The organism is Luteimonas terrae, assembly GCF_031457535.1.
GTDB classification, from domain to species: Bacteria; Pseudomonadota; Gammaproteobacteria; order Xanthomonadales; family Xanthomonadaceae; genus Luteimonas; species Luteimonas terrae_A.
Map to the genome: position 1 here is coordinate 519,043 of NZ_JAVDWO010000001.1, position 57,671 is coordinate 576,713.

Below are 57,671 nucleotides of genomic sequence, written 5' to 3' on the forward strand. Positions count from 1 at the left end.
CCCAGCGCCGCCAGCGCGGCCACAGCGCGCGGGCGACGACGATCAGCAGCAGGGTGTCGATCAGCATCGTCAGCGACACCGAGATGCCGTAAGCCGCAGCGAGCGCCGAGGACGTCTTGAAGCTCAACACCAGCGCGATGACGACGATCGCCATCGCCCAGTTGATACCGGGGATATAGATCTGGCCGATGGTGTCGCTGGAGGTGTGGCGCACATGCATGCGCGGGATGTAGCCCAGCTGCATCGCCTGGCGTGCGACCGAGAATCCGCCGGTGATGACGGCCTGCGAGGCAATGACCGTTGCGCAGGTTGCCAGCACGATCATCGGCCAGCGTGCCCACTCCGGCACGCCGATATAGAACGGGTTCTGGATCGCCGCCGGATCCTCGAGTACCAGCGCACCCTGCCCCAGATAGTTGAGCATCAGCGACGGCAGCACGAAGAAATACCAGGCGTAGCGGATCGGCCGGGCGCCGAAATGGCCCATGTCGGTGTAGATCGCCTCACCGCCGGTCACCGCCAGCACCACCGCGCCGAGGATGAAGACGCCACCCCAACTGTGTTCGATGAAAAAGCGCCCCGCCCACATGGGGTTGATGGCATGCAGCACTTCCGGCTCGTGCAGGATGTTGAGCACGCCCAGCGCCGCGAGCGAGAGGAACCACAGCATCGTGATCGGGCCGAACACGCGGCCGACCTTGGCGGTGCCGTAGCGCTGGGTCGCGAACAGGATCGTCAGCACGACGACGGTGATGGGAATGATCCAGGCATGCAGTCCCGGCGCGACGACCTCCAGCCCCTCCACGGCAGACAGCACCGAGATCGCCGGCGTGATCACGCCGTCGCTGAAGAACAGCGACGCACCGAACACGCCGAGGATGCCGACCAGATACCCGGACTTGCCGCCCTTGGAGAGACAGCGCTGGGCCAGCGCCATCAGCGCCATGATGCCGCCCTCGCCGTCGTTGTCGGCGCGCAGGATGATCGTGACGTACTTCAGCGTCACCACCAGCATCAGCGACCAGAAGATCATCGACAGCACGCCGAGCACGGTGTCGTGATTGGCGATCAGGCCGTAATGCGGCGAGAACGCCTCGCGCAGCGTGTACAGCGGGCTGGTGCCGATGTCGCCGAAGACGACACCGATCGCGCCGGCGATCAGGCCGGCGAGACCCACCTTGCCGTGTCCCGAACCGGGGGTACGCGGGCCCGTAGCGGGCTGGCTGCTGGGGTGTGACATGAAGTGCCGACCTTGCCGACGGGTGTGGGGGTGTCAGCGAAGCGCGGACTGTAGCGCTTTCCGGATGATGATTTCGGGCGGATCGCCGTCGCTGGCCGCGGCCTTCGCCATGCGCACCGCGTCGACCGGCTTGTAACCCAGTTGCTGCAGGGCCACGACCGCCTCCGACATCGGATCGGCCGGGACCTGCACCCCACCAATCGCCCCGCCCGCGCCAGCCAGGTCGGCCGCACGGTCGCGCAGTTCGACCACCATCCGCTCGGCGGTCTTCTTGCCGATGCCCGGGATCTTGGTCAGCGCTGTGACATCCCCGGTGTGGACCAGGCGCGCGAAGGTGTCGACGCTGACGCCCGACAGGATCGCCAGCGCGATCTTCGCGCCGATGCCGGTGACCTTCTGCACGTCGCGGAACAGCCGCCGCTCCGACTCGTGCAGGAAGCCGTACAGCGAGACGCTGTCCTCCTTCTGCGCGTAATGCGTGAACAGCGCGACCTCGCGGCCGACTTCGGGCAGGTCGTAGAAGGTGCTCATCGGCGCTTCAAGTTCATAGCCGACGCCGCCCACGTCGATCACCAGCCAGGGCGGTGCCTTGTGGGCCAGCGTGCCGCGCAGTCTTCCGATCATGGGAAATGTCCGATTCGAAGCATTCTGGAAAACCGTCACTCTCGCGAAAGCGGGAGTCCAGTGTCTTTCAACGTGACTTCAAAAAAACGAAACCACTGGATTCCCGCTTTCGCGGGAATGAAGGTCGGGAATGAAGGTGGATAGGATAGAGACGCGGCCTGTCACTTGCGCCCCCAGGCCTGCTTCACGTCAACGCCGAGCCGCTTCGCGGTCGCGCTGACGTGCGCATGGGTGATCGCGACCGCCAGCGCGTCGGCGGCGTCGGCCTGCAGCTTGCCGGTCAGCCCGAGCATCAGCCCGACCATGTGCTGGATCTGCACCTTGTCGGCGCTGCCACGCCCCACCACCGCCAGCTTGACCTCGGTGGCCGCGTATTCGCTGACCGGCAGATCGCGCAGCACCACCGCGCCGATCGCAGCGCCGCGCGCCTGGCCGAGTTTGAGCGCCGAATCGGGATTGCGCGCCATGAACACTTTTTCGATCGCGACCTCGTCGGGTCGGTGCTCGATGATCAAGGCGGTCAGCCCATCGAGCAGGCGACGCAGGCGCGCGGGAAACTCGCCCGCGGTCACCAGCACCAGCGGCGCATGGAACACGTGCGTGACCTTGCCCGCGGCATCGACGTCGATGATGCCGACCCCGGTGCGCTGCGAACCGGGATCGATGCCGAGGATGCGGGTCATGCCGACGCCCGCAGCGGGCGCGGCGCGACGCGCCGTGCGGCGACGAAGGCCGCCCAGCCGATCAGCGCACTCATCGCGATGCGCGCCGGGAAATACACCACGGCCGGCAGCGCGAACAGCCAGGCGACGAATCCACCAGGCATGGCCAGCAGCGCGACCGACTTCACCCAGTACAGCGCCGGCAGGTGGCCGGCCAGCAGCGCATCGACCGACGGCCCGGGCATCGCCCAGCCCGCGCTGCCGACCACGACCATTGCCAGTACCGCGATCAGGCCATCGCCGACGCTGCCCACGACGGACGCCCAGCCAACCCAGAGCAGGAAAATCCGCATCGGCGACCGGCGCTGCCCGTCAGCCCTCGAACTGTGCGTTGGAATAGACCGCCTGCACATCGTCGAGATCTTCGAGCAGATCGAGCATCTTGCGGACCTGCTCGGCGGTCTCGCCGTCGACGGCGATGTCGTTGTCGGCGCGGTAGGTCACTTCGGCGTGGCCGGGCACCAGACCGGCGGCGGTCATCGCGTCCCGCACCGATTCGAACGCATCCGCGCTGGTGACCACGTCGATCGCGCCGTCCTCGGGATACACCACGACGTCGTCGGCGCCGGCCTCGATCGCGGCCTCGGTCACCGCGTCCTCGTCCAGACCTTCGAAGCTCAACACGCCCAGTCGCTTGAACATGAAAGCGACCGAGCCTTCGGTGCCCATGTTGCCGCCGCACTTGCCGAACGCATGGCGGACCTCGGCCACGGTGCGCACGCGGTTGTCGGTCAGCGTATCGACGATCACGGCGACGCCGCCCGGGGCATAGCCCTCGTAGCGGATCTCTTCGTATTCGACGCCTTCCAGCTCGCCGGTCGCCTTCTTGATCGCGCGCTCGACCACGTCCTTGGTCATGTTCTGGGCCATGCCCTTGTCGATCGCCGTGCGCAGGCGCGGATTGTTCGACGGATCACCGCCGCCGGCACGCGCCGCCACGCCGATCTCGCGAATGATCTTGGTGAAGATCTTGCCGCGCTTGGCGTCGGTCGCGTTCTTGCGGGCCTCGATCGAAGGTCCTCGTCCCATGGGTCGTCAGGTCTATTGGCGTTGGAAGCCGGCGATTTTACTCCGCATGCCGCGGCCGCGCGTGTTCGAAGCGGCCATGGCGCAGGAATCCCACCGTCTGCCGCACCGCATCGGCCGACAGCAGCAGGCCACTGTGGCTGGCCTGCACGACGATATGGTCGGCCAGCGCCGGCGCGCGGGTTTCCTCGACCGATACCGTGCCGTCGTGCGGCCCGTCGAACCGCGCCAACAGCGCGCCCAAGCCACGCGGCACGCAGCCGGCGACCATGCCGACCTCGAGCCCGGCCGGCCATGCAACGCAGCCGGCCTGCAGGATATCGGCGCTACGGCCGAAGTACAGATGCGACATCGGCACCCGCGACAGCGCATGCGCCGCGCCGCTGCCGCAGACCGGCGAGCCCAGGCAGACGATGCGACCCACCGGCAGGTCCGGCGCGGCACCTGCCGCCCGCAGCGCCGACAGGCCGCCCAGGCTGTGGCCGACGACATGGGCCGGGCCTTGGGCGAGTGCGTCGGCCAGACGCTCGGCAGCCGCGTCCGGGCCGCCTGCAATGCTCGGGTATCCGATAATTTCGGTCTCGAAGCCGGCCTCGGCCAGACCGCGTGCGAAACGCCGCATCGTCAGGCCGACCATCCAGATGCCATGCAACAGCAGCACGCGCGTCGGCGCAGCGCTCATGCGACGGCCTCGCTCGCGCCGCGGGCCTGCCGCCAGGCCCGCGGCGACACGCCGCTGTGCGCCTTGAACGCACGCGACAGCGCCGCCTCACTGCCGTAACCGACTTCGTCGGCGATCAGCTTCAACGGCCGGCCGCGGCGCAGCGCACGCTGTGCGAGGCCGATGCGCCAGGCCTGCAGATACTGCCCCGGCGTCTGGCCGATCGCCTCGCGGAAGGCGTCCGCGAACGCACTGCGTGACATGCCGGCGGCGTCCGCCAGCGTTTCCAGCGACCACGGCTGCGCCGGCGCTTCGTGCATCGCCACCAGCGCGCGTCGCAGACGCGGATGGGCCATGCCGGCCAGCAGTCCGCCACGCAGCGCCCCGGCTTCCATCTGCTGACGCAGCACCTGCACCAGCAGCGCCTCGACCAGTCGCTCGATCAGCGCGGTCCGCCCGCAGCGCCCATCGAAGGCTTCTTCGTAGAGCAACGCCAGCAGCCCCTGTGAACCCGGCAGCGCGTCGGGCGAGACCCACAACGTCTCGGGCAAGGCGGTCGACAGCGGACTGTCGGCGCCGCCTTCGAACAGCAGCCGCACGCGCATCCAGGCCGCGCCCGCTTCAGGGACAACCGTGTCCCGCGTCTCCACGCGCGAGCGCAGCAGCAGGCCCGGGCCATTCCATGTGCCGGTCCCCGGCAGCGCGATGGCACCGTCGCGCACCAGCCACAGCGCGGCGCCCGGCTGGCCATCGCCCAAGGGATCCACACGCGCGGCGATCGGGAAGCGGTCGAGCAAAGCCGCGAGGCGATCCACCACATCAGGACTCCAGGACAAGTTTCATGGACTTTGTATCACCAATCGTCGCCCATAAGCATGCACGATGATCACCTCGCCGGCGCATCTCGCCACCGGCTCTACCGGAGATTCCCGATGTCCATCAAAACCGTGCTCTACACCGCCACTGCCACCGCAACCGGCGGCCGCGAAGGCCGCGCCACATCAAGCGACAACGTCCTCGACGTCACCCTGTCGACCCCACGCGAACTCGGCGGCGCCGGCGGCCCGGGCACGAATCCCGAACAGCTGTTCGCGGCCGGCTATTCGGCCTGCTTCCTCGGCGCGCTGAAGTTCGTCGCCGGCCAGCACAAGGTCGCGCTGCCGGCTGACACCACCGTCACCGGGAAAGTCGGCATCGGCAAGATCCCGACCGGCTTCGGCATCCAGGCCGATCTCACCATTTCGGCGCCGGGCGTGGATCGCGAACAGCTGCAGACCCTGGTCGACGCCGCGCACATCGTGTGTCCGTACTCCAACGCGACCCGCGGCAACATCGACGTGACGCTGTCGCTCGCCGGGTAAGTCGTGCAGAAGTGGGGACGCGCCTGGCGCGTCCCCACTCAGCCGTGCGCCGGACGGCGCAGGATGAATTCCAGATCGTTGATCGAGCCGACCGGGAAGATGTAATCACCGACATGCTCGAAACCGTGGCGAGCATAGAAGCGCTGCGCGCCGAGGTTCTCCGACCACACACCGACCCACAACGTGCGCGGGCCGTCGCGCAGCAGCCAGTCCATCGCGGCGTCCATCAGCCGCGTCTCGTTGCCGCCGCCCTGATGGCCCTGCACGAGATAGAGCCGCTTGAGTTCACCGTCGCCTCTCGCGACATCGGCGTGCGGCAGCCCGCAGGGACCGGCCGCGGCATGACCGATCGCCTCGCCCTCATGTTCCAGCAGCCAGACGGCGTAGTCCGGATGCGCAAGGATCGTGCGCTGCTTCTCCACCGCGTAGGCATCAGCCAGAAACGCCGCGAGATCCTCCGGCGGATACAGATGGCCGAAGGTCTCGGTGAACGTGCGCGCGGCCAGCACCGACAGCGTCTGCGCGTCGTCGACGGTGGCGCGGCGGAGCGTCGGCACGGTGTTGGACGCAGCGTCAACGGATTGTCCGGTCATAAAAGAACGCTCCGATGTGGAGCCCCCTTGCGTCAAGGGGGCGCGGCGAAACCCGCGGGGGATCTGGATCACTACGCCGGGGCCGACGATTCCGCCCAGCGGAATCGTGGGGGACTCACTGCGCAGCAGATGCGGCCGGCTTCGGCCGGACCTGGATATGCACTTCCGCCAGCTGCGCGTCCGCGATCGGCGACGGCGCATCGGTCATCAGGCATTGCGCGCCGGTGGTCTTCGGGAACGCGATGACGTCGCGGATCGATTCGGTGCCGGCCATCAGCGCCGCGATGCGGTCGATGCCGAACGCGATGCCGCCGTGCGGCGGCGCGCCGTACTTCAGCGCGTCGAGCAGGAAGCCGAACTTGGCCTGCGCTTCTTCGGCGCCGATGCCGAGCAGCTCGAACACCGCGCTCTGCATCGAGGAGCGGTGAATACGGATCGAACCACCGCCGATCTCGTTGCCGTTGAGCACCATGTCGTAGCCGCGCGACACGGCCGTCGCTGCGTTCGCGCGCAGGTCGGCCTCGTCGTCGACCGACGGCGCGGTGAAGGGGTGATGCAGGGCGACATAGCGCTGCGCCTCGTCGTCCCATTCGAACATCGGGAAGTCGGTGACCCACAGCGGCGCCCAACTGTCGCTGACCAGACCGAAGTCCTTGCCGGCCTTCAGCCGCACCGCGCCCATGAAGTCGCTGACGGTCGAATACTTGCCGGCGCCGAAGAACACCAGGTCGCCATTGCCGGCGCCGACGTGCGACACCAGACCAGCGAATGCGGCCTGGTCGAAGAACTTCTGGATCGGCGACGACACCTCGCCGGCCTCCGAAATCTTGATGTACGCCAAGCCCTTCGCGCCGTACTTCGCGGCATGCGCGGCGTACTCGTCGATCTGCTTGCGGCTCAGACTCGCGCCGCCCGGAATACGCAGCGCGCAGACGCGGCCGCCAGCCTCGTTCGCCGGGCCGGTGAACACCGCGAACTGGCTGTCCTTGACCAGATCGGCCACGTCGACCAGTTCCAGCGCGATGCGCAGGTCCGGCTTGTCGGAGCCGTAGCGACGCATCGCCTCGGCGTAGGTCATGCGCGGGAATTCGGCGGCGAGTTCGACGCCTGCGACATCGCGGAACACGTCGCGGATCATCGCCTCGACCAGATCCTGCACATCGCGCTCCGACACCCACGCGAACTCCATGTCCAACTGGGTGAACTCCAGCTGCCGATCGGCGCGCAGCGCTTCGTCGCGGAAGCAGCGCGCGATCTGGTAGTAACGATCGAAGCCCGCCATCATCAGGATCTGCTTGAACAGCTGCGGCGACTGCGGCAACGCGTAGAACTCGCCCGGATGCATGCGCGCCGGCACCAGGAAGTCGCGCGCACCTTCCGGCGTCGCCTTGGTCAGGATCGGCGTTTCGATGTCCTGGAAACCCTTGTTGTCGAGCCAGTGGCGCAGCGCGCTCACAAGCTTCGTGCGCGTGCGCATCTTGCGCTGCATGTCCGGGCTGCGCAGGTCGAGATAGCGGTACTTCAGGCGCGTCTCTTCGCCCGGATTCTCGTGGTGGTGGAACGGCAGCGGCTCGGCCTTGTTCAACACTTCGATCTGGGTCGCGACAATCTCGACCTGGCCGGTGCGGATCTTGGCGTTGACCGAATGCCGCGCGCGCACCGTGCCGGTGATGCGCAGGCAGTCCTCGTAGCCCACCTTCTCGGCGGTCGCGACGACTGCGGCATTGCCGTCCGCATCCGACGATTCCGCGACCACCTGCACGATGCCTTCGTGGTCGCGCAGGTCGATGAAGCAGACGCCGCCGAGGTCGCGGGCGACGTCGGCCCAGCCGCACAGGGTGACGGTCTGGCCGATCAGCGATTCATCGATCAGGCCGCAGAAATGGGTACGCATGGGAACTCCGGACACGAAAGCGCGGGCGCACGGGCCGCCGTGACGACGACCGTGCTGGATGCAAGCCCGCTAGTTTAAGGCGTCACCGCCGCGGACGCGGCGGCAGGCACGTCAGTCCGCCGAGGCGGGCTTCGCCGCCGGCTTGGCGGCCGGCTTGGATTCGGTGGCCGCAGGCTTGGAATCGGCCTTGGCCGCAGGCGCATCGGCCGCAGGCTTGTCACCGCCGGACTTGGCGCCGTCGCCGCTCTCGACCAGGTTGCGCTTCTTGTCGCCGTCTTTCTTGAAGTCGGTCTCGTACCAGCCGCTGCCGGCGAGACGGAACGACGGCGCGGTGAGCTGCCGCTTGACCGCGGACGCGCCGCACTCGGGGCAGGTCTCGGGGTCGGGATCGGACATCTTCTGCAGACGGTCGAAACTGTGGCCGCATTCGGCGCACTGGAAGGCATAGATCGGCATGGCGGGGCGCTGGCTGAAGTTGCTGGAGATTGCGGACGACCGAGATGCGGACGCCCCGGGCCGGTTCAAGCCGGTCGGGGCGCGATTGTGCGGGATTTTGGAACCCTGCGGTTTTTAATTGCCATGGCGGGCCGACGCCCGCGTCATCCAGCGGCCAGATGCACCGCCGCAAGTTCGGTCGCCCGGCGAAGCACCGCGTCGCGCCCGGCCGCATCCAGCGACGAATCGCGCAGGTACAGCGTCAGGATCCAAGGGGCGCCCCCGTGCAGAGGCCAGAGGACCGCGATGTCGTTGCTGACACCCTGCATGCCGCCGGTCTTGTCGCCGACCCGCCAGCCTTCCGGCATCGCGGCCCGGATCCGCGCGTCGCCGGTGCGGTTCTCGATCAGCCAGTCGGCCAGTTGCAGGCGCGACGGTCGCGACAGCGCGTCTTCGAGCACGAACCACCGGAGGTTGTGCGCCATGGCCTGCGGCGTGGTCGTGCTGCTGCCGTCGATGATGCCGCGCGGATCGGTCTCCATGTCGCCGTGCCCGCGCAGGAACGCCTGCAACCCGGCCTCGCCACCCACCAGCGGCAGCAGCAGACGCACGGCAGGATTGTCGCTCCACACCATGCCGCCGCGGCACAGGTCGCGCACGGTGATGTCCTTGCCGACATGACGCCCGCTGACCGGGGCCCCGGAGCGCACATCCTGCGCGCGCACCGGGATCCGGTCGTCGAGCGAAAGTGCGCCGGCGTCGGCCTGCGCGAGTACCGCCGCGCTCAGCGCGAACTTGATCGTGCTCGCCGTCGGGAAGGCCTCGCGCGCGCGGTGGACCATGACCTGGCCGCGTTCGGGATGCACCAGGCACATGCCCAGGCGCCCGCCGCTGGCCGTTTCCAGCGCGGCAGGGTCCACAGCGGTCTGCACAGCGGATATCTCCGCGTCGGCCAGGCTGGCGATCAACGGCGCCACAGCCGTCAACAGGGCCGCGCTGCCCGCGGTTTTCAGGAAGCTGCGTCGTCCGTGCATCGCGTGTCTCCAGTGGGATGGGCTGCGAGTCTGGAACGCGAGCGCAGGCCCGACCAGCGTGTTTATTCGGTGCTAGCCCCCAAGAAAACTCATGCCCGGCGCAACCAAGACCTTCAGTCGAGCCGAGGCGTGCGACCATCCATCGATTCCGCTCATTGCTAGGCGCATGTCCCGACCGCCCTTGCCGCTCAACGCGCTGCGCGCCTTCGAGGCCGCCGCCCGCCACCAGAACCTCACGCGCGCGGCACTGGAGCTGCACGTCAGCCAGGCGGCGCTGAGTCATCAGATCCGCAAGCTCGAAGACACGCTGGGCATTCGCCTGTTCCATCGCCTGCCGCGCGGCGTGGCCCTGAGCGACGAGGCGGTGGCGCTGTATCCGGTGCTCAACGAGGCCTTCGACCGCATTGCCGCAGCGCTCAACCGGGCCAGTTCGACCGCCCAGCGCGAGGTGGTCTCGCTCGGCGCGGTGGGCACCTTCGTCAACGGTTGGCTGCTGCCGCGCCTGACCGGGTTCGAGGCGGACCATCCCGGCATCGACCTGCGCCTGTCCACCCACAACAACCGCATCGATCTGGCCAGCGAAGGGCTGGATGCGGCGATCCGGTTCGGCCACGGCGACTGGCAGGGGCTGGAGTGCACGCCGATTGCCGACACCCGGTTCGCACCGGTCTGTGCGCCGTCGGTCGTGCACCGTCTGCGTGTGCCTCAGGATCTGGCCGCGCTGCCCCTGCTGCGGTCGTATCGCGAGGACGAATGGCCGCGCTGGTTCGAGGCCGCAGGCATTGATGGCGTGGAGGCGCGGGGCGCGGTGTTCGATTCGTCTTTGGCGCTTGCCGGCGCCGCCGCGGCAGGCGCCGGCATCGCCCTGCTGCCATTGACGATGTTCGGGCGTGACCTGCGCGAAGGCCGCCTGGTGGAGCCATTCGACATCGGCATCGATCTCGGCCGCTACTGGTTCACCCAGCTGCGCTCACGACCGGAGCGCGAACCGGTGAAGCAACTGCGCCTGTGGCTGCAGGCGCAGAACGCGCTGACACCCGTCGCGCCCTGACGGCGCGCGACTGCAGCGGCGGTCAGTAGCCCCAGGGTGTCGGCGGCGCGGCGACGGTCCTGGTCAGGTCGAACTCGACCTGGAACTTGCGGCCGCCCGGACGGGCCAGCTCGTAGACGAAGCGCTGACCAGGCTCGATCTCCATCGCCCAGGTGTTGGTGACCGAAGCGTTGAGGCCTTCGCGTTCGAACATTTCGATCGACTCGGCGTCGACCGGGAATTCCTGGCGCTGCGCGGTGCCGGCGTTCTGCGATTCGCCGCCATACATGGTCACCGGATCGTCGCTGCCGTCGGGCATGCGGTGGTCGTGCTTGAGACGCAGTCCGTGCTCGGTGCGCGTCAGGATCCAGGTACGCGAGTGGTCGTCACCGACATGGAAGGGAATGCGCAGCTCTTCCTTGCGGTTGCTGCAGTCGCGCACGTGCATCACGAGCTCCTTGCCCTCGAACGGATCAGGCTCGGCACCAGGCGCGGGCGCCGGCTCGTTGGCGACGATGCGACCTGCGAAGGCTTCGCCGCAATGGCGGGCGATCGCAGCGAGGAACTCGTCGGCGGGCACGCGCTCGGTGGCGGCGTCGACCGCTGCGGCAGCAGCGGCGGCATCCGCGGTGGGATTGGCCGCGGCAGGCGGCGCGGGTTCGGCGGATTCCTGGCCACCGCAGGCGGCGAGCGAGATCACGGTGGCAAGCAGGGCGAGTCGAAGCGGAGTCGGGTTCATCGCCCCACCCTAACCGGCGCCCGCGAGGCCAGCAACCCGGGCGAACCAGGGGGCATCGTTACGCAGCTTCGTAAAGCGCCAGCAGATCGCCCTCGGCCTGCTCGAGTTCGGCGCGCAATGCGGCCTGGCGCTGGCCGAGTGTCGTGGCCTTGTCGGGATCGGCATAGGTGTCGGGATCGGCGAGTGCGCCGTCGATTTCCGACAGCGCCTGTTCGAGTTGGGCGACGCGCCCTTCCGCCTTCTGCAGCTTGTGCGGGTTGGCTTTGGGTCGCGACGCGGCCGGCGCGGGCGCAGGTGCGGACGTCGCGACCTGGGTCGGCGGCGGTGTGCGCAGTTCGCCCGAGTTGCCACGCGCGCGCAGCCAGGCGGCGTACTCGTCGAGGTCGCCGTCGAACGGAATCACCACACCATCGGAGACGCGCCAGAAGGTGTCGCTGACCAGGCCGATGAGATGGCGGTCATGCGAGACCAGTACGATCGCGCCGGCGAAATCGCTGAGCGCTTCGGCCAGGGCCTCGCGCATTTCGAGATCGAGATGGTTGGTCGGTTCGTCGAGCAGCAGTACGTTCGGCTGCAGCCAGGCGATCAGGGCCAGCGCCAGACGCGCGCGTTCGCCGCCCGAGAACCCGTCGATGCTCTCGAACGCGCGATCGCCGGGGAAGCTCCACTTGCCGAGGAAGTCGCGGAACGACTGGATGGAGGCGTTCGGCGAGATTTCGCGCAGGTGATCGATCGGCGAGGTACCGGCGACCAGCGATTCCACCGTGTGCTGGGCGAAGTAACCGATGCGCAGGTCCGGATGTGCGTAGCGCTCGCCGGCCAGCAACTGCAGTTCGCCGACCAGTGTCTTGACCAGCGTCGACTTGCCCGCGCCGTTCGGCCCCAGCAGGCCGATGCGGTCGCCGGCTTCGAGACCGAAGCCGACGTTGTCGAGAATCACAATTTCGGAATTGGGGACAAGGGATTGGGGATTCGAACCGGCAGCGTCGCCGCGCTCTTCCGAATCACGAATCCCGACTCCCGAATCCCTGGTCGTCGCGGCATAGCCGCAACGGCCATGATTGATCCGCAGCAGCGCGTGCGGCAGCTTCACCGGCGCCGGGAAGTCGATCTGCACCTCGCGCTCGGCGCGCACGGCCTCGGTGTCGGCCATCTTGGCCAGGCGCTTGACCCGCGACTGCGCCTGCTTGGCCTTGGCCGCGCTGGCCTTGAAGCGGTCGATGAACTTCTGCAGATGCGCCTTCTCGGCCTGCGACTTCTCGTGGGTGATCTGCTGCAGGCGCAACTGCTCCGAGCGCTGGCGCTCGAACGAGGTGTAATCACCCGTGTAGAGCTTGGCCTTGCCGCCGTGCAGATGCAGCGTGTGGGTGCAGACGTTGTCGAGGAACTCGCGGTCATGCGAGATCAGCAGCAGCGTGCCGGGATACTTCAGCAGCCACTGCTCCAGCCACAGCACCGCGTCGAGATCGAGATGGTTGGTCGGCTCGTCGAGCAGCAGCATGTCGCTGGGCGTCATCAGCGCGCGGGCCAGATTCAGGCGCACGCGCCAGCCGCCGGAGAACGTCGCAACAGCCCGTTGATGGGTCTCGGCCGGAAAGCCCAAGCCGTGCAGCAGCTTGCCCGCGCGCGCGCCGGCGTCGTAGGCACCGACCTCGGCCATGCGCATGTGCACGTCGGCGACGGCTTCCCAGTCTTCGGCGGCCAGCGCATCGGCCTCGGTCTTGAGCACGGCGGCCACGGCGGCATCGCCGCCGAGCACGAAGTCGATGGCCGGGTCCGGCAGCGACGGCATTTCCTGGGCGATGCTCGCCAGACGCAGGCGGTTGGGCAGGTCGAGATCGCCCTTGTCAGCCTCGACCTCGCCACGCACGGCCGCGAACAGGGAAGACTTGCCGGTGCCGTTGCGGCCGACCACGCCCACGCGCCAGCCGGCATGCAGGGTGAGGTCCATTTCGGACAGCAGCAGCCGTTCGCCGCGCCGCAGGGCGAAATTCTTGAAAGAGATCATGCCGGCAATTCTACCGGACGCCGCCTGTCGGGCGGCTTTCCGGGGGATTGCAGGCCGCTGGTTGCCAGAACGCGGCAGCGGGCCGGAGGCGGCCTTTCGATGCCGATGAAACCTTTGACCGGTTTGTTACGTGCGTGTTAAAGCCGATAGGCAGTCGTTTCGCACGCATCGCTTTCCTCACCCCACAAGGACCGCCGCATGACCCGACGCCCGCTGCATCTCGCCCTGCTCGCATCGCTCGCCGCAGGCCCCGCCCTCGCCCAGGACGCACCCGCCGGGCAAAGCCCGCGCACGCTCGACACGCTGATCGTCACCGGCACCCGGGTCGCCGACCGCACGGTGGCCGAATCGCAGTCGCCGATCGACATCCTCACGCCCGAAGCGCTGGCCGCCACCGGCACGCCGGAACTGGCCACGGCGCTGTCGCGCGCCCTGCCGTCGCTGAACTTTCCGCGGCCGGCGATCAACGACGGCACCGATGCCGTGCGTCCGGCGCAGATCCGCGGTCTGTCGCCGGATCACGTGCTGGTGCTGGTCAACGGCAAGCGCTACCACTCCGGCGCGCTGGTCAACGTCAACGGCTCGCAGGGCCGCAGTTCGTCGCCGGTCGACCTCAATACCATTCCGATCTCGGCAATCGAACGCGTCGAAGTGCTGCGCGATGGCGCGTCGGCGCAGTACGGCTCGGACGCGATCGCCGGGGTGATCAACATCGTGCTCAAGGGGCGGGCCGGCAGTGGCGGCGTCTCGGGCCGCTACGGCCAGTACAGCGCCGGTGACGGCGCGCAGTACCAGGTGCTGGCCGACGCGGGTTTCGGCATCGGCAACGACGGCTTCGTGCATCTGTCGGCGCAGGGCGCGCACCAGGACCAGACCAACCGCGCGCGGCCCTTCATCGGCACACCGGGCCCGACCACCGCGCCGCTCGGCCAGGTGGTGCAGCGCCAGGGCGACCCGGAAGTCGACCACGGCTCGGTGACCTTCAATGCCGAGCTGCCGGTCAACGACTACCTGCAGTTCTACGGCACCGGCATCTATACGAAGCGCGATTCGCTCTCGAACGGCTTCTTCCGCCCGGCCGGCGACCCGCGCAACATTCCATCGATCTATCCCGACGGCTTCCTGCCGCAGATCAACAACGTCACCACCGACCACCACTTCACCGCCGGCTTCAAGGCCGAGACCGCCGGCGGCACCGCAGTCGACTTCAGCTACACCTACGGCGACAGCGAGATGACGTTCGACATCCTCAACACGCTCAACCGGAGCCTTGGGCCGACGTCACCGACGCAGTTCTATGCCGGCGCGCTGGAAGTCCGCCAGCACGTGCTGAACCTCGATCTGAGCAAGCAGCTCGACTGGGGCCTCGACTATCCGGTGACCTGGTCCTACGGCGCCGAGTGGCGCGGCGACGGTTTCATCCAGTCGCCGGGTGAACCGCTTTCATATGCGAACGGCGGTGTCGTCGCGCCGGGCCAGACCACGCCACTACCGGGCGCGCAGGTGTTCGCGGGTTTCCGTCCCGGCGACGGCGGCGATTTCGACCGCAATGCGCTGTCGTTCTATACGGGTCTGGAAGCTGATCTCACCGACAGGCTGTCACTCGGCGTGGCCGGTCGCTTCGAGGACTTCAGCGATTTCGGCGACACCAGCAACTTCAAGATTTCCAGCCGCTTTGAATTCACCGATGCCGTCGCGCTGCGCGCGACCGCGTCGACCGGCTTCCGCGCGCCCTCGCTGCAGCAGCAGTACTTCCAGTCGACGGCGACAAACTTCATCGCCACCCCGCAGGGCACGCTGCCGTTCGACATCGTGACCTTCCGCGTGACCAATCCGGCGGCGATCGCGCTGGGCGCCGAACCGTTGCGCGCCGAGGAGTCGACCAACTACAGCCTCGGCCTGGTGCTGCAGCCGGTCGACAACCTCTACGTCACGATCGACGCCTACCAGATCGAGGTCGAGGACCGCATCTCGCTGTCGGCGAACCTCACCTCGGCACCGGTGCGCGATTACCTGCAGGCCAATGGCTTCGCAGGTGTCGGCGGCGGGCGTTACTTCACCAATGCCATCGACACCACGACCAAGGGCGTGGACCTGGTCGGCACCTACGGCTGGGCGCTGGCGAATAGCCAGCTCGATCTAACGCTGGGCTACAACTACAACAAGACCACGATCGACCGGGTGGCCGACAACCCGGCCACGCTGACCGCGATCGATCCGACCGCGGTGCGCTTTGACCGGGTCGAACGCGGCCGCTTCGAGGTCGGCGCGCCGCGCGACAAGATCCTGCTGGGCGGCACCTGGACCGCGGGCGGATTCGAAGCCACGGCCAACGCCACGCGCTACGGCGAATTCAGCGTGCTCGGCAGCACCGCCGCGCTCGACCAGACCTTCGACCCGGCCTGGACGCTCGACCTCGCGTTCTCGTACTCGCTCGACAAGTGGAAGTTCACCGTCGGCGGCGACAACGTGCTCAACGAATATCCAGACGAAGTGCTGTTCGCGAACTCCACCGGCGGCCAGCTGCCGTGGAGCGGCAGTTCGCCGTTCGGCTTCAATGGGGCCTTCGTCTACGGCAACGTCGCCTATCGCTGGTAAGCCCCTGTGCCACACCACGAGCCTCGACGCCCCGGTCCGCCGGGGCGTCGTCGTTGACGGCCCACATGATCGTTCCAAATTAGGAACGATTTGATCCCATTTTTATGATCATTGACGATTTCAGGACAACGCGCTCCAATCGCCTTTACAGATTTCCAACAACAGGCCTCCCCCGATGCTCCGCCCCCACCGTTTGACCCTCGCCGTCGCCGCGGCGCTGGTGTTTCCGACCGCCGCGTTCGCCCAGCAGGCACCTGCCGACACGCAGGCGCGCACGTCCACGCTCGACACCCTGATCGTCACCGGCACCCGCGTCGCGGACCGCACCGTCGCCGAGTCACAGTCGCCGATCGACATCATCACGTCCGAGACGCTGACCGCCTCCGGCACCACGGAACTGGCGACCGCGCTCGCACGCGCCCTGCCCTCGCTGAACTTCCCGCGCCCGGCGCTGACCGACGGCACTTCGGCGATCCGCCCGGCGCAGCTGCGCGGCCTCGCGCCCGACCAGGTACTCGTGCTGGTCAACGGCAAGCGCCGCCACACCTCGTCGCTGCTCAACCTCAACGGCACGATCGGTCGCGGCTCGTCGCCGGTCGACCTCAACACCATTCCGATCTCGGCGATCGAGCGCGTCGAGGTACTGCGCGACGGCGCGTCGGCGCAGTACGGCTCGGACGCGATCGCCGGCGTGGTCAACGTGGTGCTCAAGGGCTCATCCGAAGGCGGCAGCCTGTCGGTAAGCGCGGGCCAGTACTCGGCCGGCGACGGCAAGCAGACCCAGATCGCCGGTGACACCGGCCTCGCGCTCGGTGAGCGCGGCTTCCTTCACTTGTCGGCGCAGGTCGGCCAGCAGGAAGAAACCAACCGCGCGCGTCCGTTCGCCGGCACGCCGGGCGTCACCCAGCCCGCGCTCGGCCAGAAGGCCTTCGTGATCGGCGAGCCGGAAGTCGATTTCGGCGCGGTGGGCTTCAACACCGACATCGCACTGACCGACAGCATCAGCGTCTACGGCTTCGGCACCGCGAGCAATCGCGACATCACCTCGTTCGCGTTCTTCCGCGCGCCGGGCAACACCACGCAGAACATCCGCAGCATCTACCCCGATGGGTTCCTGCCGGAAATCAACAACATCTCCAAGGACCGGTCGCTGGTCGCGGGCGTCAAGGGCTTTGCTGGCGAATGGAACTGGGACCTGAGCTACAACTACGGTTACAACCACCTCGAGTTCTATACGCGCAACACGCTCAACGCGAGCCTGGGCGCGAGCTCGCCGACCTCGTTCTACGACGGCGCGCTGGAAACCACGCAGAACATCGTCAACCTCGACATCAGCCGTCCGCTGGAACTCGGCCTGGCCTATCCGGCGACGCTGTCGTTCGGCGTGGAAGGTCGCAACGAGAAGTGGAACCAGTCGCCGGGCGAATACGGCTCCTACGCCAACGCCGGTCTGGGCGTGGCCGGTGCGGGCGCAGGCGCGCAGGGCTTCGGCGGTTTCGCACCCGAAGTCGCCGGTGCGTTCGACCGCGACAGCCATGCGGTGTACGCGAGCCTCGAAGCAGACCTCACCGAGAAGTTCTCAGCGGGCGCCGCGGCGCGTTACGAGGACTACGACGATTTCGGCAGCCAGGTCTCGGGCAAGCTGTCGGCGCGCTACGCATTCAACGACGCGGTCGCGCTGCGTGGCACGGTATCGAGCGGTTTCCGCGCGCCGTCGCTCGCGCAGCAGTATTTCCAGACCGTCAGCACCACCTTCATCGCCGGCGTCACCACGCCGTTCGAGATCCGCACTTTCCCGGCCAGCAGCCCGGTGGCGCAGGCCTTCGGCGCCGAGGCGCTGAAGCCCGAGGAATCGCTGTCCTACAGCCTGGGCCTGGTGCTGCAGCCGGTCGACACTCTCTACGTCACCATCGACGCCTACCAGATCGATGTCGACGACCGCATCGCCCTGTCGTCCAACCTCACCGGTGACGCGGTGCGTCGCCTGCTCGAATCGCAGGGCATCTTCGGCGTCACCGGCGGCCGCTACTTCACCAATGCCATCGACACGCGCACGCGCGGTATCGATGTCGTCGGCAGCTACCGCTGGAATCTCGCCGCGAGCAGCGTCGACCTCACCGCCGGCTACAACCACACCAAGACCGAGATCACCCGCATTGCGCCGAACCCGGAAGCGCTGACGCAGAACGGTCTGGACCTGGAGCGCATCGACCGCGCCGAGATCGGCCGCATCGAGGACGGCTTCCCGCGCAACAAGCTGCTGCTCTCGGGCACCTGGAATGTGGACGACTGGGCGTTCGCGCTCGCGACCACGCGCTACGGCAGCGTACGCACGACGCCGAACAACGCGGCGCTCGACCAGGCGTACGGCGCCAAGTGGTTGCTGGACGTGTCGGCGACGTTCAAGCCGGGCGAGAACTGGGCGCTGACGCTGGGCGCGGACAATGTGCTCAACGAGTACCCGGACGAGAACATCTTCGGCAACTCGACCAACGGGCAGTTCCCCTACAGCAACCTCTCGCCGTTCGGTTTCGGCGGCGCGTTCGCCTACGCGAAGGTCGCCTACAACTGGTGACCGCGTCTGCCTGATGACTTCGATGCCCCGGCTTGCCGGGGCATCGTCGTTTCGATCGCTGCAATCCGCAAATGCGCCCGCGCGAAGGATGCACCCTGCAGACACAGCGTTTGAACGACACATTCGTGCCCGTTGTCGGCCATTCCCGTCGCCAGCACTGCTGTTCGACGAAGAACGCACAGATTCCCGCTTGCCCCTGTCGCAATGCGTCGGCGACACTGCAAGACCAGTTCAGGCGACATGCCCCCGATGCCGCACAACACCGACCTGATCAATATCGTCGCCGTCGGTCTGGTGACGGCCTTCGTGTTCGGCGCGCTCGCCAACCGTTTGCGGCTGTCGCCGATCGTCGGCTACCTGGTGGCAGGCATCCTGGTCGGTCCGTTCACGCCCGGCTTCGTCGCCGATCAGGACCTGGCCAACCAGCTCGCCGAGATCGGCGTGATGCTGCTGATGTTCGGGGTCGGCCTGCATTTCTCGCTGAAGGACCTGATGGACGTGAAGTCCATCGCCATTCCCGGCGCGATCGCACAGATCACCGTGGCCACCGTGCTGGGCTGGGGGCTGGCGTGGCTGATGGGCTGGTCGATGGTCAGCGGCTTCGTCTTCGGCCTAGCGCTGTCGGTCGCCAGTACCGTGGTCCTGCTGCGAGCGATGGAGGAGCGGCGCCTGCTCGACACCCGGCGCGGCAAGATCGCGGTCGGCTGGCTGATCGTCGAGGACCTGGTGATGGTGCTGGCGCTGGTGCTGTTGCCGGTGCTGGCCGAGATCACCGCCGAGCGCGGCGGCGACGCTGGCCCTGGCATCGGCACGATTCTGCTGACCATCCTGTGGACGCTGCTCAAGGTCAGCGCATTCGTCGCGGTGATGCTGCTGGTCGGCCGCCGGGTGATCCCGTGGCTGCTGGAACGCATCGCCGGCACCGGCCAGCGCGAACTGTTCACGCTGTCGGTGCTGGCGATCGCGCTGGGCGTGGCGTTCGGTGCCTCGACATTGTTCGGCGTGTCGTTCGCACTCGGCGCGTTCTTCGCCGGCATGGTGCTCAACGAATCGGAATTCAGCCACGAGGCCGCCAACGATTCGCTTCCCCTGCGGGACGCGTTCGCGGTGTTGTTCTTCGTCTCGGTCGGCATGCTGTTCAACCCGATGATCCTGGTCGAGCACCCGTGGCAGGTGCTGGCGACGTTCCTGATAATCGTCGTCGGCAAGTCGATCGCGGCGTACTGGATCGTGCGGATGTTCAAGCATCCACGCTCGACTGCGCTGACGATCTCCACCAGCCTGGCGCAGATCGGCGAGTTCTCCTTCATCCTCGCCGGCCTGGGCGTCAGCCTGCAGCTGCTGCCACCCGACGGCCGCGACCTGGTGCTGGCCGGCGCATTGCTGTCGATCATCGTCAACCCGCTGCTGTTCGGCTGGCTGGACCGCTGGCAGGCGAAGAAGGAAGAAGCGATGCGCAGCGCCGCCGCCGCGCACGCCGCGACGTTGCCACCGGAGAACCAGGTCCCGGCCGATCTCAAGGGCCACGCGATCCTGGTCGGCTACGGCCGCGTGGGCCGGCAACTGGCCGAGCTGCTGCTACAGCGCGGCGTGCCGCTGGTGATCGTCGAGGACGACAGCGAACTGGTCCGCAAGGCACGCGAGCGCGGCTATCTGGTCGTACGCGGCAACGTGGCGGTGGAAGCCGTGATGCACGACGCGGCGCCGGAACGCGCGGCGCTGGCGGTGTTCGCTATTCCCCAGGCCCTCGAAGCCGGCGAAGCGATCGAACGCATGAAGGCGATCAACCCCGGCCTGACCGTGCTGGCGCGCGCGCACAGCGATGGCGAAGTCCGGCATCTGCTCGAGCACGGCGCCGACGGCGCGGTGCTGGCCGAGCGCGAACTGGCGTATTCGCTGGCCGAGATGGTGATGTCGACACCACCGTTCCGCCCAGTGCGCCCGGGCTCGATGCCGGTCGAGGCGATCCAGCCGGGCGGATGATGCGTCTGGTCGTCCTCAGTGGTGCAGGCCTGTCGGCCGAGAGCGGCATCCCGACGTTCCGCGATGCGCTGACCGGGCTGTGGGCACGCTTCGACGCCGAACGTCTGGCGACCGCGGACGCGTTCCGCGCTGACCCCGCGCTCGTCTGGGGCTGGTACCGCTGGCGCGCGGCGATGGTCGCCGCGGCCGCGCCGAACGCCGCGCACATCGACGTGGCCGCCCTCGTCGACGACGGTCACGCGCTGACCGTGGTGACTCAGAACGTCGACGACCTGCACGAACGCGGCGGCGCGCGCGATGTGTTGCACCTGCATGGGCGCCTGCTGGCCTCGCGCTGCAGCGGCTGCAGTGCGCGCGTCGCGCCCGATCCGATCCTCGCGCAACCGCCACCGCCCGACGGCGGCGCGCGCGAAACGCCGCCCGCCTGCGCGGTCTGCGGCGCAGCGTTCCGGCCCGACGTGGTGTGGTTCGGCGAATCGCTGCCGTCCGACGTTTGGCACGCCGCCGAACGCGCCGTCGACGCCTGCGACCTGCTGGTCGTCGTCGGCACTTCGTCGCTGGTGTGGCCCGCGGCCGGCCTGCCGGAGCGCGCTCTGCACGCCGGGATTCCGGTGATCGAGATCAATCCGCAGGCGACGCCGCTGTCGTCGCGTGCGACCGCACACTGGCCCATGACCGCAACCGCCGGCATGGCGCAGCTGCGAAGGCGCCTGCGGCAGGCGCCCGACGATCCGCAGCGCGTTCTCGCGGACTGATCCCCCGCCGCTCAGTCTTCCAGCGGCAACAGGATGTCGGCGCGCAGGTCGGCTTCGGCCACCTGCTCTGGATCGTCGAGAAAGTGGTAATGCAGCGGCGCATCGCGCAGGCGTTCGCCGCTCTGCGGCCACCACCACGCCAGCAGGCGATCGGTCATGTCCTCCAGTCCGGAATACGCACCGACATGGCGTACGCGTGCGTGGCGACCGCCGGTGATCGTCACGCTGCGCAATGGACGCGGCAGCGTCGCCGGTCCCGGCAGACGCACTGCGGCGTCGAACTGCAACGCGTGCGGCGGCAGGTCGCGGTGATCACCCAGCGGCACCCCGATCAGCGCTTCGATGCCGTCCACCACGCTAGCCGCTTCGGCCCAGCCGAACAGGCGTCCGAAGGCATCGTCGAGATCGTCGAATGCGCCGCGCGCACGCAGCGCGACAACCTCGAATGGCGCGATCTCGACGAGTTCGACGGCCAATGGTTGGAATATCTGCGGTGGTGGCGGCTGCAGGCGATCCAGCAACGCAGTCGCCTGCGCCGGCTGGCCGCGCAACGCCGCTGGCGTGACGCCCAGCGTTTGCCGGAACGTGCGGGCCAGGGCCTGCGGGCTGGCGTAACCCACTGCGAGCGCGACCTGCGTCACCGTCTCGCCCGCGGCCAGCAGCTGCAGCGCGCGCGACAGGCGCAGCCGCGTCAAGGTGCGTCCGAGCGTTTCACCGGTCGCCGCGCGCCAGACGCGATGGAAGTGGAATGGCGACAGGCTGGCCTCGCGCGCAAGCGTCGCCAGCGGCGGCAGCGACGCGCCCTTGGCAACGAGGCCCTGCAGCTGATCGGCAACGGCCGCGATGCGCGGTGCAAGACGGGTCCGTGTGTCGGCTTTCATGGCGGCGCTCGTGATGGGCTAGCCGCGAGTATCCGGCGCAGGCGACCGGTGCGCGTACCCGATCTTGCGCAGCGTGGCCTGGACCCAACGCGAATCAGCGCAGCACGGATTCCAGGTACGGCTCCAGCTGCGGCCAGGCGAATGCGTGGCCGCGCTGCTGCAGGCGCGCGGGCAGCACGCACTGGCCGTCGACCAGCAACGTGGCCATCTCGCCCAGGCCGAGTTCAAGGGCTTTCGCCGGCACCGCCAGCAGCGCCGGTCGACGCAGGGCATCGGCCAACGCGCGGGTAAAGCGGGTGTTGGCGACAGGCTCGGGCGCGGTGAGGTTGAACGCGCCGGTCGGCGCATCGGCTGCGCCGTCGAGATGCGCGCGCAGCAGCGACACCGCCGCGTCGATCCAGTCCTCGCGCGCGATCCAGCTCAGCACCTGGCGCCCATCGCCGAGGCGCGCGCCCAGGCCGAGCTGGAACGGCATCCGCAGGCGCTGCAGCATGCCGCCGGCCGGATGCAGCACCACGCCGGTGCGCAGCAGCACCACAGGCACCCGGTCCTCGGCCGCGCGCGCGGCGCCTTCCCATTCGGCGCACAGGCGATGCTGGAATTCCTCATGTGGCGCGCTGGTCTCGTCCAGCGGCGCATCGCCCTGCGCGCCGTACCAGCCGATCGCCGAACCGCTGAGCAGCACTTTCGGCGGCGTATGTGCGGTGCGGATCCAGTCGGTCAGCACGCCGGTCGGAATCAGGCGGCTATCGCGCAGCGTCTGTTTGCGCGACGCGCTCCATCGCGCGTCGGCGATACCCGCGCCGGCGAGATTGACCACCGCATCGAAGCGATCGTCGGCCCACAGCGAGGCGTAGTCGCGAACTTCGACGCCTTCGGGCGACGGCGTGGACGCGCGCCGCGACAGCCAGGTGACGTGCCCGCCATCGCGCTGCAGACGGGCTGTCAGCGCGCTGCCGATGAAGCCGCTGCCGCCGGTGATCAGGATGCGCATGGGTGTGCCTCGGGCTGCGGACGAACGCCATCGTGGCAGTCGCCGCGTGAGCATGCGTCAAGGCGCTGCGATTCCGACGACGTCATCGCAACCGAGCGCCGGCCACCGCGGATGCGATGGACCGGCGCAGACGCGGACGGAATCAGCCCTGTTCGAACGCCAGCTGCCCGCCAGCGGCATCGACCTTGATGGTGTCGCCACTGACGAATGCGCCCGAGAGGATGCGCTGCGCCAGCGGGTTCTCCAACTGCTGCTGGATCGCGCGCTTGAGCGGGCGCGCGCCGTAGACCGGGTCGAAACCGATATTGCCGAGCAGATCGAACGCGGCGTCCGACAGCGTGATGCGCAAACCGCGCTCGGCCAGACGCTTGTCGAGCCCTCGCAGCTGGATCTTCGCGATCTCGCGGATCTGCGCCTTCTGCAGCGGATGGAACACCACGATGTCGTCGAGCCGGTTGATGAACTCCGGGCGGAAGTGCGCCTGCACCACGCCCATCACCGCGGCCTTCATCTGCGTGTAGCCCTCGGCGCTGTCGGCATCGGTGCCGCGCTCGCTCATCTCCTGGATCTGGTGCGAGCCGAGGTTCGAGGTCATCACGATCACGACGTTGCGGAAATCGACCGTGCGGCCCTGGCCGTCGGTCAGGCGGCCGTCGTCGAGCACCTGCAGCAGGATGTTGAACACATCCGGATGCGCCTTCTCCACCTCGTCGAGCAGGATCACGCTGTACGGGCGACGCCGCACGGCCTCGGTGAGGTAGCCGCCTTCCTCGTAGCCGACGTAACCCGGGGGGGCTCCGATCAGGCGCGCGACCGAGTGCTTCTCCATGAACTCGCTCATGTCGATGCGCACCATCGCGTCCTGGCTGTCGAACAGGAATTCGGCCAGCGCCTTGCACAGCTCGGTCTTGCCGACGCCAGTGGGACCGAGGAACAGGAACGAACCGGTCGGACGGTCCGGATCGCTGAGACCCGCGCGCGAGCGGCGCACCGAATCGGAGACGACCTTGATCGCCTCTTCCTGGCCGATCACCCGCGTGTGCAGTTGCGCCTCCATCGCCAGCAGCTTCTCGCGCTCGCCCTCGAGCATCTTGCTGACCGGGATGCCGGTCCAGCGCGCGACGACCTGGGCGATTTCTTCCGCGGTCACCTTGTCCTGCAGCAGGGTGAAGCCCTGGGTTTCGGCTTCCTGCGCGGCCTGCAACTGCTTCTCCAGTTCCGGGATGCGCCCGTACTGGATCTCGCTCATGCGCGCGTAATCCTGGGTGCGCTGCGCGGACTCGAGATCGTGCTTGGCCGCCTCGATCTGCTCCTTGATCTTCGTCGCGCCCTGCACGCTCGCCTTCTCGGCCTTCCAGATTTCCTCCATGTCGTTGTAGGCGCGCTCTAGCGTGGCGATCTCGGCTTCGAGATCGGCCAGGCGCTGCTTCGACTCGGCGTCCTTCTCCTTCTTCAGCGCCTCGCGCTGGATCTTGAGCTGGATCAGCCGGCGCTCCTTGCGGTCGAGCTCCTCGGGCTTGGAGTCGATTTCCATGCGGATGCGCGACGCGGCCTCGTCCATCAGATCGATGGCCTTGTCCGGCAGTTGGCGATCGGCGATGTAGCGGTTCGACAGCGTGGCCGCGGCGACGATCGCCGGATCGGTGATCTCCACGCCGTGGTGCACCGCGTAGCGTTCTTTCAGGCCGCGCAGGATCGCGATCGTGTCCTCGACGCTGGGCTCGCCGACGAACACCTTCTGGAAGCGACGCTCCAGTGCGGCATCCTTCTCGACGTATTTGCGGTACTCGTCGAGCGTGGTCGCGCCGATGCAGTGCAGCTCGCCGCGCGCGAGCGCGGGCTTGAGCATGTTGCCGGCGTCCATCGAGCCTTCGGCCTTGCCGGCGCCGACCATCGTGTGCAGCTCGTCGATGAAGAGGATGATCTGGCCTTCGTTCTTCGACAGATCGTTGAGCACGCCCTTGAGGCGCTCCTCGAACTCGCCGCGGTACTTCGCCCCGGCGATCAGCGCGCCCATGTCGAGCGACAGCACGCGCTTGCCGCGCAGGCCTTCGGGCACTTCGTTGTTGATGATGCGCTGGGCCAGGCCTTCGACGATCGCGGTCTTGCCGACGCCCGGCTCGCCGATCAGCACCGGATTGTTCTTGGTCCTGCGCTGCAGCACCTGGATCGTGCGGCGGATCTCTTCATCACGGCCGACCACCGGATCGAGCTTGCCGCTCTCGGCGCGCGCGGTCAGATCGATCGTGTATTTCTCCAGCGCCTGGCGCGACTCCTCCGCATTCTCGTCCTGGACGCTCTCGCCGCCGCGCACCTTGGTGATCGCGGCTTCGAGTCGCGCCTTGTCGGCGCCGGCGGCCTTGAGCGCCTTGCCGGCGTCGCCACTGTCGTCGAGTGCGGCCAGCACGAACAGTTCGGAGGCGATGAACGCATCGCCGCGCTGCTGCGCGAGCTTGTCGGTCACGTTGAGCAGGCGCGAGAGGTCGTTGCCGACCGACAGCTGGCCGGCCTGCCCGGTCACCTTGGGCAGCCGCTCCATCGCCTCGGTCAGGCGCTCGCGCAGCACCGGCACGTTGACACCGGCCTGGCCGAGCAGCGGCCGGGTGCCGCCGCCCTGCTGGTCGAGCAACGCCAGCAACAGGTGCACCGGTTCGATGAAATTGTGGTCGCGGCCCACGGCCAGCGACTGCGCGTCGCTCAGCGCCTGCTGGAAACGCGAGGTGAGCTTGTCCATCCGCATCGGGAAATCCTCGAAGAATGAAGGGCCGGCGGACGCCGGCAATGTCTCTCAGATGCGGTCGAAGCCGCGGGTTGCAAGCGGGGCCGTGCCCGCCGCGGCCGCCTGCATTGACGGAATCCTGCCGCGTCGCTCACCCGATGCTTGCGGGGCCAGGCCTACGTTACGCCCTTCCCCACCCCGGAGCGGCACATGGATTACCAGCTCTATTACTGGACCGGCATCCAGGGGCGCGGCGAATTCGTCCGGTTAGCACTCGAAGATGCCGGTGCGCGCTACGTCGATGTCGCCCGTGAGGCGGGTAACGCCGCGTTGCAGCCCTTCCTCGACGGCGAACGGGACGGCGCCCGTCCATTCGCCCCGCCATTTCTGGCATCCGGCAATCTCGTCGTGGCCCAGGTCGCCAACATCCTGCACTTCCTTGGCCCCCGGCTCGATCTGGTGCCCGAAGGCGAAGCTGCGCAACTGCAGGCGTTGCAGCTACAGCTCACGATCGCCGACCTGGTGACCGAGATCCACGACAGTCACCATCCGATCGCCAGCGCCGCGTACTACGAGGACCAGGAGGAAGCCGCGACGCGTCGCGCCCTGGATCTGCGCACGCACCGGCTGCCGAAGTTCCTCGGCTATTTCGAACAGGTGGTCGGACGCGGCAACGGCCATGCACTGGGCGCCCATTCCTATGTCGACCTGTCGCTGTTCCAGATCGTGCGCGGGCTCGACTACGCGTATCCGCAAGCGATGGCCGCGCTGGCACCGACGATTCCGCAGCTCCGCAGGCTGGAGGCGCGGATCGCGGAGCGGCCGAACATCGCCGCGTATCTGGCATCGGGGCGCAGGCTTGCGTTCAACACCAACGGAATCTTCCGGCATTACCCGGAGCTGGACGGGGGGATTGCGGAGAAGGATTGAGCGGTGCGCGCCGAAGCGCAGGGAGCAGGGCCCTCCGCCCGTTGGAGAATAGAACTCGGCCTTCCCGCCTGCGCAAGGGTTGAGCAGTGGGCCCGGCGCGGGACGCAGAAGCCCTCCCCCGCTTGCGGGGCATTGCGCCCTTTACGGGTGGAGGGTTGGGTGGGGGCGAACGGGCAGATGTCCGGGTCTTCGGATTCGATTGGTGCCCGGAAATTGAGATCGATTCCGATGCGATCTGCTGCTTGCTTACGGAAAGGCGGGAGCGAAAGCGGAGCTACCAGTAACCGGTCATCCCTCGATCTGATGATTTGCCCCCACCCAACCCTCCCCCGCGAACGGGGGAGGGCTTGATCTCTCCTCCCGCGGAAAGATTGAGCAACGAGCGCCGAAGCGCAGGAAACAAAGCCCTCCCCCGCCTGCGGGGGAGGGTTGGGTGGGGGCGAACAAGCAGACGCCCGCGTCGTCGGTTCCAGCAGCCCCCGGTTCGGACTTACAGAAAGCGCGCACGCACCTCCGCCGGCGGCACCATGCACGTCTCCCTGCGCCCGAACACGCGATAACGGTTGCGTGCGAGCAGGCGATACGCGGGATCGCGCAGCGCGCGTGGCACCATGCGCAGCAGCACCGCCGCGCGCCAGACACCGCCGAGGCGACGCAGCACTTCGATGACGCCATCGCTGTCGTGCCAGGCGGCATCGCCGTCGACCAGCAGAAACGACACCGGATCGGCCGGATCGATGCCGTGTTCGACCAGCAGGTCGTGACCTACGGTCTCCTGCATCGCAGCGAAGTGGAATCGCGCGCGGCGGTCGTGGCGCAGCAGGAAGCGCACCCAGCCACTGCACAACGCGCAGACGCCGTCGAACACGACGATCGGCCCCTTGTGCGGCCCAGTGGATGGCTCGGGTGGGCTGGCGGGATTCACATCGGTTTTCCGGTTGCGTGGCCATCATGCTGCAATGCGCCAATCCCCGGAAGCCACCCCACCCTTCCCCGCACCGGCCGCGACCGCGTTGCCCCTGCCGCCCGCGCTGCCGATGGATGCGGCCTTGTTCCTGGATGTCGACGGCTGCCTCCTGCCGTTCGCGCCCCGTCCCGATGCGGTCGAAGTGCCGCCCGCGCTCCTCACGCGTCTCACCTTGCTGCAACAGGCCCTGGGCGGTGCGTTGGCGCTGGTCAGCGGTCGCAATCTCGCCACGCTTGACCAGTTGTTCGCGCCGCAGGTGTTCGCCGCCGCCGGGCTGCATGGCGTGGAGCGACGCCGTCTCGGACACACCGGTATCGCCGGCGATGTGCCGCCTGCGCTGGTGCGCGCACGTGATGCGGCGATCGCACTGATCGAAGCGCACCCGGGCGCGCTGGTCGAAGACAAGGGCGCGGCGCTGGGTCTGCACTGGCGGATGGTCGCGCCCGAGAACAAGGCCGCGGCCGAACTCGCGCTGCGTGCGTTCGCCGCCGGGGCGCTCAGCGGACTGCCCGACTACCAGTTGCAGCCCGGCGACCACGTGATCGAACTGCGCCCACGCCATGCCGACAAGGGCAGCGCGATCCTCGCGTTCCTGAAAGAGGCACCGTTCGCCGGCCGCGTGCCGGTGTTCGCCGGCGACGATCTCACCGACGAGCCGGGCTTTCGCGCCGTCAACGCCCTTGGCGGCATCAGCGTGCTGGTCGGCGATCGTGCCGGCAGCGCCGCCCGCTTCCGTCTGTCCGATCCTGCCGCAGTCCATGCGTGGCTCGGTGTGCCCGCAGACCCGAACCCGGAGACCTCACGATGACCCAACCGCTCGCCCCCAGCCTCGACCTCGGCCTCGTCGGCAACGGCAGTTTCGGCGCGCTTTTCGACCGCAACGCGCGTCTGGTGTGGTCCTGCCTGCCGGCGTTCGACGGCGATCCCGCGTTCTGCGCCCTGCTGTCACCCAAAGAAGGCCACGGCGACTGGTCGATCGAACTCGACGATTTCGAACGCAGCGAGCAGAGCTACGTCGAGAACACCGCGATCCTGCGCACTGTGCTGTACGACCGTCACGGCGCGTCGCTGGAGATCACCGACTTCGCGCCGCGCTGGCGCCAGCACGACCGCTTCTATCGCCCGGTGATGCTGATGCGCCGCGTGCGCCTGCTGTCGGGCAGCCCGCGCATCCGTGTGCTGTTGCGCCCGCTCGCCGACTGGGGCGCGCGCGTGCCCGACAGCACCTGGGGCAGCAACCACATCCGCTTCGTGCTGCCGGGTTTCAACCTGCGCGCGACGACCGATCTGCCGATCCGCCTGCTGCGCGACGGCCTGCCCTTCGTGCTCGACCGCGACCTGCACTTCCTGCTGGGTCCCGACGAGACCCTGACCCAGCCGTTGCCGGAATTCGTACGCGACGCGATCCACCGCACGACGAATTACTGGCGCGAGTGGGTGCGCTACCTGTCGATCCCGCTCGATTTCCAGGAGGCGGTGATCCGCAGTGCGATCACGCTGAAGCTGTGCCAGTACGAAGACAGCGGCGGCATCATCGCGGCGATGACGACCTCGATTCCCGAGGCGGCCGATACAGAACGCAACTGGGACTACCGCTATTGCTGGGTCCGCGACTCGGCCTTCGTCGTGCGTGCGCTCAACCGTCTCGGCGCGACGCGGACGATGGAGGAGTACATCCGCTACATCTTCAACCTGACGGTCAGCGACGACGGCGACATGCAGCCGCTCTACGGCATCGGCTTCGAACACGAACTCACCGAAGAAACGATGCCGGCCCTGGAGGGTTATCGCGGCATGGGACCCGTGCGCCGCGGCAACCTCGCCTATGTGCAGCGTCAGCACGATACCTACGGCAGCGTCGTGCTCGCCTCGACGCAACTGTTCTTCGATCGCCGGCTGGAACACCGCGGCGATGAGGCGACGTTTCGCAAGCTCGAGCCGCTGGGCGAACTCGCGTTCAAGCTCTTCGATCAGCCCGACGCCGGCCTGTGGGAATTCCGCGGCAAGGCGCATGTGCACACCTATTCCGCCGTGATGTGCTGGGCGGCCTGCGACCGTCTGGCGCGCATCGCCGGGCAGCTCGGCATCGAAGACCGCATCGGCTACTGGCGTGAGCGCGCCGACGGCATGCGCGAGCGGATTCTCGGCGAAGCGTGGAATGCCCAGCTCGGCCACTTCGCCGATGCCTTCGGCGGCGACCGGCTCGACGCTTCGCTGCTGCTGCTGGCCGACCTCGGTTTCGTGACCCCGGAAGATCCGCGCTTCATCGGCACAGTCGAGGCGATCGGCAAGTCGCTGCGGCATGGCGACGGCCTGTTCCGCTACGTCACGCCCGACGATTTCGGCACGCCCGAGACCAGCTTCACGATCTGCACGTTCTGGTACATCGACGCGCTGGCGTCGATCGGTCGTACGCACGAGGCGCGGCAACTGTTCGAGACCCTGCTGTCGCGCCGCAACCATCTCGGGCTGCTGTCGGAGGATCTCTCGTTCGAGACCGGCGAGGCCTGGGGCAACTTCCCGCAGACCTATTCGCACGTCGGCCTGATCATGGCGGCGATGCGGTTGTCGCGGTCCTGGCAGGAGGCCGCGTGAGCCGCCTGGTCGTCGTTTCCAACCGCGTCGCGCTGCCCGGCGCCAGCCAGAACGGTGGCCTCGCGACCGCGCTGGACGCGGCGCTCCAGGAAACCGGCGGCCTGTGGTTCGGCTGGAGCGGCAAGGTCGCACGCGCACATTCCGGCGACATGCACCGGCAGGACGCGGACGGCATCGAGTATCTGACCGTCGACCTGTCGCGCGAGGACTACGAGGGCTACTACAACGGCTTCTCCAACCGCACGCTTTGGCCGCTGCTGCACTTCCGGCTCGATCTCGTCGACTACAACGCGCTCACCCAGGCCGCCTATCGCGGCGTCAACGCGCTGTTCGCCGAGAAGCTGTCGAAGGAACTGCGCGACGACGACATCGTCTGGGTGCAGGACTACCACCTGTTCCCGCTGGCGCAGGAATTGCGCAAGCGTGGTGTCGGCGCGCGTATCGGCTTCTTCCTGCACGTGCCGTTTCCGTCGGCCGACATCGTCGCCGGCCTGCCGCACCACGAGAAGACCTTCGGCGCGCTGTCGTCCTACGACCTCGTCGGCTTCCAGACCGAACGCGACCTCGAACGCTTCCAGGACTACATCCGCCTGTTCCGGGGCGGCCAGGTGGCCGGCCAGGGCGATCTGCGCGACCACGACGGCCGTCGCTTCACCGCGGCTGCATTCCCGATCAGTATCGATGCCGGCGTGATCGAATCGCTGGCCGAAACCGCGGCGCGCAGCGCGACGACCAAGCGCATGCAGGCCAGCCTCAATGGCCGCGCACTGGCGATCGGGGTCGACCGGCTCGACTACTCGAAGGGCCTGCCCGAACGTTTCCGCGCGATCCAGCGCTTCTTCGAGCGCCACACCGACCAGCGCGGCAAGCTGACCTATCTGCAGATCGCCCCGGTTTCGCGCGGCGGCGTCGCCAGCTACCGCACGCTGCGCCGCGAGCTCGAGCAATATGCCGGCCACATCAACGGCGCGCATGCCGAGCCCGACTGGACGCCGCTGCGCTACGTCAACCGCACCTATCCGCATCCCGCGCTGACCGGCTTCTACCGCCTCTCGCGCATGGCGCTGGTCACGCCCCTGCGCGACGGCATGAATCTGGTCGCGAAGGAGTATGTCGCCGCGCAGGACGCCGAGGATCCGGGCGCACTGGTGCTGTCGATCTTCGCCGGCGCCGCGCGCGAACTCGACGGCGCCTTGCTGGTCAATCCCTTCGACAGCGACGGTGTGGCCGATGCGATCGCGGCCGCGATGACGATGCCTCTGGAAGCGCGACGCGAGCGCTGGCAGTCGATGATCACGCGGATCCGCGAATACGACATCCACGCGTGGCGGAAAGATTTCTTGTCGCGCTTGGCGGCGACGCGGCGCTGAGCCGTCGCGTTTCGCAAGATGGTTAGAGTGAAGTAAACCCGTCATCTCCCGCGCGCGAAGGTTGATCGTCTGGTTCGCGATGCCGCGGATCGGCAGGCGTTGCTGCTGACGTTCAACCCTCACCCGACGCACTGCGTGCGTCGACCTCTCCCGGAGGGAGAGGTGCTGGTCCGCTGGTGCGCGTTGTGCATCCGATAGATCGCGCGATGTCGAGCCGCATGCGCTTTGAGCCCCTCTCCCTCCGGGAGAGGGGTTGGGGTGAGGGTGCTCCTAGCACGCGACCTTCAACACAACGCGATACCGGCGAAGCGCCACCCTCCCACGTCGGCATCCACCGATAGTTCTCCCCCTGTTCCAAAGAGAGGAGCGCAAGCGCTATCCGCCTGCGGCGGAAGACATCACATTTTCGCGGGCTGGATGATCTCGACCCAATACCCGTCCGGGTCCTTGATGAAGGCGATCGACTTCATCGTGCCGTCGGTCAGGCGCTTCTGGAACGGCACGCCCAGCGCTTCGAATCGCGCACACGCCGCGCGCACGTCCGGCACGCTGACGCAGATGTGGCCGAAGCCGCGCGGGTCGCTGTTGCCGTCGTGGTAGACCGCGCCGTCCTGCGATTCGGTGCCGTGGTTGTGGGTGAGCTCGAGCACGCCCGGCTGGCGCGCGAGCCATTCGCGGCGCGCGTCTTCGTCGTCGGGGATGCCGGCGGTGTCGTCGACCAGCGCGAGGAAGAACAGCGAGAACTTCGCCTGTTCGAAATCGGCCTTGCGCACCAGGGTGAAGCCGAGCACGCGGGTGTAGAAATCGAGCGACGCCACCGGGTCCTTGATCCGCAGCATGGTGTGGTTGAACACGAATTCGCGGGTCGCGGCATCGCGCGAAGCGACGCCCGGCACGCTGGCGAGGTCGGCAAGGGTGTGTGCGGTCATGGCACGGGCTCTGTTGGTCGGGCCTTCCATTATCGGCGAAGCCGCCGCAAGGCCGCGGTCACGCGGCGTCGGCGGACTCGGGCAGCAGCCAGCCGTGGTAGCGCACCACCGCACCGGCCAGCGGCAGCGCGGCTTCGATGTCGAACGCGTAGCGCCCGTCGACGTCCCGTTCGTTGCAGCGGATGTCGCGGAACAGCGCGGCCGGCAGCGGCACCACGCCGAGCAGCCGCGCCCCGGCGACATTCCAGAAGATCGTGCCGTCCCAGGTGTGCAGCACGAACCGGAAGTGCATCGGCCCGATGCGCTCGCGCAACTCGCCATCGCGATGCGAGAGGCGCGAGCGCATGCGCGAGGCCTTCGGCGGGGTTCCGAACACGCGCGACCAGACCTCGCCCTGCGGACCACTGGCGAAGTCGACCGTGATCGGCGCCCCGGTCATCGCCCTCGGCATGCCCGCCAGACGCCCGCAGAGGCGCGCCAGCAGCCCGGTGCCGCGCACGACCGTCACCTCGCCCGTGTAGCGCGCCGTGCCGTGCACGCCGTGCAGCGCGCGCAAGGCGTCGGGCAGGCGGAAGAACGCGGCGCCGAGCAGGGTCTGGTAGAGGGTCGGCGTCATCGCGCGGCAGGTCGGATCCGGGCGGCGCAGGATAGCGCCTGCGGGCCCGGTGCGATCAGTCCGGCGAGGGCGGCGTCGGCTGCCGTTGCAGCGCCAGCAGCCCGACCAGCACCGCGAGCACCGCATAGGCGGCCGCGAACTGGAACGCGATCGCCTGACGCAGGCCGTCGAGCTGCCATGGCAGCACCAGCGCGCCGGTCGGATGCACCGAATGGATCACGCCGAACAGCGTCGCGACGGCGGCCGCCAGCAGGGTCGCCACCGCCACGCCGGAGCGCCGGTCGACCAGCGCGACCAGCGCGGTCGCCCACAGCATCGCGGTGATGATGAAGCCGTTGCCGAGCACGACGATCGTCGCCATCTCCGGCAGGCCGTGACCGGCATCGACCTGGGCGTACAGCGCCGCCATGCGCTCGGGATCGATCCACGCCGGATTGCCGAACTTGATGTTGAGCAGATAGGCGATGGCCGGCAGGAACGCCAGAGACACCGCGATCGCATGCTCACGCTTGGTGCTGTGGAAGGCCTGCACGGTGATGTCGATGCCGACGAAGACGATGATCGGCGCGAGCACCGCGACCGGCAGCCATTGCACCAGCCCGGAGACCAGGCCGAGCATGCCGCCGATGCCGATGAACAGACCGGTCAGCAGCGTGTAACCGGTGCGCGCGCCCATGTGCTTGTAGGCCGGCTGACCGATGTAGGGCGTGGTCTGGGCGACACCGCCGCAGACGCCGGCAACCAGCGTCGACACGGCTTCGACCAGCAGCACGTCGCGCGTGCGGTAGTCATCACCGGCCGCGCGCGCGCTCTCGCTGACGTTGATGCCGCCGACGACCATCAGCAGGCCGAACGGCAGCAGCAGCGACAGGTACGGCAGCGTCGCCGGCAGGCCGTCGACGAAGCCGAGATTCGGCCACGGCAGCGCCGGCGCGGGCCAGTTCGCATCGGGCAAGGCGAAGCCCGGCGACAGACCGGCGAGACCGAGGCCGTAGTACAGCGCGAGGCCGACGAGCAGGGCGAACGGCACGCCGGGCAGGCGCAGCGGCACTGGCCCACGCGCGACCAGCACGTACAGCAGCAGGCCGAGCGTCGCGAAGCCGGCGACCGGCGAGCGCAGCGTTTCGATCAGCGGCAGAAAGCCGAGCAGCATCAGCGCCGCGCCGCCGATCGAACCCAGCAGCGCCGCGCGCGGCACGACGCGGGTGATCCAGTCGCCGGCGAACGACAGCACGAGTTTCAGCGCGCCCATCACCACGAGCGAGGCCATGCCGAGTTGCCAGGTGGCGATGCCGGCCGCATTCGCGTCCATGCCCTGCTGCCGGAACGCGACGAAGGCCGGGCCGAGCACCAGCAGCGCCATGCCGATGCTGGTCGGCGCATCGAGGCCGAGCGGCATCGCGGTGACATCGTCGCGGCCGGTGCGCTGCGCGAGGCGGCGCGCCATCCAGGTGTACATCAGGTTGCCGACCAGCACACCGAAGGCCGTGCCCGGGAACATGCGCCCGAACACGATGTCGGCCGGCACTCCGAAGATCCCGACCAGCGCCGCGGCGATGAAGCCGAGGATCGAGAGGTTGTCGACGACGAGGCCGAAAAAGCCGTTGATGTCGCCGGGGACGAACCAGCGGGGCGATGCGTGCGAAGCGCGTGCGGGATTCGGCGCAGAAAACATAGCGGTCCTTGAAACTGTTCAGAAGTCGCCGGACTTGCAGCCGACGAAGCGCCTCGAGATATCGCTTGAGTCGTCATTCCGGCGAAAGCCGGAATCCAGCGCCTCATGCATCTCGTATTGACCCGCGGGCAGGGTGGGCAGCAAGCGGAAGTCACTGGATCCCGGCTTTCGCCGGAATGACGAGAATAGGATTCACGCGCAGCCGTATCTCGTCGCACCATCCAACAGGCTCAAGTTCCATCACAGAAATCGTGATGAAGGCAAGACCACCTCAGAACCTCGCCGTGAACTCCACACCCCAGGTCCGCGGTTCGTTGATGAAGCCGGTCAGGTTGTTGAAGTCGATGCCGCCGACGATGCGCGTGCTGTCGGTGATGTTGCGGCCGAACACGGCGAGGTCGTAGTTGCCCTGATTCCAGTTCGTGCCCACGCGCAGGCCGCCTTCCAGCGTCGAGCGGCCGCGGAATTCCGGCGATTCGTACAGGAAGAAGTTGACCTGGCCGCGATACGCCCAGTCGGTGTAGACGTAGAACTCGGCGTCGTCGCCGACCGGCGTGGCCCAGCGCGCGGTGAGGTTGTGGATCCACTTCGGCGCCTGCGGCAGCGGGTTGCCATCCACGAGCGCAAAGCCGTCCACGGTCGGATCGGTCACGGTGCAGCCGCCGCCGCAGACCGCGACCGCGAGGTTCGGATCGCGGATCTCGGTGTCGTTGTAACTCGTGCCCCAGGTCACCAGCAGCGTGTCGGTCAGCCAGGCCTGCAGGTCGAGCTCGGCGCCCTGCCCGATCGACTTGTCGGCGTTGAGCAGGATCGCCTGGTTGGTCGCACCGCCGACGGCGATCAGCTGCTGGCCGTCCACGTTGTAGCGGAACAGATTGAAGCCGATTCGGCCGCGGCGGTCCCACAGGTCCGCTTTGACGCCGACCTCGTACGAAATCACTTCTTCCGAATCGGCGACCGAGATGCCGCCGAACGCGAGACGGCCCTGGATCGACGGTGCGCGGAAGCCCTTCGCTACACGGCTGTAGACGTTGACGTCGTCATTGATCTCGTAGACCGCGCTCGCGTCCCAGCTGACGTCGTCGACATCGGTGTTCTCGAAGAACGGACCGCCGACCGGCGTACCGAACGGCACAGCCTGCAGCACGCTGGCGCTGAAATCCTTCTTGTCCTGCGTGTAGCGCAGGCCGCCGCGCAGCTTGAGCTTGTCGCTGACGTCGTATTCGCCGGACGCGAACAGCGCCCAGGCGGTATTGCGCTGCTCCTGCACGGCATGGCCGGTCTGCGGATTGCCGGGCGCGAGGGAATCGTAGTTGAGGCTGTCGACGGTCAGTTCCTCACGGAACCAGAACGCGCCGACCTGCCAGTCGAAGGGGCCGTCGAGATTCGACTCGATGCGCACTTCCTGGGTGATCTGCTTATGCTCGGGAATGCCGTCGGCCGATTCGGCCGCGAACGGAATGAAACCGGGCCCCGAATCGGGCAGGAACGCCGCGCCATAACCGCCGTCGATGTCGCCGCGGTTCAAGGATTCCAGCGTCTCGTAACCGGTGATCGAATACAGGCTGTACTGGCCGAAATCCCAGCGCAGGCGCGCACTGCCGCCCCAGGTTTCGAGGTCGGAGAAGTTGACGCCGTCGAGCGCGACCGAATCGCGATCGAAGCCCGGTACGAAGCGGTTGCTGCCCGGCTCGACGATGTTCGCGCGGAACAGGCGCGCGGTGCCGTTGAGGTCGCGGCGGTGCAGGTTGAACAGGCCTTCGAAGCCGTCGCCCTCGTAGAGGAACTGCACGCGCGCCGCGGATTCGTCATAACCCTCGAAGCCGTCGTTGGGCGCACCCGCCAGCGTGTTGCGCACCGAATCGTCGCGGCGCTGGTACAGCGCCGACACGCGCGCCGACCAACGCTCGGTCAGCGCGCCACCGACCGCGCCTTCGAAGTTCCACATGTTGTCGCTGCCGTAGGCCAGCTTGCCGTAACCCTCGAAGTCCTGGCTCGGGCGCACCGAGTCGAACTTCACCACGCCGGCCGGCGTGTTGCGGCCGAACAGCGTGCCCTGCGGGCCGCGCAGTACTTCGACGCCAGCGATGTCGAACACCGGGAAGCCCTTCAGCAGCGGGTTCTCCAGCACCACGTCGTCATAGATCAGTGAGACCGGCTGCGAGGCATTGAGATCGAAATCGGTATTGCCCAGGCCGCGGATGTAGAACCGCGGGAAGGCACGGCCGTAGCTCGATTCGATGTTGAGGCTGGGCACGCGGCCCGACAGGAAACGGATGTCAGTGCCGCCGCTGCCGAGCACGCCGAGCTTCTCGGCGTCGAGCGTGGTGATCGACACCGGCACATCCTGGATGTTCTCCACCCGGCGCTGCGCGGTGACCTGCACCGCATCCAGCGTGGCAGGGCTGGCAGGCGTCGCCGCGTCCTGGGCGAACGCCCCTGCCGGCAGCGCGCATGCGAGCGCGAAGGCAAGTCGGGCGGGGCGGAACGCGATCGGGCGGGCGCGGCTGGACGACATCGGAGGAACCTCGGCGGGCGGAAGGGAACGCGGGATGGTCAGAACGAAACGTCGGCGTGCAGCTGCGAGCGCAGCACCGACAGGTGGCCGGTTTCCTGCTTCCAGGCGACGCGGATCGCCTCGATCGCTGCCGCCTGTTCCGGCGTATCGGGATGATGCACGACCAGCTCCTTGGAGCGCAGGCGCGACGGCGTGGTCGCCCCCGGCGGCAACCATTGCCCATAGACATCAAGCACGCTCAGTCCGCTGGGGAAGCGCGGCGTGACTTCTCGGTCGAGGAAGTCGAGCCAGCGCTGCTCGGCAGCGGCGGCGTCCTCGGCCGAGGCGTTCCACTGGCCGGTCGCGAAATACAGTTCGGTGCGTACCCAACCCTTGCCCTCTGCAGGTCGCCCTGCATCACCGTGATAGGCGGCGGTGGCGACCGAGGCGGACGGCAGTGCGCCCATCGACGGGGTGCCCGCGCACGCAGCCAGGCACAGTGCCGCCAGTAGCGGCGGCAGAACGCGGGCGTCGGCGAAATGAAGGGGCATGGAGACTTCCTGGAGAACGGCGGCCCGCCATCGTAGGGAGCCGCGAGGGCGGAAATTGTTGCGCTGCCGCAACACTGTATCGCTTTATCCGGATGGACGCATCGAGCATGTTCTGCGACTAATGACGGCCGGCCAACGCGGCCGCGCGTCGCCGGCATCGGACTCCGCACGCACCTCCCCCCGGTTCCGCCAGCGGAGTCCGATGCCGTGCGACGCCTCTTTCGTCCGCACAGGAATCTCCATGTCGCAGTCTCCCCGCCGCGCGGCCGCGCCGCTCGCCGCCGCCATCGCCTTCGCCCTGGGCGCGCCCGCCTTCGCACAGTCCACGCCGAACGACGGCGCGACGCGCCTGGATGCCGTCATCGTGACTGGCACCCGCGCGACCGACCGCACGGTGCTTGAATCGACCTCGCCGATCGACGTGCTCGACGAAGACGACCTGCGCCGCGCCGGCGCGGTCAACGGCGAACTCGGCAGCGCGCTGCAGGCCCTGCTGCCCTCGTTCAACATCCCGCGCCAGTCGAACTCGGGCGGCGCCGACCACATCCGCGCCGCGCAGTTGCGCGGCCTCTCCCCGGACCAGGTGCTGGTGCTGATCAACGGCAAGCGCCGGCATGTGTCCTCACTGGTGACCACGGGGTCGAAGACCGGCCGCGGCACCACACCGGTCGACTTCAACGCCATCCCGCTCAGCGCGATCAAGCGCATCGAAGTATTGCGCGACGGCGCCGGCGCGCAATACGGCGCCGATGCGGTCGCGGGCGTGATCAACATCATCCTCGACGACGCCAGCGATGGCGGCGCGATCGAGGCCAGCTACGGCGCACACCACACCAAGTTCGAACCCACCGACCAGCGCATCACCGACGGCCAGAGCGCGTCGCTTGCGGCGAAGGTCGGCACCGCGCTCGGCGACGACGGCTTTCTGCGCGTGGGCCTGGAATACAAGGAACTCTCACCGACCAACCGCGCCGGCTTCGACCAGATTCCGCCGTGGGACCAGACGCCGCGCAATCTCGAACTGCAGGGCCGGCGCAATTACCAGGCCGGCAACGGCGCGTCCAAGGACATCAGCGGCTGGCTCAATACCGAGATCGTGCTCGGCGACACCGCGACGTTCTACGCGTTCGGCACCTACACCCAGCGCGACACCGAAGGCGCGAACTATTTCCGCTATCCCGATGGCGAAGCGAACTGGCTCGAGGTGTATCCGAACGGCTTCCGCCCCGTGTCGATCGGCGAAAACCTCGACGTCGCCGGCGTCGCCGGCGTGCGCGCGCAGTGGGGCGAGTGGGATGTCGACGCCAGCCTCAACCATGGCCGCAACGAATTCACCTATCGCCTGCGCGATTCGATCAATGCCTCGCTGGGTCCGTCCAGCCCGACGCGTTTCAAGACCGGCGATTACGCGTTCGACCAGACGCTGGCCAATGTCGACGTCAGCCGCCTGTTCGCGCAGGGCGACAACCTGCACACCTTCGCCACCGGCGTGGAGTTCCGCGTCGAGCACTACGAGACCGGCGCCGGCGACCCGGCGAGCTACGCGGCCGGTCCGTTCACGGACCGCCCGACGGGTTCGCAGGCCGGCGGCGGCCTGACCCCGCAGGACGAAGCCGATCTCGACCGCGATGTCGCCAGCATCTACGCCAGCGTGTCGAGCAGCTTTGGCGAGAAGCTCAGCACGGATGCCGCGGTGCGCTACGAGCACTACAGCGATTTCGGCGGCGAAGTCACCGGCAAGCTCGCCGCGCGCTACGAATTCGTGCCGGCGTTCGCGCTGCGCGGCGCGCTGTCGAAGAACTTCCGTGCGCCGTCGCTCGGCCAGATCGGCTACGAGTCCACCGGCACCGGCTACAACGCCGCCGGCCAGCTGATCCAGAGCCGCCTGCTGTCGGTCAACAACCCGATCGCCCGCGCGCTCGGCGCGACCGATCTCACGCCCGAGCAGTCGATCAACGCCAGCCTCGGCTTCACCAGCCGCGTCGGCGAGAATTTCGATTTTTCGCTGGATCTGTTCCAGATCGACATCGACGATCGCGTCGCGCTGTCGGAAGCGATCACCAGCGATGCGCTGACCGATTTCATCGATGCAGAATTCGGCGTGCCGGGCGTGGAGAGCGTCAGCTTCTTCACCAACGCCGCCGATACGCGCACGCGCGGCGCCGAGGCCGTCGCCAACTGGCGCCATCCCCTGGCCGGCGGTTCGCTGCTGCTGACCGGCACGTGGAGCTATGCCGACACCGAGATCCAGCGCGTCATCGCGACGCCCGCAGCGCTGTCGGCGGTGGTGCCGGACGCGGTGCTGTTCGGCGTCGAGGAAAGCAACACGCTGACCGACGCCGCGCCGCGCACGCGTTCCGCCTTCACCGGCAGCTGGGGGAACGATCGCCTCAATCTGCTCGCCCGCGTCACCCGCCACGGCAGCACCAAGCGCGTCTTCAACTTCGGCGGCGGCTTCGAACCCGAGCAGGTCTACGGCGCGAAGTGGCAGCTCGATGCGGAAGCCGAAGTGCGCCTCGGCGACAAGTGGACGCTCGCGATCGGTGGCCAGAACCTGACCGACGAGTACGCGGACCTGTCGAACGAAGACATCTTCTATTTCGGCAACCTGCCCTACGACGTGCTGTCGGGCATCGGCAGCAGCGGCGCGTATTACTACACGCGGGTCCGTTACAGCTTCTGAGTGGCGCGCGGGTGGGCAACGCGCCCGCGCATCGCTGAATATCCGCGCGGTCAAGACGGCCGCGCGGCCGCGGTGATCCGCGCGCAGAACACGCACGACGCGATCGCGTGATCGATGCGAGACCGTAAGCCGCAGGTTTGCATCCCCGTGCATGCCTGTGTTTCCGTGTAGCGCTTCTTCCGGAACACGCATCGCGGGGCAATGGGGCAACTCACGACGATCGATTACGCCGTCATCGCGGCGTATTTCGTGCTGACGGCCGTCATCGGCTTCTCTGCGACCCGGCGCCGCGCAAGCGCCGACGAACTGTTTCTGGCTGGCCGTTCACTGGGCCCGATCGCCATCGGCGTCTCGCTGTTCGCATCCAACATCTCGTCCGACACGCTAATCGGCCTGCCCGGCGCGGCTTACAGCACCGGCATCTCGGCGGCGAACTACGAATGGATGGCCGGCCTGGTGCTGGTGTTCACCGCGATCTTCGTGCTGCCGGTGCTGCTGCGCACGCGCGTATCGACGATGCCCGAGCTGATGGGACGCCGCTTCGATGCGCGGATGCGCAAGTACCTGTCGGTGGTCACGCTGTTCCTGTCGCTGGTGCTCGACACCGCGGGTACGCTCTACGCCGGCGGGCTGATCGTCACGACCTTCGTGCCGGGGCTGGAAATGTGGTCGGTGTGTCTGGGCATCGCGCTGTTCACGGCGCTCTACACGGCCTGCGGCGGCCTGCGCGCGGCGGTCTACACCGACCTGCTGCAGGCGGCGGTGCTGCTTGCAGGCGCGGCGATGCTGACGGTCATCGTGTTCGGCAAGTTCGATTACAGCTGGGCGAACGTCGTGGCCCAGGTGGATCCGGCCAAGCTGTCGTTGATCCGCCCGCTCGACGATCCCGGCCTGCCGTGGCTGGGGCTGATCACCGGCGTGCCGATCGTCGGCTTCTACTACTGGACGATGAACCAGTACGTGATCCAGCGCGTGCTGGCCGCACGCGACATCGAGGCTGCGAGCCGCGGCGCGGTGATCGCGGCGATGCTGAAGCTGCTGCCGATCTTCCTGATGACGATTCCCGGCGCGATGGCGACCGTGCTGCTGCCGGACCTGGCGCATCCCGACCAAGCGTTTCCGGCGATGGTGACCACGTTCGCGCCTATCGGGCTGGCGGGCCTGATCGTCGCCGGCCTGATCGCCGCGCTGATGTCGACGATCTCCTCGACCCTCAATTCCTCGGCGACCCTGCTGACGCTCGATTTCGTGGAACCTGCGCATCCGCACTGGACACCGCAGCAGTTGGCCTGGACCGGCCGCCTCGCTACAGTCTGCATCGCCCTGCTCGCCGCAGCGTGGGCGCCGATGATCCAGCACTTCTCCGGCCTGTGGGCCTATCTGCAGCAGGTGTTCGCGTTCGTCGCGTCGCCGCTGGTCGCGACCTTTCTGATGGGCCTGTGGGTGCCGCGCCTCGGCGCCTTGGCGGCGTTGCGCGGACTGGCCTGCGGTCATGGCCTCAGCGCGGTGCTGTTCGTGCTCTACGAGACCGTCGGCCTGGGCATCCACTTCAGCATCGTCGGCGGCGTGCTGTTCGCCGCCACCGCCCTGTTCACCGCGTTCTGGATGTGGCGCCTGTCAGCGCGCGATGCGCCCGGCCACGATGCGACCTTGATTCTCGCGACCGCGCGGCCGGGCCTCACGCATCTGCCGCGCGACGTTCTGGCGGGCATCGGGTTGGTGCTGGTCCTGACCGCCACGATCCTGGTCGTGCTGCGCTGACGAACGTCGATGCGCGCGCAGTCATCGCGACCTGCTGCCCCGCCCGATCATGCGAAGGCGACGCGATGTACCGGTGACATCCGGCGATGCCGCCACGAGCGACAGCGCGCACGCGTCCACTCGCGACGCGATATCGACTGCATTCCAGCGCGGCGCTGGCTAGCCGCGCATCCACACCAGCGTCGCAATGCGACCCGTGCGCTGATCCCGACGATGCGAGAAGAACGCCGCAGGCTCGGCGATCGTGTCGCGGTCGCCACCATGGATCGCATCACCGCGGACGCCCACCGCTTCGAGACGCCGACGCGCCAGCGCGTACAGATCCACGCGCCAGTGCCCGTCGCGCGTCGGGGCGAACGCGGCATCGGCGCCCGGATCGGTCGCGACGAACGCATCGCGCACCTCGACGCCGATCTCGTAGGACGCCGGCCCGGCCGCAGGACCGAGCCACACCCGCAACTGCGATGGAGCACTGCGCATCGCCGCGACCGTCGCTTCGAGTACGCCCGCTGCCAGGCCACGCCAGCCCGCATGCGCGGCCCCGATCTCGCTGCCGTCATCGGCGGCGAACACCACCGGCAGGCAGTCGGCGGTCAGGATCGCGAGCACCACGCCCGCTTCCGAGGTCACCGACGCATCGGCGTCCACCAGCGCCTGCTGCGCATCGCCCGCCGGCGCCACGAAGCGCGCGACCCCGACGCCGTGCACCTGCTGCAGCCAGTGCGGCGGCGATGGCAGGCCGGCAATGTGGAGAAGCGCGTCACGATTCCGCGCGACGGCGTCCGGTGCGTCACCGGCGGCGCTGCGATGGTTGCCGAGATTGAAACTGTCGAACGGGGCCTGCGACACGCCGGCGCCGTGGCGCAGCGTCGTCAGCGCCTGCACGCCACGCGGCGCAGGCCAGTCGGCGCGCAGCAGTGCGCTCACCGGCGGCCCATCTCCGCATGCTGGATCGCGTCCGCACGCAGCACCTTCAGCAAGGCCTGCATATCCTCGGGCAGCGGCGCGCTGCAGCGCACGGCCTCGCCGGTGACCGGGTGCTTGAACTCCAGCGTCTCGGCGTGCAGGGCCTGGCGGCGGAAGCCGCGCAGGGTCGCGATCATCTCGTCCGAGGCGCCCTTGGGCAGTTTGAGCGAGCCGCCGTAGAGCGGGTCGCCGAGGATCGAATGCCGCAGATGCGCCATGTGCACGCGGATCTGGTGGGTACGGCCGGTTTCGAGCCGGCATTCGAGCGCGGTGTGCGCGCGGAAGCGCTCGCGCAGGCGGTAATGGGTGACGGCTTCGCGACCGTCCTCGCGCACGCCCATGCGCAGACGGTCGCGCGGATGGCGGTCGATCGGCGCATCCGCAGTGCCGCCCGAGACCAGCGCGCCGACCACGACTGCCAGGTACTGGCGATGCACGTCACGCGCCGACAACTGCTCGACCAGCGCGTTGTGCGCCTCGAGCGTGCGCGCGACCACCATGACGCCCGAGGTGTCCTTGTCGAGCCGGTGCACGATGCCCGCGCGCGGCAGGGTTGCCAGCGAGGCATCACGGAACAGCAATGCATTGACCAGGGTGCCGTCGTAATTGCCGGCGCCCGGGTGCACGACCAGCCCGGCCGGCTTGTCGACCACGATCACCTGGTCGTCCTCGAACAGCACCGACAGCGGGATGTCCTGCGGCTCGGCCGTGGTCTGGGTTTCGAGCACGACGTTCAGGCTGACGGTCTCCCCGCCCACCACCGCGTCGCGCGGCCGCGGCACCTCACCGTTCAGCAGCACCTCGCCGGATTTGATCCACGTGGTCAGCTTGGAGCGGGAGAATTGGGGGAAGAGCTCGGCGAGCACGGCGTCGAAACGGCGCCCTGCCGCGGCATCCGGCACCGTGGCGGTGCGCTGGTCGGAGAGGTCGCTGGGGTCTTGCTGCATCGGGACGGCTCGGGTTCAGGCGGGGAAAGCCGGGCGATCCACCCGGACTGTTATTATCCGCGGTTCGTGCCCATACGCCCAAACGCCCCCATGACCCCAAGCCTCGCCTCGCCGATCCGCGCCCTGGCCCGCACTTCGATGCTTCTGTTGCTGGTCGTCATGGTCGCCGCGGGCTGCTCCCGCGACACCAAGGACGACGAGAACGAAGGCGTACCCGTCGCCGAGCTCTACCAGAAGGGCCACGACTCGATGCGCAAGGGCAATTGGAGCAACGGCGCCAACTCGTTCCGCCGCCTGGTCGCCCAGTACCCCTACGGTCCCTACACCGAGCAGGCACTGGTCGAGACCGCGTACGCCAATTACAAGATGGGCAACAACGAGGAAGCGATCTCGGGCATCGACCGCTTCATCCGCACCTACCCCACGCACCGCAACATCCCCTACATGTACTACCTGCGCGGCCTGGTGAACTCCAACCGCGACACGGTGTTCCTGCAGCGCGTTTGGAGCCTGGACAGCAGCCGCCGTGATCTCGCCTCGCCCAACCAGGCGTATGCGGACTTCAACACGGTCACCGACCGCTATCCGAACAGCCGTTACGCCGCCGATGCGCGCGCCCGCATGGCGACGCTGCGCAACACCTTCGCGCGCCACGAGATCGAGACCGGCCTGTACTACCTGCGCCGCGAGGCCTACGTGGCCGCTGCGCAGCGCGCGACCTACCTGCTCGAAACCTACCCGCAGAGCGAGTATCAGAACGATGCGGTCGCCCTGCTCGCGGCGAGCTACGCCAACCTCGGCAACGACACCCTGGCCGCGGATGCGCGTCGCGTGCTGGAGCAGAACGAGCCCGATCACCCGTCGCTGACCGGCAACTGGCCGAAAGAGCCGTGGAAGATCCGCCGTCTCAATCCGTTCGCCAGCGAGCGCACCGCGATCGACGTCGACCGCGACTGAGGTCGCTGGTTGTTGGAGAAAAACGCCGCCTTCGGGCGGCGTTTTGCGTTGCGGGGTCGTGATTCGATCGTGCCGTTGCGTTGTTCGGCTTCGGCTTCGGCTTCGGTTTTGGCTTTGGCTTTGGCTCCACGCCTTTGATCTCAAATCGAGCCGTAGAGCGAGCCGAGCATCGCAGGGCGGCGGGGTCGAAGAGCAGCCCATGTCTGAGCGTAGCGAGTTTGGGCTGCGTGCCCCGTCGACCGAGAAGCGCAGGGGACCGCCGCGGCTGTATGGCGGCGGATCGCGTCCGGCGAAGGGACCTTTTGGTTCCTTTTGGGTCCATCCAAAAGGGACTCGCACGCGCAGCGGGCGAAAGCCCTGCACTTGCTTGCGCTTCCTCGTTCGTCGCTTTGCGATCGTGATGTTCCGGGCGAAGACGAATGAATCAACCGCGGAAGCGAAGATCAAATACAGGGCTTCCGCGCTGTCGCGCGGCTTACTTTTGTCTTGGCAAAAGTAAGCAAAACCGTCTTCGCCGGACGCGAGCCGACGCGATGAAGCCGCGTCGGTTCCCTCCGCTCCTCGCCTGACGCGGCACGCAGCCCAAACTCGCTGCGCTCAGACATGGGCTGCTCTTCGGCCACGCCCGGCTCCGGTGCTCGGCTCGCTTTACGGCTCGATTTCAGATCAAGAGCTGAAAGCCAGAGCCAGAGCCAGAGCCAGAGCCAGAGCAGGGGCAGGAGAAAAAGCGCAGGCAGAGCAACCGCACCCCTCACCCGATGCGCTGTGCGCATCGACCCCGGATCAAGTCCGGGGCAGGCTCTCTCCCGAAGGGAGAGGTACCGGGATCAGGTACTTCCGTACAAAGCCTCCGCCCGCTGGAACAGGATCCAGCTCGTCGCGATGCACTTGTCGCCGTTCTGCGGCCGGTTGCCGCGATGCGTGTGGGTGAACGCTGTCGGCGCGATCAGCAGATCGCCGGTGCGCGGGGTGATCTTGCGTTGCTGGAACAGGAACTCGGTCTCGCCGGCGTCGAAGCCTTCGTTGAGGTAGATCGTCCACAGCAGATGGCGGTGCAGGGTTTCGCCGCTGGCGTCGCGCGGGTACAGCTCGCAGTGCCAATACGGGTAGCCGCCTTCGCCGGCCGCGTACCACTGCAGGTTGATCGCGCCCGGGCGCAGGCAGGTCTGCAGCAGGCCGCCGAGGCGCTGGTCGTCCATCGTCGGGAAATCGTCGGCTTCGAGGCGGCGCAGTGCGCCGTCGCTGCCCGGCTGCTGCAGCATCAGCGGGGCGATCAGCGTCTGCGGGTACTTGCGCAGGTAGGCCATCAGGCCGGCGTAGACCGCGACATTGAGCTGTTGCACCACGTCGGCCCAGTCGGCGCGGTCGTTGATCGACAGGTCGCGGCTGCGCTTGAGTTCGGGATACACGCCGCCGCCGATCTCGCCGGCATGCAGATCCGGGCTCGCCCGCAGCCGCGCGACGATCGCCGCGCAGGCCTCAACCGACAGCGCACCCGACGTGACTTCGATGAAGTCGGCGGCGCTCATGCGGCGGCGCTGGCGTCGTGCTGCAGGTGGTAACGGGTCGCGGTCTCCACTTCGTCCTTCGAACCCAGGAACACCGGCACGCGCTGGTGCAGCGAGGTCGGGGCGATGTCGAGGATGCGCGTCCGGCCGTTGGTCGCCGCGCCGCCGGCCTGTTCGACCAGCATCGCCATCGGGTTCGCTTCGTACATCAGGCGCAGCTTGCCAGGCTTGGCCGGATCCTTGCGGTCCCAGGGATAGATGAAGATGCCGCCGCGGGTCAGGATGCGGTGCACGTCGCCGACCATCGCCGCCACCCAGCGCATGTTGAAGTCCTGGCCGCGGGGGCCGTCTTGGCCGGCGAGCAGATCGCCCACGTACGCCTGTGTCGGCGCTTCCCAGTGGCGCTGGTTGGACATGTTGATCGCGAACTCGCGGGTCTGCGCCGGAATGCGCATGTGGCCCGTCGTCAGCACGAACGAGCCCTGCTCGCGGTCGAGCGTGAACGCGTGCGTGCCATGGCCGATGGTCAGCACCAGCATGGTGCTCGGGCCGTACAGGCAGTAGCCGGCCGCGACCTGGGTGCTGCCGGCCTGCAGGAAATCATGATCCTGCGCCGCACTCACGCCTTCCGGGCAACGCAGCACCGAGAAGATCGTGCCGACGCTGGCGTTGATGTCGATGTTGGAGCTGCCGTCGAGGGGGTCGAACACCAGGAGATAGTTGCCGCGCGGGAAGGCGTCGGGAATCTGCTGGCAATGCTCCATCTCCTCCGAGGCGCATGCGGCGAGATGCCCCCCCCAGGCATTGGCCTCGAGCAGGATCTCGTTGCTGATCACGTCGAGCTTCTTCTGCGCCTCGCCCTGCACATTGATGCTGTCACCGCCGCCGGCCGCTGCGGCCTCGCCCAGCACATCGCCCAGTGCGCCCTTGCCCACGGCCACCGAGATGCGCTTGCAGGCGCGCGCCACCACTTCCAGCAGCAGGCGCAGATCCGGGGTCACATGGCCCGAGCGCTGTTCCTCGATCAGATGGCGGGTCAGGGAAATGCTGGGCATGTGCGGGCGGTCCTTGGCGTCGAGGACCCGCATTGTCGCGCCAAAGGCGATGGCTGTCCCACGGCCAGGATCGCGCGGGTGGGCATGGGCCGGTATTCTGGACGGGTTTGGTCGCAGGCGACACGCGCGACCGGACCCTCCCTCCGTCGTGCAGGCAGTCTTTACGTGTCCTCCTTTTTCGCGAACGTCGAACTCGTCCCCGGTGACCCCATCCTCGGCCTGACCGAGGCCTACAACGCCGATCCGCGCACCACCAAGGTCAATCTGGGTGTGGGCATCTATTACGACGAGGCCGGCCGCATTCCCGTGCTCGACGCGGTGCGCGAGGTCGAGCAACGTCTCGCCGCCGAGGCCAAGCCGCGCGGCTACCTGCCGATCGACGGCATGCCCGACTACACCAAGACCACCCGCGAACTGCTGTTCGGCGTGGAGTCGCCGCTGCTGGCGGCCGGACGCGTCGCGACCACGCAGACCGTCGGCGGCAGTGGCGCACTGCGCACCGGCGCCGACCTGCTGAAGAAAGTGCTGCCGCACGCGACCATCGCGATCAGCAATCCCAGCTGGGAGAACCATCGCGCGGTGTTCGGCGCCGTCGGCTTCGAAGTCGTCGACTACACCTACTTCGACGCCGCCACGCACGGCATCGATTTCGCCGGCATGCTCGCCGATCTGCGCAAGCTCGAGGCCGGCACCGTCGTGCTGCTGCACGCCTGCTGCCACAACCCGACCGGCGCCGATCTCACCGTCGACCAGTGGCGTCAGGTCATCGAGGTGCTGCGCGAGCGCGAGTTGTTCCCCTTCATCGACATGGCCTACCAGGGCTTTGACCAGGGCATCGACGAGGACGCGGCAGCGGTGCGGCTGCTGGCCGAGTCGGACATCGCGACCTTCGTCGTCGCCAGCTCGTACTCGAAGTCCTTCTCGCTTTACGGCGAGCGCGTCGGCGCACTGACCGTGGTCTCGGCCGATGCCGACGAGAGCAAGCGCGTGCAGTCGCAGATCAAGCGCATCATCCGCGCGAATTATTCCAGCCCGTCGACCCATGGCGCCGCGCTGGTCGCGGGTGTGCTCGGCAGCACCGAACTGCGCGCACGCTGGGAAACCGAACTGGGCCAGATGCGCGAGCGCATCCATGCCCTGCGCGCAGGCCTGGTCGAAAAGCTCGTCGCCAATGGCGCGCCGGAATTCGCCTTCATCAGCGAGCAGGCTGGCATGTTCTCGTACTCGGGTCTGAGCCGGCCGCAGGTCGATCGCCTGCGCGACGAGTTCGGCATCTACGCTGTCGGCACGGGCCGCATCTGCGTGGCCGCGTTGAGCCTGAAGAATCTGGATTACGTGGCCGAAGCGGTCGCGGCGGTCAGCCGCGGCTGATCGCTTCGAGCCCTCCGCCGTGTGCAGGGGCATTGCGCCCTTTACGGGCGGAGGGTTGGGTGGGAGCGATCCATCGGAACTTCGGATGCGTGTGCGCGAGTCTTCCGTTTGGAACCTGCGCTGATCAGGTGCTGCGCCCTTTCGTACCGAACCATGCGCGTAGCTCGCGCGTCAGCAGCGTCAGCAGTAGCGCTGGCTGATTGCTTCGAGCCCTCCCCCGCGTGCGGGGGAGGGTTGGGTGGGGGCGATCCATCGGAACTTCAGATGTGCGCGCGCGCGAATCTTCTGGCTGGAACCTGCGCTGCTCGCCGTTCCTGCGGAACGTGGAATGCGTGAGCGCCTCCACAAGACAGATCAGGTGCTGCGCCCTTTCGTGCGGAAACACGGGCCCAGCTCACGCGCCAGCAGCGCGAGCAGTACACCCGGCGCGACGAACTGCACCGCAAGCTGCACGCTGCGCCTGATCGTGAGTCGGATCGCCTCACGGACTTCGTCCCGCGCGATCCACGGATCGAAATCGTGCCAGCCGACCCACAGGCAGAGCATCAGGGCCGCGCACAGTGCGCCGATGCGCCACCAGCGCACAGGACGTGGCGCGATCACGCGGCCGCCTGCGCGAAATGTCCGTGGAACCCTAGCGGAAACGCATATGGCAGCCATGTGGTCGCGAGCGGGCCATCGTCGACATGCTGCGCGTCGAGCACCGCGATGCCGCTGCGGTCGCGCGCGTGGTCGAACAGGGTGCCGACCAGCCAGCCGTCATCCGGACGACTGCTGCCGGGACGCGGCACGAAAACGTGTTCCTCGGCGAGGATGTCGCGGCCGTAGCGGTGCAGCGCGTGCCGGCCGGTGGCGAGGTCGACCATCTGCACGGCGTTGAAGTAGGGCGCGCTCGCGTCACCGGCGTTGGTCGGCATGTACAGGCGCGCGCTACGGTCGCTCGGCGCGCGTGGGTCCAGCATCGGAAACTCGACGCCGCCGATGCCGGTCTTGGCCCAGCGTGCACCGCCGCTGCGCATGTCCAGGCGCAACTCCGCCAGGTCCGCCGGAGCGGCCGCACCCTCGTGGCCCAGCATCGCGGCGCGATGCGGGGACCGGGCCTCCGAGACATCGGCATGGCGCATCGTGCGCACGACGATCTCGCCGTTGCGCTCGAACGCATCGCCGAAGTGGTAGGCTATCGTGAAATCGACCTCGAAGCGACGCGCGATGCGGTCGGGGGCGGCCTTGTCGACCACCACCGCCGTGCATGCGCGCTGCGGCGCGAAGCGCATGCTCTCGAAGAACGCCCCGCCAGGGGTGTAGTCGAATGGGGTCAGCAGAAAGACCAGGTGCTGGTCGGTCTGCACGAAGGCGTGCAGATAGCCGGGTGCGTCCGTCTCCAGCACATGCGCGCCGCGCAGCGTCGCATCGGCGCCGATGTGCCACAGCAGCAGGCCTGCGCCGCCCATCATCGACAGCGACCCGAAGTTCCACCAGCTGCCATCGCGATCGCGCAGCGGATGCGCGGAGAACGGGAGTGCCTGCAGGTTCGGACGCCAGGTCATCGGCCCGATCGTGTCGAGCTGATCCGGGTCGAGTTCGAAGGCCGATCCCGCCTCGCTCAACGCGAACAGGCGGCCGCCGATGATCACCACCGACGTGTTGGCGGTACTGGCGTCATCGTTGTTGCGGATCGCCGCCGGCTCCGGAATCGTGGTGCCGGCCGCCGGCGTGTTGAAGCGGCCAGCACGTCGCTCGCGCTGGAATTTCGGCGTCTGCACCATGCGCCCGCGATGGGTCACCGTGCCACCGCCGAAGCGCCACCCATGCACCATGCCGTCGCCGTCGAACCAGTGTTCGTAGCGGAACCCGTCGCGCTCGAACCAGGCCGGGCCATTGCGGTACAGGGTGCCGGCGAAGTCGGCCGGCAGGCGACCTTCGAGTTGCACGGTTGTCGGGCCGAAGGCTTCCGCCGAGACCTGACGCCAGCCGGCCAGATACGGCCGCTCGCGCAGACCGGCAGCAAACTCGGCCGGATCGCCGGCCAGGGCATCACTACCGTGCAGCAGCGTCGGCCCGAGCGCAGCGACCGTGGCGCCCGAGAGCAGATTGCGGAGGAAGCGGCGACGATCCATGGCGGTCTCCTGGGTCAGACGCGGATCAGCGGATCGTGACGTCGAGCGCCAGCGGCTCGGCGCCGATCTCGAATGCGGCTTCGTCGAAGGTCGGCTTGCGCAGCACCGGCGGGTTGTTGCTGAAGCCGTAGCCCTCGACCGGCATTCCCATCAGATTGGTATCGAACGTGCCGTTGCCGTTCTCGTCGTGGATCACCATCAGTGCGTAGCGGCCGACCGGCACGCCATCGAAGCTCACATGGGTCACATCGCCCGCCGGTGCCAGCAGGCGCCCGGCGATCGGCGCGGCGCTGCCGGCGTAGCCCGCGGCGTCGACCAGCGCGACCTGGAACTGCCCGCTCGCACTACGGGCCTCGCGAATGGACACGTCGAGGTTGCCAGCCTGTACCGGCGCGGCGAGCGCGGCGATGGCCAGCAATGCGAAGGGCGTGCTGAAGGAAGCGGCGATACGGCGCATGGTGAGTTCCTGGCTGGGTGTGGCCGCAGTGTCGATGCCCGGCGGGCCGGCGTGAGCTGCCGGTGGTCATCGATCCGCAGTGCCGGAAGTCACCTTCTGCGGCCGGGCCATTGCCGCGCGCAGACGCGCCCTTCAGCATGCGTCCATGAACCGACGGCGTCTGCTCAACCCGCTCAACTTCGCCGCGCTGCTGACGATCGCCGCGCTCGTACCGTCGATGCGGCTCTACGACGCGGACCACCGCGCGCTGGCATGGGCGTTGCTGGCCGCGTTTTCGTTCGGCTTCCTGTCGTTGTCGGTCTGGCCGCCGCGGCTGCGCTGGGCCGAACATCTGGTGATCGGGCTGCTGCCGGTGATCGCGCTGGTGCTGATCGGTCTTGACTCGCGGCCGGGCGCGGTGCAGGTTCTGCTGGTGATCTGGGCGGCGGTCGCGTTCGCCGACTGGCCGACACGGCATGCGATCGTCGCGGTCGTCGCGGTTGACATCGTCTACTACCTGCTGCTGCGCCACATGGGCGATTTCCGCGCGCCGCTGCAGATCGTGTTGAGTTTCGCGGGCTTTCAGGCCTTCGCCGCGCTGTGCATGCACTATGCGCGCAGCGCCGAGCACACCCGCGATGCCCTCTCGCGCGTCAATGCCGACCTGTTGGCCACGCGCGCGCTGCTCGCCGACAGTGCCCGCGATGCGGAGCGCGTGCGCGTGGCGCGCGAACTGCACGATGTCGCCGGCCACAAGCTCACCGCGATGCGTCTCAACCTGCGCGCGCTGGCGGACGAGCCGGCGTTCGCCGACAACCCGCAGCTGCGCATCGCCGAACAGCTGTCGGGCGAACTGCTCGGCGACATCCGCAATGTGGTGCAGGCGCTGCGCGACAGCGGTGGTCTCGATCTCGCAACCGCCTTGCGAGCGCTCGCCGCGCCGATGCCGCGCCCGAGGCTGCGGCTCACCATCGCCGACGACGTACGCGTGTCCGATCCCGCGATCGCTGAAGCGGTGCTGCGACTGGTGCAAGAGGCGCTGACCAATGCTGCGAAGCACGCCGATGCGGACATGCTCGATGTCACTCTGCATCGCAATGGCGACCTGTTGCACGTGACCATCGAAGACGACGGACGCATGCGCGAGGGCTGGCGCGAGGGCAACGGCATCGCCGGCATGCGCGAACGCCTCGCCGCATTGCAGGGCCGCGTGCGGCTGGTGCGCAATCCCAGCGGCGCGATGCGCATCAATGCGGAGCTGCCGGCATGAGCGCGTCGCCGGTCCGTGTCGCGCTCGCCGACGACCAGGCCCTGGTCCGCGCTGGCCTGCGCGCGCTGCTCGAACGCCACGGCGTCGTGATCGTGTTCGAGGCCGACTCGGGCACGACGTTGCTCGACCAACTCGCATCGCATCCGGTGGATGTGATCCTCAGCGATATCCGCATGCCTGGCCTCGACGGCATCGAAGCGCTGACGGCCCTGCGCGCCCGTGGCGACACGACGCCGGTCTTGCTGCTGACCACCTTCGACGACAGCGACCTGCTGCTGCGCGGGGCCGATGCCGGCGCCCAGGGCTTCCTGCTCAAGGACGCCGCGCCCGAGGATCTGCGCGACGCGATCGCGCGTGTTGCCGCCGGGGAAACACTGCTGCAGCCGGTCAGTACCGAACCGGTGCGCGCGCGCTATCGCTTCCACGACGACCACGCCCCGCGCGAAACCTTCACCGGACGCGAGGTCGCGATCCTGCGACTGCTGGCCGGCGGCTACTCCAACAAGGAGATCGCCCGCAGCCTGTTTCTCGCCGAGGGCACGGTGAAGAACTACGTGTCGGCGATCCTCGAGAAGCTCGGCACGCGTGACCGCACGCGTGCGGTGCTGAAGGCGATCACGTTGCAGGTGATCTGAGGCGGGCGTTTCCCCGACGTGACTCCGGTGCTTGTCGCCCCAGCGTACGCTGGGGCGACGGTATGCAGTGCTGTGGGTCTATCGAGAGCAACCGCGCAGCTGCTGTAACAAGCCTCGTCTGCGACATTCCGTCCCGGGCCGTTCACGTCGACGTTTGCGACAATGCGCGACGCGATGCGTCGCATCGCACGCCCCCGCTTTCCCCACGGAGTTCTTATGCCGAACCGCGCCTTGCGCGGCGCGCTCGCGCTGCTGCTGTTGTTGCCTGCCACCGGCGCGTTCGCGCGCACCTGCGATCTGTCGATCGGCAGCAACGATGCGATGCGCTTCGACAAGTCCGAACTGCGTGTCGCCGCCGACTGCACCCAGGTGCGCCTCACCCTGCGTCATACCGGCCGCCAGATGGCTGCAGCGATGGGTCACAACTGGGTGCTGACCCGGACTGCAGACTATCGCCCGGTCGCGATCGCCGGCGGTCGCGCGAATCTCGCCAGCAGCTATCTGCCCGCTGGCGACAAGCGCGTCATCGCACACACGAAAGTCATCGGTGGCGGCGAGACGACGACCATCACCTTCCCCACCGCCGGTCTGACGCGCGGCGGTGACTACACCTTTTTCTGTTCGTTCCCAGGCCACTGGAATGTGATGCGCGGCAAGCTGGTGTTCGGCTGATGCGCGCGGCCCCCACCGCGCTGGCAATCGCGCTGTCGCTGATCCTGCTCTCGCCCGGCTTCGCGCACGCACAGGCGGCGAGCGATGCGCCCACCACACTCGAACGCGTACGCGTCGATGCGACGCGCCTGCGTGGTGTCAGCGACTTCGACACGCCGGCCTCGGTCGATGCGATCCGCCTCGACGACGCGAACAGCAACCGCGCCGGCACTGTCGCCTCCGAACCGCTGTCGGGTGTGCCGGGCCTGCTCGCGCGCGACCGGCAGAACCACGCGCAGGACACACAGCTGTCGATCCGCGGCTTCGGTGCGCGTTCCACGTTCGGCGTGCGCGGCGTGCGTCTGTTCGCCGATGGCATTCCCGCGTCGATGCCCGACGGCCAGGGCCAGCTCTCGCATTTCAGTCTGGTCGGCGGCGACCGCATCGAGATCATGCGCGGCCCGTTCTCGGCGCTGTACGGCAATTCCTCGGGCGGTGTCGTGCAGCTGTGGAGCGCCGACGGGCAGCCCGGCGACCCCTGGCGCTTCAAGGCCAGCCAGGGGCGCGACAACACGACCAGCCTGTCGACGCAGCTGCGTGGTGGCACGGAGGCGGTCGGCTACAACCTCGCGCTGTCGCGTTTCGACACCGACGGCTGGCGCGACCACAGCGCCGCGCGACGCGATTCGGCGAACGCGAAATTGCGCTTCGATTTCGGTGATCGTCGCCGGCTCGATCTCGTTGCCAATCATGTCGACATCGACGCGCAGGATCCGCTCGGCCTGACCGCTGCGCAGGTCCGCGAGAACCCGCGCCAGGTCGCCGCGGTCGCGCGCCAGTTCGATACGCGCAAGACCGTGCGCCAGAGCCAGGCCGGCGCGGTCTACGAACACGGCATCGGCGATGCGCAGACGCTGCGCGCGATGGCCTACGGCGGTGAGCGCGCGGTCGTGCAATACCTGCCGATTCCGCCTGCCGCGCAGAGCAATCCGTTGAGCTCGGGCGGCGTCATCGATCTCGACAATAGTTACGGCGGCCTCGACCTGCGCTGGACCTGGGAAGGCACTCTGGCCGAGCGTCCGCTCGAAGCGACCGTCGGCGCGAACGCCGATCGCCAGCGTCAGGACCGCCAGGGCTTCGAGAATTTCGTAGGCGACACGCTCGGCGTGCGCGGGCGGCTGCGACGCGACGAGCGCAACACCGTCGAGAACCGCGACCAGTTCGCGCAGCTCTACTGGACCTTCGCGCCGCGCTGGTCGCTGCTGGCGGGCGTGCGTCACAGCGAGGTCGAATTCACCTCGCGTGATGCCTTCGTGACCGCGAGCAATCCTGACGACAGCGGCCGCATCGAGTTCCGCCAGACCTCACCGGTGGCCGGCGTCACGTTCGCGCCGCGCGAGGACCTGCGCGTCTACGCGTCCGCGGGCCGCGGCTTCGAGACGCCGACCTTCAACGAACTCGGCTACCGCGCCGACGGCGGCGCCGGGCTCGCCTTCGATCTCGCGCCGGCGATCAGTGACAACCTCGAGATCGGCACGAAGTGGCAAGCGCGCTCGGGCGCCGCGCTCAACGCCGCGCTGTTCCGCGCCGACACCGACGACGAGCTCGCAGTCGCGCGCAATGTCGGCGGCCGCAGCAGTTTCCAGAACATCGGCCGCGCGCGCCGCCAGGGCGCCGAGCTTTCGTTGCGTCAGCCACTGGGCGCGTCGTTCGATCTGAGCGTCGCCGCGACCTGGCTCGATGCGACCTTCCGCGATGACTACCTCGTCTGCACCGGTGCGGGCTGCACCGTGCCGGCCACGGCGGTCGCGGCCGGCGCGCGCATTCCGGGTGTGCCGGCGCGCCAATTGTTCGCGCGTCTCGACTGGAGTGGCGGTCCGTGGAGCGCAGCGATCGAAGGCATCGGCGTGGGCAATGTTGTCGTCGACGATCTCGCGACCGAGCGCGCAGCGGGCTATGCCCTGCTGCACCTCGAAGGCGCACGCCGCTGGCGTTTCGATGCCGGCGAGCTGCGCACCTTCGTGCGCGTCGACAACGTCCTCGACCAGGCTTACATCGGCTCGGTGATCGTCAACGAAGGCAACGGACGGTTTTTCGAGCCTGGGCCGGGGCGGGGCGTAATGCTCGGGGCGCAGTGGACGTGGAATCGGTGAAGAAACGCGACTGAACATCGCGCTGGCGATCTAGAAACCCGTCATTCCCGCGCAGGCGGGAATCCACGGACGTCAGGACGAAATCAAAGTCCATGGATGACCAGCCATTCGGCTGTTGAAAAGCACGTCCCGCCTGCGCGGGGATGACGGATGCGGTGGGGCGCCTGTTCGAGACTAGAAAAGTTCCCCGCGCGTGCACGCTGTCGCGAATCCCGAATCCCGAATCACCAATCCCCGCCTTCAGACATCGCCACCCGCCGTCCAGCCCTCGCCCGTGCCGCGATGGAACACGCGATCCTCCTTGCGCACCGTCCCCGCACCCACCGTGTCCTGCTGCGCGAGGCGCGCATAGATCGGGGTGAAATCCGGACCGGTCGCCTCCATCAGCTGCTCGAAGCTGTCGATGACGAAATAGGTCTTCTGGTAGGTGTCGATGCGGTAGCGCGTGCGCATGATGCGTTCGAGGTCGAAGCCGATGCGGTTGGGCGCGTCGGAGTCCAGCGAATAGATCGATTCGCCCTTCGACGACACGATGCCGGCGCCGAAGATGCGCAGGCCGTCGGCCTGCTGGATCAGGCCGAACTCCACCGTGTACCAGTACAGCCGCGTCAGGTTCTGCAGTGCATCCGGGCCGATGCCGTGCGCTTTGACGCCGCCCTTGCCGTAGGCCTCCATGTAGTCCGCGAACACCGGATTCATCAGCAGCGGCACGTGACCGAAGAGGTCGTGGAAGAGATCGGGTTCTTCGATGTAGTCGATCTGGTCCGGGCGACGAATCCACCACGTCACCGGAAAGCGGCGGTTGGCGAGATGGTCGAAGAAGTCGAGTTCCGGCAGCAGGCCTTCGACGCCGAGCAGGGTCCAGCCGGTCGCGGCTTCGAGCACCTCGTTGAGTTCGGTGAACTTCGGAATCGCGTCCGGGGTCATGCCCATCGCGTCCTGCGCCTGCAGGAATTCGTCGCAGGCACGGCCGACCAACAGTTCGCGCTGGCGCGCATAGAGCGTGGCCCAGGTCGCGTGGTCATCGGCGCTGTAGGTGTCCCAGGGCTGCTCGACGATGCCGGTGGCGTAGACCGGCACGCGGCCCTTGTCGGTCTGCAGGTTCTCGACGCGGCGTGGGACGTTCGATGGCTGGGCGGACATGGCGACTCCAGTGGAT

General features: G+C 68.0%; 48 protein-coding genes (1 of these 48 running past the window's edge). 18 read left to right on the plus strand and 30 right to left on the minus strand.

Annotated elements, in window-relative coordinates; translation table 11 throughout:
• The 7 genes from J2W68_RS02170 to J2W68_RS02200 form a co-directional block, all read right to left on the minus strand.
• Positions 1-1,240, minus strand: the 5' portion of a protein-coding gene (locus J2W68_RS02170; RefSeq protein WP_430539648.1) for a potassium transporter Kup. The gene continues 686 nt to the left of window position 1, outside the view; 1,240 of the gene's 1,926 nt are visible here — the first part of the coding sequence; it begins with the start codon at positions 1,238-1,240; its stop codon lies beyond the left edge, outside the window.
• 33 nt (positions 1,241-1,273) lie between these two features.
• Entirely contained in the window at positions 1,274-1,864 is a 591-nt protein-coding gene (ruvA, locus tag J2W68_RS02175; RefSeq protein WP_310232286.1) for a Holliday junction branch migration protein RuvA, read from the minus strand.
• Between the two features lie 161 nt (positions 1,865-2,025).
• Complete coding sequence (ruvC, locus tag J2W68_RS02180; protein WP_310232289.1) at positions 2,026-2,547, minus strand: crossover junction endodeoxyribonuclease RuvC; 522 nt, start codon at positions 2,545-2,547, stop codon at positions 2,026-2,028.
• On the minus strand, positions 2,544-2,879 hold the full coding sequence (locus J2W68_RS02185; protein WP_310232291.1) for a hypothetical protein: 336 nt from the start codon (positions 2,877-2,879) through the stop codon (positions 2,544-2,546). Before J2W68_RS02185 ends, ruvC begins: the two co-directional genes overlap by 4 nt.
• Positions 2,880-2,898: 19 nt before the next feature.
• Positions 2,899-3,615, minus strand: a complete 717-nt coding sequence (locus J2W68_RS02190) for a YebC/PmpR family DNA-binding transcriptional regulator (protein ID WP_310232293.1) — start codon at positions 3,613-3,615, stop codon at positions 2,899-2,901.
• A gap of 37 nt (positions 3,616-3,652) precedes the next feature.
• Positions 3,653-4,294 (minus strand): esterase/lipase family protein, encoded by a 642-nt coding sequence (locus tag J2W68_RS02195; protein WP_310232296.1) that lies wholly within the window; start codon positions 4,292-4,294, stop codon positions 3,653-3,655.
• Positions 4,291-5,091 carry an AraC family transcriptional regulator gene (locus J2W68_RS02200; protein WP_310232298.1) on the minus strand — a complete coding sequence of 267 codons (801 nt, stop codon included), beginning with the start codon at positions 5,089-5,091 and terminating at the stop codon, positions 4,291-4,293. Before J2W68_RS02200 ends, J2W68_RS02195 begins: the two co-directional genes overlap by 4 nt.
• Before the next feature lie 114 nt (positions 5,092-5,205).
• Here J2W68_RS02200 and J2W68_RS02205 point away from each other — a divergent pair, with 114 nt between their 5' ends.
• Complete coding sequence (locus tag J2W68_RS02205; RefSeq protein WP_310232301.1) at positions 5,206-5,634, plus strand: organic hydroperoxide resistance protein; 429 nt, start codon at positions 5,206-5,208, stop codon at positions 5,632-5,634.
• A 38-nt stretch (positions 5,635-5,672) separates the two neighbouring features.
• Here the strand turns inward: J2W68_RS02205 and J2W68_RS02210 are convergent, their stop codons facing one another.
• The 4 genes from J2W68_RS02210 to bla all read right to left on the minus strand — a co-directional run bounded on the left by J2W68_RS02210 (position 5,673) and on the right by bla (position 9,590).
• Complete coding sequence (locus J2W68_RS02210; protein ID WP_310232460.1) at positions 5,673-6,191, minus strand: GNAT family N-acetyltransferase; 519 nt, start codon at positions 6,189-6,191, stop codon at positions 5,673-5,675.
• Positions 6,192-6,342: 151 nt separating this feature from the next.
• Positions 6,343-8,121 carry an aspartate--tRNA ligase gene (gene aspS, locus J2W68_RS02215; protein WP_310232306.1) on the minus strand — a complete coding sequence of 593 codons (1,779 nt, stop codon included), beginning with the start codon at positions 8,119-8,121 and terminating at the stop codon, positions 6,343-6,345.
• Between the two features lie 111 nt (positions 8,122-8,232).
• Positions 8,233-8,577 (minus strand): FmdB family zinc ribbon protein, encoded by a 345-nt coding sequence (locus J2W68_RS02220; RefSeq protein ID WP_310232310.1) that lies wholly within the window; start codon positions 8,575-8,577, stop codon positions 8,233-8,235.
• Between the two features lie 143 nt (positions 8,578-8,720).
• A complete protein-coding gene (gene bla, locus J2W68_RS02225) occupies positions 8,721-9,590 on the minus strand; it encodes a class A beta-lactamase (RefSeq protein ID WP_310232311.1) in 870 nt (289 codons plus the stop codon).
• A 166-nt stretch (positions 9,591-9,756) separates the two neighbouring features.
• Here bla and J2W68_RS02230 point away from each other — a divergent pair, with 166 nt between their 5' ends.
• Entirely contained in the window at positions 9,757-10,641 is an 885-nt protein-coding gene (locus J2W68_RS02230; RefSeq protein WP_310232312.1) for a LysR substrate-binding domain-containing protein, read from the plus strand.
• A 22-nt stretch (positions 10,642-10,663) separates the two neighbouring features.
• Here the strand turns inward: J2W68_RS02230 and J2W68_RS02235 are convergent, their stop codons facing one another.
• Positions 10,664-11,359 (minus strand): hypothetical protein, encoded by a 696-nt coding sequence (locus J2W68_RS02235; protein WP_310232314.1) that lies wholly within the window; start codon positions 11,357-11,359, stop codon positions 10,664-10,666.
• 58 nt (positions 11,360-11,417) lie between these two features.
• Positions 11,418-13,367 (minus strand): ABC-F family ATP-binding cassette domain-containing protein, encoded by a 1,950-nt coding sequence (locus J2W68_RS02240; protein ID WP_310232316.1) that lies wholly within the window; start codon positions 13,365-13,367, stop codon positions 11,418-11,420.
• Positions 13,368-13,565: 198 nt separating this feature from the next.
• Between J2W68_RS02240 and J2W68_RS02245 the strand changes: the two genes are divergently transcribed.
• The 4 genes from J2W68_RS02245 (at position 13,566) to J2W68_RS02260 (ending at position 21,278) form a co-directional block, all read left to right on the plus strand.
• Entirely contained in the window at positions 13,566-15,965 is a 2,400-nt protein-coding gene (locus J2W68_RS02245) for a TonB-dependent receptor plug domain-containing protein (RefSeq protein WP_310232320.1), read from the plus strand.
• A gap of 175 nt (positions 15,966-16,140) precedes the next feature.
• Entirely contained in the window at positions 16,141-18,540 is a 2,400-nt protein-coding gene (locus tag J2W68_RS02250) for a TonB-dependent receptor plug domain-containing protein (RefSeq protein ID WP_310232322.1), read from the plus strand.
• A 249-nt stretch (positions 18,541-18,789) separates the two neighbouring features.
• Complete coding sequence (gene ybaL, locus J2W68_RS02255; RefSeq protein ID WP_310232323.1) at positions 18,790-20,523, plus strand: YbaL family putative K(+) efflux transporter; 1,734 nt, start codon at positions 18,790-18,792, stop codon at positions 20,521-20,523.
• Entirely contained in the window at positions 20,523-21,278 is a 756-nt protein-coding gene (locus J2W68_RS02260) for an SIR2 family NAD-dependent protein deacylase (RefSeq protein ID WP_310232327.1), read from the plus strand. Before ybaL ends, J2W68_RS02260 begins: the two co-directional genes overlap by 1 nt.
• An 11-nt stretch (positions 21,279-21,289) precedes the next feature.
• Here J2W68_RS02260 and J2W68_RS02265 read toward each other — a convergent pair whose 3' ends face one another.
• The 3 genes from J2W68_RS02265 to clpB all read right to left on the minus strand — a co-directional run bounded on the left by J2W68_RS02265 (position 21,290) and on the right by clpB (position 25,893).
• A complete protein-coding gene (locus tag J2W68_RS02265; RefSeq protein ID WP_310232330.1) occupies positions 21,290-22,159 on the minus strand; it encodes an AraC family transcriptional regulator in 870 nt (289 codons plus the stop codon).
• Positions 22,160-22,253: 94 nt separating this feature from the next.
• Complete coding sequence (locus J2W68_RS02270; RefSeq protein WP_310232333.1) at positions 22,254-23,153, minus strand: TIGR01777 family oxidoreductase; 900 nt, start codon at positions 23,151-23,153, stop codon at positions 22,254-22,256.
• A gap of 142 nt (positions 23,154-23,295) precedes the next feature.
• The gene (gene clpB, locus J2W68_RS02275; RefSeq protein ID WP_310232336.1) at positions 23,296-25,893 is read right to left on the minus strand and encodes an ATP-dependent chaperone ClpB; all 2,598 of its coding nucleotides are present in this window, start codon (positions 25,891-25,893) and stop codon (positions 23,296-23,298) included.
• Positions 25,894-26,082: 189 nt separating this feature from the next.
• On the opposite strand from clpB, the gene J2W68_RS02280 reads away from it, so the two are divergent.
• Complete coding sequence (locus tag J2W68_RS02280) at positions 26,083-26,802, plus strand: glutathione S-transferase (protein ID WP_310232338.1); 720 nt, start codon at positions 26,083-26,085, stop codon at positions 26,800-26,802.
• Positions 26,803-27,292: 490 nt separating this feature from the next.
• Here the strand turns inward: J2W68_RS02280 and J2W68_RS02285 are convergent, their stop codons facing one another.
• Positions 27,293-27,727, minus strand: a complete 435-nt coding sequence (locus tag J2W68_RS02285; RefSeq protein WP_310232340.1) for a thiol-disulfide oxidoreductase DCC family protein — start codon at positions 27,725-27,727, stop codon at positions 27,293-27,295.
• 34 nt (positions 27,728-27,761) lie between these two features.
• On the opposite strand from J2W68_RS02285, the gene otsB reads away from it, so the two are divergent.
• Genes otsB through J2W68_RS02300 form a run of 3 tightly spaced genes read left to right on the plus strand, consistent with a single transcriptional unit; the run spans position 27,762 to position 31,734 of the window.
• Positions 27,762-28,577, plus strand: a complete 816-nt coding sequence (otsB, locus tag J2W68_RS02290) for a trehalose-phosphatase (protein WP_430539649.1) — start codon at positions 27,762-27,764, stop codon at positions 28,575-28,577.
• Positions 28,574-30,364, plus strand: coding sequence for a glycoside hydrolase family 15 protein (locus J2W68_RS02295; protein ID WP_310232342.1), 1,791 nt, complete (start codon positions 28,574-28,576; stop codon positions 30,362-30,364). Before otsB ends, J2W68_RS02295 begins: the two co-directional genes overlap by 4 nt.
• Complete coding sequence (locus J2W68_RS02300; RefSeq protein WP_310232345.1) at positions 30,361-31,734, plus strand: alpha,alpha-trehalose-phosphate synthase (UDP-forming); 1,374 nt, start codon at positions 30,361-30,363, stop codon at positions 31,732-31,734. The genes J2W68_RS02295 and J2W68_RS02300 overlap by 4 nt, the downstream gene beginning before the upstream one ends.
• A gap of 398 nt (positions 31,735-32,132) precedes the next feature.
• Here J2W68_RS02300 and gloA read toward each other — a convergent pair whose 3' ends face one another.
• From gloA to J2W68_RS02325, 5 genes are all read right to left on the minus strand, one after another.
• Entirely contained in the window at positions 32,133-32,663 is a 531-nt protein-coding gene (gene gloA / locus J2W68_RS02305; RefSeq protein WP_310232347.1) for a lactoylglutathione lyase, read from the minus strand.
• A gap of 58 nt (positions 32,664-32,721) precedes the next feature.
• On the minus strand, positions 32,722-33,279 hold the full coding sequence (locus J2W68_RS02310) for a DUF4166 domain-containing protein (RefSeq protein ID WP_310232348.1): 558 nt from the start codon (positions 33,277-33,279) through the stop codon (positions 32,722-32,724).
• 55 nt (positions 33,280-33,334) lie between these two features.
• Positions 33,335-34,954, minus strand: coding sequence for a hypothetical protein (locus tag J2W68_RS02315; RefSeq protein WP_310232351.1), 1,620 nt, complete (start codon positions 34,952-34,954; stop codon positions 33,335-33,337).
• Positions 34,955-35,225: 271 nt separating this feature from the next.
• On the minus strand, positions 35,226-37,472 hold the full coding sequence (locus tag J2W68_RS02320; RefSeq protein ID WP_310232353.1) for a TonB-dependent receptor: 2,247 nt from the start codon (positions 37,470-37,472) through the stop codon (positions 35,226-35,228).
• Positions 37,473-37,510: 38 nt separating this feature from the next.
• Positions 37,511-38,002 carry a DUF3574 domain-containing protein gene (locus J2W68_RS02325; RefSeq protein ID WP_310232356.1) on the minus strand — a complete coding sequence of 164 codons (492 nt, stop codon included), beginning with the start codon at positions 38,000-38,002 and terminating at the stop codon, positions 37,511-37,513.
• A gap of 241 nt (positions 38,003-38,243) precedes the next feature.
• Here J2W68_RS02325 and J2W68_RS02330 point away from each other — a divergent pair, with 241 nt between their 5' ends.
• Positions 38,244-40,685 (plus strand): TonB-dependent receptor plug domain-containing protein, encoded by a 2,442-nt coding sequence (locus J2W68_RS02330; RefSeq protein WP_310232358.1) that lies wholly within the window; start codon positions 38,244-38,246, stop codon positions 40,683-40,685.
• Positions 40,686-40,886: 201 nt separating this feature from the next.
• Entirely contained in the window at positions 40,887-42,446 is a 1,560-nt protein-coding gene (locus J2W68_RS02335; RefSeq protein WP_310232360.1) for a sodium:solute symporter family transporter, read from the plus strand.
• Positions 42,447-42,605: 159 nt separating this feature from the next.
• Here the strand turns inward: J2W68_RS02335 and pgeF are convergent, their stop codons facing one another.
• Both pgeF and rluD read right to left on the minus strand, forming a co-directional pair.
• Complete coding sequence (pgeF, locus tag J2W68_RS02340; RefSeq protein WP_310232361.1) at positions 42,606-43,373, minus strand: peptidoglycan editing factor PgeF; 768 nt, start codon at positions 43,371-43,373, stop codon at positions 42,606-42,608.
• The gene (rluD, locus tag J2W68_RS02345) at positions 43,370-44,359 is read right to left on the minus strand and encodes a 23S rRNA pseudouridine(1911/1915/1917) synthase RluD (RefSeq protein ID WP_310232363.1); all 990 of its coding nucleotides are present in this window, start codon (positions 44,357-44,359) and stop codon (positions 43,370-43,372) included. The genes pgeF and rluD overlap by 4 nt, the downstream gene beginning before the upstream one ends.
• A gap of 90 nt (positions 44,360-44,449) precedes the next feature.
• Here rluD and J2W68_RS02350 point away from each other — a divergent pair, with 90 nt between their 5' ends.
• Positions 44,450-45,316 carry an outer membrane protein assembly factor BamD gene (locus J2W68_RS02350; RefSeq protein WP_310232365.1) on the plus strand — a complete coding sequence of 289 codons (867 nt, stop codon included), beginning with the start codon at positions 44,450-44,452 and terminating at the stop codon, positions 45,314-45,316.
• 827 nt (positions 45,317-46,143) lie between these two features.
• Here J2W68_RS02350 and J2W68_RS02355 read toward each other — a convergent pair.
• Positions 46,144-46,845: a 2OG-Fe(II) oxygenase gene (locus J2W68_RS02355; RefSeq protein ID WP_310232368.1), complete on the minus strand. Its 702-nt coding sequence runs from the start codon at positions 46,843-46,845 to the stop codon at positions 46,144-46,146.
• Positions 46,842-47,879: a class 1 fructose-bisphosphatase gene (locus J2W68_RS02360; protein ID WP_310232371.1), complete on the minus strand. Its 1,038-nt coding sequence runs from the start codon at positions 47,877-47,879 to the stop codon at positions 46,842-46,844. The genes J2W68_RS02355 and J2W68_RS02360 overlap by 4 nt, the downstream gene beginning before the upstream one ends.
• Positions 47,880-47,963: 84 nt before the next feature.
• Between J2W68_RS02360 and J2W68_RS02365 the strand changes: the two genes are divergently transcribed.
• Positions 47,964-49,250 carry an aromatic amino acid transaminase gene (locus J2W68_RS02365; RefSeq protein WP_430539650.1) on the plus strand — a complete coding sequence of 429 codons (1,287 nt, stop codon included), beginning with the start codon at positions 47,964-47,966 and terminating at the stop codon, positions 49,248-49,250.
• Between the two features lie 354 nt (positions 49,251-49,604).
• Here the strand turns inward: J2W68_RS02365 and J2W68_RS02370 are convergent, their stop codons facing one another.
• The 3 genes from J2W68_RS02370 to J2W68_RS02380 are packed head-to-tail and all read right to left on the minus strand — an operon-like array spanning position 49,605 to position 51,824.
• Positions 49,605-49,853 (minus strand): hypothetical protein, encoded by a 249-nt coding sequence (locus J2W68_RS02370; protein ID WP_310232376.1) that lies wholly within the window; start codon positions 49,851-49,853, stop codon positions 49,605-49,607.
• On the minus strand, positions 49,850-51,367 hold the full coding sequence (locus J2W68_RS02375) for a carotenoid oxygenase family protein (RefSeq protein WP_310232379.1): 1,518 nt from the start codon (positions 51,365-51,367) through the stop codon (positions 49,850-49,852). The genes J2W68_RS02370 and J2W68_RS02375 overlap by 4 nt, the downstream gene beginning before the upstream one ends.
• Positions 51,368-51,392: 25 nt before the next feature.
• Positions 51,393-51,824: a DUF2141 domain-containing protein gene (locus J2W68_RS02380; RefSeq protein WP_310232382.1), complete on the minus strand. Its 432-nt coding sequence runs from the start codon at positions 51,822-51,824 to the stop codon at positions 51,393-51,395.
• Positions 51,825-51,969: 145 nt separating this feature from the next.
• Between J2W68_RS02380 and J2W68_RS02385 the strand changes: the two genes are divergently transcribed.
• From J2W68_RS02385 to J2W68_RS02400, 4 genes are all read left to right on the plus strand, one after another.
• Entirely contained in the window at positions 51,970-53,073 is a 1,104-nt protein-coding gene (locus J2W68_RS02385; RefSeq protein WP_310232384.1) for a sensor histidine kinase, read from the plus strand.
• On the plus strand, positions 53,070-53,708 hold the full coding sequence (locus J2W68_RS02390) for a response regulator transcription factor (RefSeq protein ID WP_310232387.1): 639 nt from the start codon (positions 53,070-53,072) through the stop codon (positions 53,706-53,708). Before J2W68_RS02385 ends, J2W68_RS02390 begins: the two co-directional genes overlap by 4 nt.
• A 216-nt stretch (positions 53,709-53,924) precedes the next feature.
• On the plus strand, positions 53,925-54,380 hold the full coding sequence (gene azu / locus J2W68_RS02395) for an azurin (protein WP_310232390.1): 456 nt from the start codon (positions 53,925-53,927) through the stop codon (positions 54,378-54,380).
• Positions 54,380-56,512, plus strand: coding sequence for a TonB-dependent receptor family protein (locus tag J2W68_RS02400; protein WP_310232393.1), 2,133 nt, complete (start codon positions 54,380-54,382; stop codon positions 56,510-56,512). Before azu ends, J2W68_RS02400 begins: the two co-directional genes overlap by 1 nt.
• Before the next feature lie 240 nt (positions 56,513-56,752).
• On the opposite strand, the gene phhA is transcribed toward J2W68_RS02400, so the two are convergent.
• Positions 56,753-57,655 carry a phenylalanine 4-monooxygenase gene (phhA, locus tag J2W68_RS02405; protein ID WP_310232396.1) on the minus strand — a complete coding sequence of 301 codons (903 nt, stop codon included), beginning with the start codon at positions 57,653-57,655 and terminating at the stop codon, positions 56,753-56,755.
• Positions 57,656-57,671: the final 16 nt, after the last annotated feature.

Bases quoted from the DNA above. Each gene is read 5' to 3' on its own strand.
- J2W68_RS02185 (WP_310232291.1), bottom strand. From the start codon at position 2,879: ATGCGGATTTTCCTGCTCTGGGTTGGCTGGGCGTCCGTCGTGGGCAGC.
- J2W68_RS02270 (WP_310232333.1), bottom strand. From the start codon at position 23,153: ATGCGCATCCTGATCACCGGCGGCAGCGGCTTCATCGGCAGCGCGCTG.
- azu (WP_310232390.1), top strand. From the start codon at position 53,925: ATGCCGAACCGCGCCTTGCGCGGCGCGCTCGCGCTGCTGCTGTTGTTG.
- J2W68_RS02365 (WP_430539650.1), top strand. From the start codon at position 47,964: ATGGGCCGGTATTCTGGACGGGTTTGGTCGCAGGCGACACGCGCGACC.
- rluD (WP_310232363.1), bottom strand. From the start codon at position 44,359: ATGCAGCAAGACCCCAGCGACCTCTCCGACCAGCGCACCGCCACGGTG.
- J2W68_RS02325 (WP_310232356.1), bottom strand. From the start codon at position 38,002: ATGCCCCTTCATTTCGCCGACGCCCGCGTTCTGCCGCCGCTACTGGCG.
- otsB (WP_430539649.1), top strand. From the start codon at position 27,762: ATGCGCCAATCCCCGGAAGCCACCCCACCCTTCCCCGCACCGGCCGCG.
- J2W68_RS02240 (WP_310232316.1), bottom strand. From the start codon at position 13,367: ATGATCTCTTTCAAGAATTTCGCCCTGCGGCGCGGCGAACGGCTGCTG.
- J2W68_RS02350 (WP_310232365.1), top strand. From the start codon at position 44,450: ATGACCCCAAGCCTCGCCTCGCCGATCCGCGCCCTGGCCCGCACTTCG.
- J2W68_RS02400 (WP_310232393.1), top strand. From the start codon at position 54,380: ATGCGCGCGGCCCCCACCGCGCTGGCAATCGCGCTGTCGCTGATCCTG.
- J2W68_RS02205 (WP_310232301.1), top strand. From the start codon at position 5,206: ATGTCCATCAAAACCGTGCTCTACACCGCCACTGCCACCGCAACCGGC.
- phhA (WP_310232396.1), bottom strand. From the start codon at position 57,655: ATGTCCGCCCAGCCATCGAACGTCCCACGCCGCGTCGAGAACCTGCAG.
- J2W68_RS02190 (WP_310232293.1), bottom strand. From the start codon at position 3,615: ATGGGACGAGGACCTTCGATCGAGGCCCGCAAGAACGCGACCGACGCC.
- J2W68_RS02230 (WP_310232312.1), top strand. From the start codon at position 9,757: ATGTCCCGACCGCCCTTGCCGCTCAACGCGCTGCGCGCCTTCGAGGCC.
- J2W68_RS02385 (WP_310232384.1), top strand. From the start codon at position 51,970: ATGAACCGACGGCGTCTGCTCAACCCGCTCAACTTCGCCGCGCTGCTG.
- J2W68_RS02355 (WP_310232368.1), bottom strand. From the start codon at position 46,845: ATGAGCGCCGCCGACTTCATCGAAGTCACGTCGGGTGCGCTGTCGGTT.
- J2W68_RS02390 (WP_310232387.1), top strand. From the start codon at position 53,070: ATGAGCGCGTCGCCGGTCCGTGTCGCGCTCGCCGACGACCAGGCCCTG.
- gloA (WP_310232347.1), bottom strand. From the start codon at position 32,663: ATGACCGCACACACCCTTGCCGACCTCGCCAGCGTGCCGGGCGTCGCT.
- J2W68_RS02310 (WP_310232348.1), bottom strand. From the start codon at position 33,279: ATGACGCCGACCCTCTACCAGACCCTGCTCGGCGCCGCGTTCTTCCGC.
- J2W68_RS02315 (WP_310232351.1), bottom strand. From the start codon at position 34,954: ATGTTTTCTGCGCCGAATCCCGCACGCGCTTCGCACGCATCGCCCCGC.
- J2W68_RS02195 (WP_310232296.1), bottom strand. From the start codon at position 4,294: ATGAGCGCTGCGCCGACGCGCGTGCTGCTGTTGCATGGCATCTGGATG.
- clpB (WP_310232336.1), bottom strand. From the start codon at position 25,893: ATGCGGATGGACAAGCTCACCTCGCGTTTCCAGCAGGCGCTGAGCGAC.
- J2W68_RS02280 (WP_310232338.1), top strand. From the start codon at position 26,083: ATGGATTACCAGCTCTATTACTGGACCGGCATCCAGGGGCGCGGCGAA.
- J2W68_RS02330 (WP_310232358.1), top strand. From the start codon at position 38,244: ATGTCGCAGTCTCCCCGCCGCGCGGCCGCGCCGCTCGCCGCCGCCATC.
- ybaL (WP_310232323.1), top strand. From the start codon at position 18,790: ATGCCGCACAACACCGACCTGATCAATATCGTCGCCGTCGGTCTGGTG.
- J2W68_RS02295 (WP_310232342.1), top strand. From the start codon at position 28,574: ATGACCCAACCGCTCGCCCCCAGCCTCGACCTCGGCCTCGTCGGCAAC.
- J2W68_RS02260 (WP_310232327.1), top strand. From the start codon at position 20,523: ATGCGTCTGGTCGTCCTCAGTGGTGCAGGCCTGTCGGCCGAGAGCGGC.
- bla (WP_310232311.1), bottom strand. From the start codon at position 9,590: ATGCACGGACGACGCAGCTTCCTGAAAACCGCGGGCAGCGCGGCCCTG.
- J2W68_RS02265 (WP_310232330.1), bottom strand. From the start codon at position 22,159: ATGAAAGCCGACACACGGACCCGTCTTGCACCGCGCATCGCGGCCGTT.
- ruvC (WP_310232289.1), bottom strand. From the start codon at position 2,547: ATGACCCGCATCCTCGGCATCGATCCCGGTTCGCAGCGCACCGGGGTC.
- aspS (WP_310232306.1), bottom strand. From the start codon at position 8,121: ATGCGTACCCATTTCTGCGGCCTGATCGATGAATCGCTGATCGGCCAG.
- J2W68_RS02245 (WP_310232320.1), top strand. From the start codon at position 13,566: ATGACCCGACGCCCGCTGCATCTCGCCCTGCTCGCATCGCTCGCCGCA.
- J2W68_RS02335 (WP_310232360.1), top strand. From the start codon at position 40,887: ATGGGGCAACTCACGACGATCGATTACGCCGTCATCGCGGCGTATTTC.
- J2W68_RS02235 (WP_310232314.1), bottom strand. From the start codon at position 11,359: ATGAACCCGACTCCGCTTCGACTCGCCCTGCTTGCCACCGTGATCTCG.
- J2W68_RS02360 (WP_310232371.1), bottom strand. From the start codon at position 47,879: ATGCCCAGCATTTCCCTGACCCGCCATCTGATCGAGGAACAGCGCTCG.
- J2W68_RS02380 (WP_310232382.1), bottom strand. From the start codon at position 51,824: ATGCGCCGTATCGCCGCTTCCTTCAGCACGCCCTTCGCATTGCTGGCC.
- J2W68_RS02320 (WP_310232353.1), bottom strand. From the start codon at position 37,472: ATGTCGTCCAGCCGCGCCCGCCCGATCGCGTTCCGCCCCGCCCGACTT.
- J2W68_RS02220 (WP_310232310.1), bottom strand. From the start codon at position 8,577: ATGCCGATCTATGCCTTCCAGTGCGCCGAATGCGGCCACAGTTTCGAC.
- J2W68_RS02250 (WP_310232322.1), top strand. From the start codon at position 16,141: ATGCTCCGCCCCCACCGTTTGACCCTCGCCGTCGCCGCGGCGCTGGTG.
- ruvA (WP_310232286.1), bottom strand. From the start codon at position 1,864: ATGATCGGAAGACTGCGCGGCACGCTGGCCCACAAGGCACCGCCCTGG.
- J2W68_RS02375 (WP_310232379.1), bottom strand. From the start codon at position 51,367: ATGGATCGTCGCCGCTTCCTCCGCAATCTGCTCTCGGGCGCCACGGTC.